Genomic DNA, 51,263 nt, shown 5'->3' on the forward strand with positions numbered 1-51,263 from the left:
AGCTGGTCCCCCTCCCCGTCCCTGGGAGGAATTGCGACCTCCTCGACGCCCGGATTTTCCGCTTCGACCCGCTCGGGCTCGGCCGGCTGCACGACCTCCTCCGCCGTCTCGATCACGACCAGCGTCGCGCCGATCGCCACCTGATCGCCCGGCTCGCCCGCCAGTTCGACCACGGTCCCCGCGACCGGGCTTTCCATCTCGACCGTCGCCTTGTCGGTCATCATGTCGGCGAGACGGCCGTCTTCCTCGACACGGTCGCCGACGGCGACGTGCCATGCGACGATCTCGGCCTCGGAAATGCCTTCACCGATATCGGGCAGGCGGAAGGAGAAACGTGCCATGGCTTGTCAGTCCTGCATGATTTTCTTGAGCGCCTGTCCGATGCGGACCGGCCCCGGGAAATACGCCCATTCGAGGCTGTGCGGATACGGCGTGTCGAAGCCGGTCACGCGCTCGATCGGCGCTTCGAGATGGTGGAAGCAGCGTTCCTGCACCAGCGCCGACAGTTCGGCACCGAAGCCGCCCGTCCGGGTCGCCTCGTGCACGATCATGCAGCGGCCGGTCTTCTTCACCGACGCCTCGATCGCCTCGATATCGAGCGGCACCAGCGTGCGCAGGTCGAGGATTTCGGCGTCGATCCCGGCTGCCTCCACGGTCGCCTGCGCGACATGGACCATGGTGCCATACGCGAGAATGGTCAGGTCGCCACCTTCGCGCACGACCTTCGCCTTGCCCAGCTCGATCCGGTAATAGTCCTCGGGTACCTCACCTTGCGGGTGTTTCGACCAGTTCTGCGCCGGCTTGTCCCAATTGCCGTCGAACGGGCCGTTATAGATGCGCTTGGGTTCGAAGAAGAGGACCGGGTCGTTGTCCTCGATCGCGGCGATCAGCAGCCCCTTGGCATCATAGGGCGTCGACGGGATCACCGTCTTGATGCCCGATACGTGGGTGAAGATGCCCTCGGGCGACTGGCTGTGGGTCTGTCCACCGAAGATGCCGCCGCCGAACGGCGAGCGGACCGTGATCGGCGCGATGAAATCGCCGGCCGAGCGATATCGCAGCCGGGCCGCCTCGCTGACCAGCTGGTCGAGCGCCGGATAAATGTAATCGGCGAACTGGATTTCGGGCACCGGACGCAGGCCATAGGCCCCCATGCCGACCGCAACGCCGATGATGCCGCATTCGGTGATCGGCGTGTCGAACACGCGGGTCTTGCCATATTTGTTCTGCAGGCCCGCCGTCGCGCGGAACACCCCGCCGAAATAGCCGACATCCTCGCCCATCACGATGACGTTCGGATCGCGATCCATCATGACATCCATGGCGGAATTGATCGCCTGGATCATGTTCATGCGCGCCATGTCAGTGGCCCTCCTTGCGCGCCCAGGGGCGGCCGGAGGCTTCCTCCTCGGCCATCATCTGCGCCTGCTGCTCGCGCAGGTGCCACGGCATTTCCTCGAACACGCCGTCGAACAGCGTGTCGAGCGGCTGGTGCAGGCCGTGGCCGAGAATGCCGTTGGCTTCCGCTTCCTTCTGGGCAGCGCGTACGCGTTCGGCGGCGTCGCGATCCATTGCCGCGTGACGCTCGTCGTCCCACTCGCCGATCGCGATCAGATGCCCCTTCAGCCGCGCGACGGGATCGCCCAGCGGCCATGCCGTCGGTTCGCCCGCCGATCGATATTGCGACGGGTCATCGGAGGTCGAATGGCCCTCGGCACGATAGGTGAAATGCTCGATCAGCGTCGGACCGGCATTGGTCCGTGCCCGCTCGGCCGCCCATGCCGTCGCGGCATAGACCGCCAGCGCGTCATTGCCGTCGACCCGCAGGCCGGCGATGCCATAGCCGATCGCCCGCGCGGCAAAGGTCGTCGCCTCCGCCCCCGCGAACCCCGAAAAGCTGCTGATCGCCCACTGGTTGTTGACGACATTGAAGATCACCGGCGCGCGATAGACGGTGGCGAAGGTCAATGCGGAGTGGAAGTCGCCCTCGGCGGTGCTCCCCTCCCCGCACCACGTCGCCGCGATGCGGGTATCGCCCTTCGAGGCCGACGCCATCGCCCAGCCGACCGCCTGTGGATATTGCGTCGTCAGGTTGCCCGAGATCGAGAAGAAGCCATAGTTTTTCGACGAATACATGATCGGCAACTGCTTGCCCTGTAACTTGTCGCCGCGGTTCGAGTAGATCTGGTTCATCATCTCGACCATCGAGTAATCGCGCGCGATGAGGATGCCCTGTTGCCGATAGCTGGGAAAGGTCATGTCGTCGCGGTCGAGCGCCATCGTGCCGGCGATGGCGATCGCCTCTTCGCCGGTGCATTTCATATAGAAGCTGGTCTTGCCCTGCCGCTGCGCGCGGAACATGCGCTCGTCAAAGGCGCGGACCGTCGCCATGTGGCGCAGCATCCGGCGCAACACGTCCGGGTCGAGGCGCGGGTTCCACGGGCCGACCGCCTGCCCCTGCGCATCCAGCACCCGGACCAGCGTGTAGGACAGTTCGTGGAAGCTGTCCGGCGCGGCGGTCGTGTCGGGACGCAGCTGCGCACCGGCGGCGGGCACGGCCACGTCGGCGAAGTCGACCGCGTCGCCGGGACGGAATTTGGGTTCGGGCACATGCAGCGCGAGGCGCGGCAGATTCGTGCGGCTATCGCCGGTCATGCACTCTCCATGTCGCTTCCACGTCGCCGGTTTCGGTCGCGCAGACTCGTTACAAGCGCTTGTTATATAATTTCAACGTGCTTGGCGAGAGGGAGGATGGGTCCGGTGGGCGCTTTCGTCGAAATGGCGTGAGGCGACGACCGAAAATCCTCCCCATTCATGCGGGAGGGGGACCTTCCGCAGGACGGTGGAGGGGGGGGTGTCCGCATGCGCAGCGGGTTCGTATGCGGACGCCCCCCTCCACCAGCTTCGCTGGTCCCCCTCCCCGTGCCGGGGAGGAATTTACTGGATCGGGAAGCCGCGGCGTTTGAACAGTGCGGTCACGTCCGGGTCGCGTCCGCGGAAGGCGCGATACGCTTCCTTGCGGTCGGTTTCGTTGCCGGTCGACAGTAGCGTCTTGCGGAAACGATCCGCCGTTGCCTTGTCCCAGACATTGCCCGTCGCCTCGAACGCGGCCCAGGTGTCGGCGTCCATCGTTTCCGACCACAGATAGGAATAATAGCCCGCCGAATAGGCGTCGGACGAGAACAGGTGATTGAACTGCGGCAGGCGGTGCCGCATCACGATCTCCTTGGGCATCCCGATCTGTGCCAGCGTGTCGCGCTCGAACGCCGCCGGGTCGGTCACCGGCGTTTCACGGTCGTGCAATGCCATGTCGACGATCGCCGACGACAGATACTCGACCGTCGAGAAACCCTGATTGAAGGTCGACGACTTTTCGATCTTGTCGACCAGCGCCTGCGGCATCGGCTGGCCGGTCTGGTAATGTTTGGCATAGAGGTCGAGCACGTCGCGGGTCAGCAACCAGTTTTCGTTCACCTGGCTGGGATATTCGACGAAGTCGCGCGGCGTACCGGCGAGACCCGGATAGGTCACGTCCTGCAACAACGAATGGATCGCATGGCCGAATTCGTGGAACAGCGTCGTCGCGTCGTCGAGGCTGATCAGCGTCGGCTGTCCCGCCGCGCCCTTCACGAAATTATTGTTGTTCGACGCCAGCACGTTGGTTTTGCCGCCCAGCTTCTGCTGGCCGCGATACCGGGTCGCCCATGCCCCCGATCGCTTGCCCGAACGCGCGAACGCATCGAAATAGAACACACCGATATTCTTGCCCGTCCGCGCGTCGGTCACGACGAAGGTCCGAACATTCTTTTCGAACACCGGAATCTGCCCGGTATTCTCGGTGAATTTCAGGTCGTAGAGCCGTCCCGCCGCATAAAAGGCACCGGCAAGGATATTGTCGAGTTGCAGATACGGCTTCACCTCGCTTTCATCAAGGTCGTACTTCGCCTTGCGCACCTTTTCGGCATAGAAGCGATAATCCCATGGCGCGATCGTGATGGTCGCGCCGTCCTTCACGGCAAGCGCCTGCATGTCCGCCACTTCCTCCCGCACGCGCGCGACGGCGGCGGGCCACACGCGCATCATCAGCGCCTTCGCATTGGCAGGCGTACCCGCCATCGTATCGTCCATGCGGAGATAAGCGTGGTTGCGGAAGCCGAGCAGCTTCGCCCGCTCCTGCCGCAGCTTCAGGATCGTGGCGATTGTCGCCTTGGTATCGTTCGCCCCGCCATTGTCGCCGCGCATGGTGAAGGCACGCCAGACCTTTTCGCGCAAAGCCCGGTCGGTGGCATAGGTCAGCACCGGCGCGACCGACGACCGCGTGTTCACGATCGCCCATTTGCCGGCAAGGCCGCGTTCGTCGGCCGCCGCCTTCAGCGATGCGACGAAGCTATCGGGCAGGCCCGCCAACTGCTTTGCATCGTCGACGACGATCCATGTCTCCTCGTCGGCAAGTACCTTCTGGCTGAAGTCGTTATAGGCGACCGACAGCTGCTGGTTCAGGCCGCTGACCTGCTGACGCTGCGCATCGGTCAGCAGGCTGCCGCGCCGGACGAAGCTGCGATAGGTCCGCTCCAGCAGGCGCAATTGCTGCGGGTTCAGATTCTGTTTGGCGCGACTGTCGTACGCCGCCTTGATCCGGGCGAACAGTTTCGGGTCGAGGAACAGTTCGTCGTTGAACGCCGACAGTTTGGGCGACCATTCGCGGTCGATCGCCTGCACCTCCTTCGTCGCAAGGTTGCTGGTGTAGACGCCCCACATCGACCCGACGCGGTCCATCATCTCGCCGGCCAGTTGCAGCGGTTCGATGACCGTCCTGAACGTCGCCGGGCGCTTGTCGTCCCGGATCGCGTGGATCTCGCGGCGCATCTCGGCCATCGCCACCGGGAAGGCGACCGGGAACATCGCCGGCGTCACCTTGTCCCATGGCGGCACCCCCTGATACGGCCCGCCCCATTTCGCGGTCAGCGGGGCGGCGTCGATGGCGGCAGCGGCAGTCGGGGTTTGCGGCATGGCAGCTCCGTCCGCCGGAAGCGCGAAAGCGGTCGTGGCGAGCAACGCGCCGAGACGTACGATCATCAACAGTTCCGTCCTAAATATCGAATATCGGCAAACTTAAAGATCGGGAGCCGCTTGGCAAGAACGGCGTTGATGCGGCAACGAAACGACACGGGGCCATCATGCACATCACGACCATCGCCGAACTCGACCGCGTCCGCGACGACGCGCGCAAGCTGGTGACCAAGCGCGCGCTGGTATCGGCGGGCGCTTCGGTGGTGCCGGTGCCCGGCGCGGACCTGATCGTCGACGCCAATATCCTGACGAAATTGCTGCCCGACATCAGCAACCGGTTCGGGCTGAGCGAGAAGCAGGTTCAGGCGCTCGAGCCCGATCGGGCAAAGCAGGTACTGTTGATCGCCGCCAATCTGGGCAACGGCGTCATCGGCCGGTCGATCACCCGGCGGGTAGTGACGATGCTGATCCGCCGGGTCGGCGCGCGCTATGCCAGCAAGTCGTTGTTGCGGTTCGTGCCGTTCGCCGGACAGATCGCGGCGGCGGGCATCAGTTTCGGGGCGATGAAGCTGGTCGGCAACTCGCATATCGACGATTGCTACGAGACGGTTCGGCGGACGCTGCCGGCGTAGTGCAGTCGTGATCGTCATTCCCGCACCGGCGGGAATGACGAATGACTGGCGTCGGGAGGTTCAGTCCGCCGGCACCAGTTCGATCACGTCCAGCAGCGATTCGAACCGTGGATAGGGCAGCACCAGCCGCCAGCGCCGCTCGCCGATGCGTTCCAGCACGCCCGCCATGTCGCGATCCCGGTCCTGCCCATATTGCAGCGCCGCCCGTTCGTTGCCGAGCAACAGCGTGCCGAGGAAGATCGTCCGATCGCCATCGGCGAACAACAGCCCGACCGGGCGCTGCGATCCGGTTTCCTTGTAGAAGCTCCGCACCCGCCCTTCGTCGGCGATGCGGCAGTCGAACGGCGGATAGGCGGTGAAATCGCGCATCGCGCTGCCCGCCGCGCCCAGTTTGAACACCCGGCAACGATAGCGTCCGGACGGGGCAGTGCCGGTCAGCGCCAGATCGGGCTGAAACAACGCGCCTTGTTCGGCGATCGCCGCCGGATCGGCCGCGCGGGCGCGGGGCAAGGCCGCCATCCACGCCTCCCGCCAGCGCCGCAGCCGGTCGCGATCGGCCGGCGTCGCTACGCGCCGCCAGTCGTCGCCGGCGGCGGGACGCTCTGCCGGGGTGGCGCCGGCCGATGCCGCCCCTGCCCCGCCGCCACAACCGCCGGTCGACACGCCGAGCATCAGCCCGGCGATGCACGCGCTCCGCTTCATGCTGCGATCATGCCGCGGTCCAGCCGCCGTCGATCGACAGGTTGGCACCGGTGATAGCCTTCGCCTCGTCCCGGCACAGATAGAGCGCGAGGCTTGCGACCTGTTCGGACGTGACGAACTCCTTGGTCGGCTGCGCCGCCAGCAGCACGTCGTTCATCACCTGTTCGCGAGTCAGGCCGCGCGAGGCCATGGTATCGGGAATTTGTTGTTCGACCAGCGGGGTCCAGACATAGCCGGGCGAGATACAGTTGGCGGTGATGCCGAAGGTCGCGACTTCCAGCGCGACGGCCTTGGTCAGCCCGGCCAGCCCGTGTTTGGCGGTGACATAGGCCGACTTGTTGGGACTGGCGACCAGGCTGTGCGCCGACGCGGTGTTGATGATCCGGCCCCATCCGCCCTTTTTCATATGCGGTACGGCGGCCCGGATCATGTGGAAGGCCGACGACAGGTTGATCGCGAGGATCGCATCCCATTTGTCGATCGGAAACTCTTCGATCTTCGCGACATGCTGGATACCGGCATTGTTGACGACGATGTCGACCGATCCGAACTCCGCCGCCGCCTTGTCGACCATTGCCGCAATCTGGTCCGGCTTGGTCATGTCGGCCTTGTCATAGCGCGCCTCGGCACCGCTTGCCTGCGCCAGCGCGGCGCGTTCGGCCTCGATCTTTTCCTCGTGGCCGAAGCCGTTGATGACGACGGTCGCGCCCTCTGCGGCGAATGCCTTCGCATAGGCGAGGCCGATGCCGGAGGTCGAGCCGGTGACGATCGCAGTCTTGCCCTTCAGGAACATAGATTATCCTTGGCGTTGATGGAGATGCGGGGTGAGGTCGAACGCGGCGGTCCGACCGTCGAGGATGTTTTCGGCGACGACGCGGGCATTGGCGAGCGTGACGGCGATCGCCGCCCGACCCGCCGCCCAATGCTCCTCCATCGCGCGTGCCGAAAATTCGAAGTCGCGCGCCCCGCCCTCCCAGTGATTGGCGCGGTAGATGAGGTGGACGAGGCTCAAGGGGTGTTCGTCGGCCATCGCCTCCAGCGCGCGGACATCGGCATCGTCACGCAATTCGACGGGCAGCTTGCCGACCATGCGCCGGATCAGCTCGCGTTCCTGCCGCAGGCGCAGTCGGTCGGCGGTCACCTGTCGCGTCCGGCTGGAAAAGCGGATTTCCTTTTCCCGGGCGACGACATCGCCGATCGTGCGCGGCAGCAGCGCTTCGGCGGGAAACAGATCGACCTGAAACACCAGCATCGGATCGCGCTGATGGTCGAGGATGTGGGTCAGCGGGGTGTTGGATACCAGCCCGCCGTCCCAATACCAGCGCCCGTCGATCTCGACCGGCGGCAAACCCGGCGGCAACGCGCCCGACGCCATGACGTGTCGCGCATCCAGCCGTTCGCGCGCGCTGTCGAAATAGACGAAGTTGCCGCTTTCGATATCGACCGCCCCGACCGACAGCCGCACCGGTCCGTCATTGACCCGATCCCAGTCGACCAGCCGGTCGAGCGTTTCGCGCAACGGCGTCGTGTCATAGTAGCTGAGCGCGGCAGCGGTACCGGGCGCGGCGAATTGCGGAGGCAGCCCGCGTGGACCGAAGAAGCCGGGCACGCCGGTCGCGAGCACCACCCCCGCCGACCATTCATGCACCCATTCGCGCACCCGGTCGTCGGGCAGGATCGGGAACCACGGCAGCACGCCCGCCGCCTGCGTCCAGAAATCGCGGAGGCGCGCGACGCGGTGTTCGGGCGGGTTTCCGGCAAAGATCGCGGCGTTGATCGCACCGATCGAAATCCCGGCGACCCAGTCGACCTCGATCCCGGTTTCACCCAGCCGTTCGATCACCCCCGCTTGATAACTGCCGAGCGCGCCACCGCCCTGCAACACCAGCGCGACGCAGTCGGGGAGCGGCAGGCCGGGCGGGGATTGTCGGCGCAGGCGGGGATCGGCTTCGGCCATTGGTGACACTTTGTGGGTTATACGAATCGGTTGCAACGCCCCTACAACCGATTTCGTGCACGCCGGTTGCAACGCAGTTGCCGTTTCGCGCATTTCAGTACGGACCTTTAACGAACGGACCGCCGCCCATGCGCCTCGACGATCTCGATCCCGCCAGCAACGTAGAGGATCTCGGCCGGGGTGGTGGCGGCGGTGGCGGCGGCTTCAACTTGCTGGGCTTGCTGCCATTATTACTGGGGCGCGGGCTGGGCTGCGGGACGATCGGCATCCTAGCCGTCGTCGCCATCGCGTTCCTGATGTTCTCGGGCGGTGGAGGTCTGCTGACCGGCGGGCAGGCCCCGACGACGCAACAGGGTTCGCAGCAGGGCAATGTTCCGTGCGACACCGCCGAAGAGCTGTTCGCCTGCCGCGTGCTGCAATCGACCAACCAGACGTGGACGGCGATCTTCCGCGAACAAGGGCAGCAATACCCCCTGCCGACGATGCGCTTCTACCAGCAGGGCGCGCAGTCGGGATGCGGCGCGGCGCAGTCGGCGATGGGTCCCTTCTATTGCCCGCCGGATCGTGGCGTATACCTCGACACCAGCTTCTTCCGGGAGTTGTCGCAGCGGTTCGGCGCGGCGGGCGACTTCGCGCAGGCCTATGTCATCGCGCATGAGGTCGGCCATCATATCCAGAACCTGACCGGACAAGCCGAGACCGTCAGCCGTGCCCAGCAAACGCTGCCGAAGGCGCAGGGCAACGCCCAGTCGGTACGGCTGGAGTTGCAGGCCGATTGCTATGCCGGCGTCTGGGCGGCACGGAACCGCAACCGCCTAGAACCGGGTGATATCGAAGAAGGGCTGCGCGCTGCCCAGGCGATCGGCGACGACACGCTGCAAGGCAACAGTGCATCCCCTGAGACCTTCACCCATGGCACGTCGGCGCAGCGGATGAAGTGGTTGCAGCGTGGGCTGCAGAGCGGCGACCCGGCGCAGTGCGACACCTTTTCGGGTGCGATCTGATGAGCGTTGCGTTCCGGCGGGAGGATGACGACGAACATAAGGAGCCGCGCTTCGAACTGCCGTTGCCGCCCGGCCCCAATCTGGTGACGCGGCGCGGGCTGCAGGCGATGGCCAATCAGGTCGAACGGCTGGAGGCCGAACTGGCCGGGGCCGATGGCGATGCCGAGCGGACGACGGCGATCAAGCGCGATTTGCGCTATTGGCGGACGCGGCATTCGACGGCCGAGATCGCGCCGATCCCCGAGGACGAGGTCGCGTTCGGATCGCGGGTGACTTATCGATTGAACGGGCAGCGCAAGACGATCGAACTGGTCGGCAGCGACGAAGCCGATCCGGCGGCGGGGCGCATCCCGTTCACCGCGCCGCTCGCCGTCGCGCTCACCGGGCTGATGGCCGGCGAAACGGCCGATTTCGGCGGGCGGAGCGATGCGATCGAGGTGATCGAGACGGGTCCGATCGAATCGTGATCCGCATTCTGGTCGACGCCGATGCCTGTCCGGTCAAGGACGAGGTGTACCGCGTCGCCGAGCGGCTCGGCGCACGCGTGGCGATCGTCAGCAACAGCCAGTTGCGCGTGCCGTTGGTGCCATGGGTCGAACGGGTGGTGGTATCGGACGGGTTCGATGCCGCCGACGACTGGATCGCAGAGGCGGCCGGCAGGGACTGCGTGGTGGTAACGGCCGACATCCTGCTCGCCGACCGCTGTCTGAAGGCCGGCGCCACGGTCATCGCGCCCAACGGCAAGCCGTTCACCGGCGCGTCGATCGGCGGCGCGATCGCGACGCGGGCGATCATGGCCGATCTGCGTGCCGGCGGCGAGCAGTTGGGCGGGCCGCCGCCATTCGGCAAGACCGATCGATCACGCTTCCTGCAATCGCTCGACGCCGCGCTGGTCCGGCTGGCACGGGGTTGTTAGAGGCTGTTTGAAAACTCGCGAGAGAGCGAGTTTTGCAGGCGGTGCCGGCCCGCCCCCCCCTCCCGGCCACCCGTCAAGATATCGTGTGGGTGGCCGGGAGNAAATGTGCCACAGCGCATTTTCCAACGGACTCTTAGGAGCAACGCCATGGCCGAAAAATTCGAACGTCATCGCCAGCCTTGGCGACCCGATGAAATCCAGAAGCTGCATCAGCTTGCCGGCAAGGGCATGGCGCTGAAGGCGCTCGCCAAGGCGCTGACGCGCAGCGAGGAGTCGATCAAGCAGCGCGCGAAGGAAGACGGGTTGAAGATCACCAAGCTGCACTAGGACCGATCGATATTCAGCTGTCAGGCCAGCGAACTTATCCCTCCCTGACAAGGGAGGAGCTGGGGGTAGGTTGGTCTGTGGCTGGCGGGTCGCTCCCTCGCGGGCCAACCCACCCCCCGACCCCTCCCTTGTCAGGGAGGGGAGTGGTCGAAACCTTACTGAATTTCGATCGGCCCTAGATCCTCCCTGCAAAGCGGGGAGGAATTTATAGCTTTACCAGCATCTTGCCCTTGTTCTTGCCGCTGAACAGGCCGAGGAACGCGTCGGGCGTCGCCTCCAGTCCGTCGACCACCGTCTCTTCGCGCTGGAACTTGCCGCTCGCTACGAGCTCGCCCATGCCCTGATGGAATTCGCCGATGCGCCCAAAGAAGTCGCTGACGATGAAGCCCTGCACACGGATACGCGCGGCGATTACCCGCATCAAATAGCGCAGGCTGGTCGCATGCGACGCATTATAGCCGTCGATCATGCCACAGATCGCGAAGCGCGCGCCCTGCCGGGCATGGGCCAGCGCCGCGTCGAGATGATCGCCGCCGACATTGTCGAAATAGACGTCGATACCGTCCGGTGCGGCAGCGCCCAGCGCCTTCACCAGCGGCAAATCACCCTTGTAATCGATGACATGGTCCGCCCCCAGCGAGCGGACCCAATCGGTCTTCGCGGTACCGCCCGCCGAACCGATGACGGTCATGCCTTTCGCTTTAGCGATCTGCACGACGGTCGATCCGACCGCACCGGCCGCCGCCGAAACGAACACCGTGTCGCCGGCTTTGGCCTCCGCAACCGCCAGCAACCCGAACCATGCGGTCATGCCGGGCATGCCGAGCGCGCCCAGAAACGCCTGATCGGGAATGCCGAGGTCGGGCAGCTTCTGCACACCCTTGGCCGCGACGATCGCCTCGTCCCGCCATCCCGCCATGTGCTGAACCTGCGTACCGACCGGCAGCTCCGCCGCCCGGCTCTCGATCACCTCGCCAACCGCGCCACCCTCCATGGGCGCATCCAAGGCGAAGGGCGGCACATAGCTTTTCCCGTCGTTCATCCGCCCGCGCATATAGGGATCGACCGACAGCCAGCGATTGGCGACGCGCACCTCTCCGTCCGCCAGCTCGCGCGCCGGCAGGTCGCGCAATGCGAAATCCTCCGCCACCGGCATTCCGTTCGGCCGTCGCACCAGATGCCAAGCCTTCGCCATTCTCAACGCTCCATATCAGTTTCGTTCCGCTACGTAAGGCGCGACACCCCTAAAGCAAAGGGGGCCGGTTTCCCGACCCCCTCCGCCTGTAGCCGCTGCGAACCGATCAATAGGTTCCGGGGAAGCTGCGATTGAGGTTCGTCTCGCTGTCGCTCGACGACGTGGCGGACGTGCCGGTGCCGGTCGTGCCGGTATTGGTCGTGCCGCCGATGCCGGTGCCGGCCGTGGTCGACGTGCCCGAACCGAGCGCCTGACCAGTGGTCGCGGTCGATCCGCTGCCATATTGGCCGGTCGTACGGTTGGTATCGGTGTTACGGTCGTTGCCGAAGCGGTCATTGCCATAGCCGCGCTGCGCCGACGACTGGCTGCCGAACATCGCCTGCTGCTCTTCCTCGTCGCGCCACGCCTTCTTGGCTTCGCTGGCGGTCTTGCGCAACTTCACCTTGTCATCGATCGATTCGACCCAGCGCGACGGGATCGAATGATGATGGCCACCGGCAGCGGCATCGCTCTTGGTCAGGATGATGCGATCGCCGCGCACCTTGTCGACGACGCCGACATGCTCGCCATCGGAGCCGAGCACTTCCATATGCTCGGTAACGCGGGTCAGGCTGTCGCGCTGCGTCTGACGCTCGGTCCGGAACGCGGTGAATTCGTTCTGGAAGCGGGTCGCATTTTCCTGACGATATTCATCATAGTCGCGGTCGAACGCGCTGACCTGCGTGTCGCGCCACGAGCGATAGGCATGGTCGCTGTGCCGGTCGTCATAGCGCGACATCTGCTCGTCATAGCGCTGGTCGCGCTCGCGCCGACGTTCCGCGTCTTCGTCGCCGAACCACGACCGGACCTCGTCGCCGGCCCGTGCAAGGAAGCCGCGATCCTCGGCATCATAGTCCCGATCGCTGCGATCGCGATCCTGGTTGCGGTCCGCGCCATAGCGGTTGTCGCCGCGGTTCCGTTCGCCATAGCGGTTGCGGGTACCGTAGCGGTTGTCGTCATTGCCATAGCCGCCCTGATAGCGGTCGCCCTGCGATCCATAGCTGCTGGACCCGCGGTCATTATGGTCGAAGTCGCGGCTGGCATAGCCACGGTTCCGGTCGGCACCATAGGCCGAACCCGAGGGACGGCTGCCCGACGAACTGCCGTAAGAGTCCCGGCCGCGCCCGCCGTCGCGATCGTCGCGCTGCGACGACGATCCGCCGTAATTCTGCTCGCCATAGCCGCGCGAGCCCTGTGCGCTGCCATAACCCTGCGAACCACCATAGCTGCTGCGCGAACGATCGTCGCGGTCGCGCCAGCGTCCGTCGTCGCCCGACCGGTCGTTCCACGATGAGTCTTCGTTGCGCGGATAGCGATCATAACCCATGGAAATCTCCTGCAGATGTTTCATGTTATCGCGGCGCAGCAGCACGGGCTGCCATGTCGTATGCGAACAAGCGCCGACCCTGCGGTTGGTTCCAATCGGGATCATGGGCCGCGACGAAGAGCACCGCGCAAGCGATCGATGGCCATGCGAACAGGCGGTCGGATTTTGTCGCGGCGAGCGCGCGAGACCCGTTGCATCCGCCAAAACCGCCCGCTACAGAAGCGGCCCCGGCATGGCCGGATGAGGGGCGGGGCTGTAGCTCAGATGGGAGAGCGCTGCAATCGCACTGCAGAGGTCAGGGGTTCGATTCCCCTCAGCTCCACCACCCCGCACACCTTACAGGCACTCTTATCGCACATTGATGGTTCCAGCGCGGGCGGCCTGCGGCGTTTGACCGTGGCGATTGATAGCGGCACATTACCCTACTAAAGTAATAGGATTATGGTTTCTTGGTATTCGCTCCTTACTATGAGCGGTGCAACGGCCGCCTCCGCGGCGACGAACAGGAGATCGGGTTTGACGAGATTCATCGCACCGCTGGCGGCAATTGCGCTGGTCGGGCTCGGCGGGTGTTCGGGCAACGAACCGGCCAATGGCATCGACGCCAACGCATCGATCGAAACGAACCTGACGACGGTCGACGAGCCGCTGGCGAATGATGCCGCGTTCGGCAACGAAGCCGTCTTGTCGAACGACAGCGCACTCCCGGTCGATCCGACGCTGAACGGGGCGGTCGCCGATCCGACGCTGAACACGACCGGCAACGCCACCGGCCTTTGAGTTTCGCCGCGCTTCGGCGTGGTGTCCGCGACGCTTTGGTAGCTCCCTAAGCGTAACCTTGGTCGGGCGTCGTCAAGTCGCCCGACCTTTTTTGTTTCGAAGCGATCCGCATGTCCCAGGCCGACGAAGACCGCCGCCAGATCATCGACCACGCCACCCGTGCCCTGTCGACCGCGCGCATGGCATGGCGGCGGGCGCAACCGAGCCGGCAGCAACCGGCGATCTTCCCATCGCGAACCACGCTGACGCGTGCCGTCGAATTCCTGTCGCACGCCCTGTTCCCCGGCCGGATCGGTGGCTTTGCGGGCGAGGCGACCGGGGAAGACCGGTTCGTTGCCGAGCGACTCGACGCGGCCTTTGCGTTGCTCGACGACGCGATCCGCGCCGAATTCGCCTATTGGCAGGATGTTTCGGCGATCGACTTCGCGCCCGAACGGCCGGCGGAGATATTGCGGCTGTTCGCCGGCACGCTGTCGCGCGTGCGGGCGCTGATCGACACCGACGTCGCCGCGATCTTTCGCGGCGATCCGGCGGCACGCAGCGTCGATGAAATCCTGATCTGCTATCCCGGCGCGGTGGCGATCCTGCACCATCGGCTGGCGCACGAACTCGACTCGCTCGGCGTGCCGATCGTCGCGCGGATCGTGTCGGAGATCGCCAACGAACGTACCGGCATCGACATTCATCCCGGTGCGACGATCGGTCCCGGCTTCTTCATCGATCATGGCACCGGCGTGGTGATCGGCGAAACCGCCGTCATCGGCGCGCGGGTGCGGCTGTACCAGCATGTCACGCTCGGCGCGCGAACCCCGCATCAATCGCAACCCCGTTCCGGCAGTGGTCCGTTCGCGCAGCGCGTGGCACGGCATCCGATCGTGGGGGACGATGTCGTGATCTATGCCGGAGCGACGATCCTTGGCCGGGTCACGATCGGTGACCGGGCGGTGATCGGTGGCAATGTCTGGCTGTTGCAGGACGTGGCGGCGAACAGCGTCATCATGCAGCCGGAGGCGGTGCCGGCAGGGGTTTCAGGACCGACCTGACCTCCTTGCCTAGCTCCGACACCCCGCTATCGAGTGGGAATGATCCGGCACAAATCGTCCCCCGGACGATTTGTGCCGGATCATTCCCACTCGATCGTGCCCGGCGGCTTGCTGGTATAGTCGTAGGTGACGCGGTTGACGCCCTTCACCTCGTTGATGATGCGGGTTGCCACGCGCGGCAGGAAGTCGCCGGGGAACTGGAACGCCTGCGCGGTCATGCCGTCGGTCGAGGTCACCGCGCGCAGGGCGAGCACATTGTCATAGGTCCGGCCGTCGCCCATCACCCCGACGCTGCGCACCGGCAGCAGCACCGCGAACGCCTGCCAGATCGTATCGTACAGCCCGGCCTTGCGGATCTCCTCGAGATAGATCGCATCGGCCTTGCGCAGAATGTCGCAGCGTTCACGCGTCACTTCGCCCGGAATACGGATGGCGAGGCCGGGTCCGGGGAACGGGTGGCGGCCGACGAAGATGTCGGGCAGGCCCAGTTCGCGACCCAGCGCGCGGACCTCGTCCTTGAACAGTTCGCGCAACGGCTCGACCAGCGCCATGTTCATGCGCTCGGGCAAACCGCCGACATTGTGATGGCTCTTGATCGTCACCGACGGGCCGCCGGTAAAGCTGACGCTTTCGATCACGTCGGGGTAGAGCGTGCCTTGGGCAAGGAACTGCGCGCCGCCCAGCTTGTTCGCTTCGGCCTCGAACACGTCGATGAACGTCTTGCCGATGAACTTGCGCTTGGCCTCCGGATCGGTGACGCCGGCCAGACCGTCCATGAACAGGTCCTGCGCATCCACATGGACCAGCGGGATGTTGTAATGGCCCCGGAACAGGCTGACGACCTGTTCGGCCTCGCCCGCGCGGAGGATCCCGCCGTCGACGAACACGCAGGTCAACTGGTCGCCGATGGCCTCATGCAGCAGCAGCGCGGCGACCGAGCTGTCGACGCCGCCCGACAGGCCGCAGATGACCTTGGCCGAACCGACCTGTTCGCGGATTTCGGCGATCTTCAACTCACGGAACTCTGCCATCGTCCAGTCGCCCGACAGCCCGCAGACGTGGCGCGCGAAGTTGGCGATGAGCTTGGCACCATCGGGCGTGTGGAACACCTCCGGATGGAACTGCACGCCGTAATAGCGCCGGGCGTCGTCGGCGATGATCGCGAACGGCGCACCGGGGCTGGTCGCGACGACGTGGAAGCCGGGCGCGATCGCCGCGACCTTGTCGCCATGGCTCATCCACACCTGATGCCGCTCACCCGTGGCCCACAGGCCGTCGAACAGGCCGCAGGTCTCGGCCACTTCGACATAGGCTTCACCGAACTCGCCCGAATGGCCCTTCTCGACCTTGCCACCCAACTGCTCGGTCATGACCTGCTGGCCGTAGCAGATGCCGAACACCGGCACGCCGGAATCGAAGATCGCCTGCGGCGCGCGCGGGCTGCCGTCGTCGCAGACCGAGGCGGGACCGCCCGACAGGATCACGCCCTTCGGCTGCATCCGTTCGAACGCTTCCCCGGCCTTCTGGAACGGAGCGATTTCGGAATAGACGCCGGCCTCGCGCACGCGACGCGCGATCAGCTGCGTCACCTGGCTACCGAAGTCGACGATCAGGATGGAGTCGGGGGTCTCGTTCATCCGCACCCGATAGCAGAGCTTCGGGGGTGTGCCAGCCCTTTGGGGGTCGTCGGTGTGGTCAGGAAGAATTCGGGCTCACACGAAGGCGCGAAGACGCGAAGAGAAGAAGAAGGGAGTTTTCGCGCAGAGGCGCGGAGGCGCAGAGAGGTTGCGGATCTGGCGATCGTTCTGCGATCGGTAGACGCCTTCGCCCCCTGCCAATGAGTTGAAGGCCGCTGGCGCGGCGGAGAGGTTCCACGACCGCAACCCCTCCGCGTCTCCGCGCCTCCGCGCGAACCACTCTTCTTCTCTTTGCGCCTTCGCGCCTTCGCGTGAACCTTACCCGATCGGCTTCACCTGCATGCCGGTCCACTTGGCGATGAACGCCCACAGATCGGCGGTTTCCTCGATCACCTTGTCGGTCGGCTTGCCCGAACCATGGCCGGCGCGGGTCTCGATCCGCACCAGATGCGGCTTCGGACCGATGTCCTTCGACTGGATCATCGCGGTGTATTTGAAGGTATGGCCGGGCACCACGCGGTCGTCGGTGTCGGCGGTGGTCGCGAGGATCGCCGGATAGGTCACGCCGGCCTTCACATTGTGATAGGGCGAATAGCCCAGCAGGTTGCGGAAATCGGCTTCCTTGGCGGGCACGCCGTAATCGTCGACCCAGTAGCGCCCGGCGGTGAAGCGGTCGAAGCGCAGCATGTCCATCACGCCGACCGCCGGCAGCGCCGCCGCGAACAGATCGGGCCGCTGGTTGACGACGGCACCGACCAGCAGGCCGCCATTCGATCCGCCCTGGATCGCCAGCTGCCCCTTCGACGTGATCCCTTGCGCGATCAGGTCTTCGCCCGCGCCGATGAAATCGTCGAAGACATTCTGCTTGTTCAGCAGCTTGCCGCCGTCATGCCATTCCTTGCCATATTCGCTGCCGCCGCGGATATTGGCGACGGCGAGCACGCCGCCCTGTTCCAGCCATGCGATACGCCCGGCGGAGAAGCCCGGCAGGATCGGCACGTTGAACCCGCCATAGGCATAGAGCAGCGTCGGTGCCGGACCCGTCACGTCCTTGCGCCTTACGATGAACATCGGAACCTTGGTCCCGTCCTTCGATGCGTAGAAGCGCTGGCGGACGTCGTACTGTGCAGGATCGAACGCGACCTTCGGGCTGGCCCAAGGCGTCACCGCGCGGGTCGCGACGTCGTAGCGATAGATCGTCGTCGGTGTCGCGAAGCTCGAAAAGGCGAAGAAGCCTTCGTTGTTGTCGAGTTCGCCACCGACGCCGCCGACCGTGCCGATGCCGGGCAGCGCGATGCTGCCATCGGGTTTGCCGTCGAGCGTGAAGCGCTTCACCTCGGTCTTCGCATCGACCAGATAGGCGGCCATGATCCGGCCGCCAACCAGCGACGCGCCGTTCAGCACAGCCTTGTCCTCGGCGACCACTTCCTTCGGTGCCGGATGTGCAGCAGCCATGTCGAGCGTCACGATGCGCAGGCGCGGCGCGCCCTGCGTCGTGGTCAGGTACAGGGTGCTGTCCTTCGACCCGATCGTCGACCAGTCGACATTGTCGGTGTTGACGATCGTCCGCGGCGTGTCGTTTGGCCTGGTCAGGTCGAGGACCGCGATCTCGGTATGGTCGCCGGGGCCGCTGGTCGAGATGATCAGCCAGCGGCCATCGTCGGTGATGCCGGGATAAAAGGTATAGCGCGGCTGATCGGGCCGCTCATAGATCAGCCGGTCAGCAGTCTGCGGTGTGCCGAGCTTGTGGAAATAGACCTGCGCGTTCAGGTTCTGGCTCTGGAACTCCTGCCCCTTTTCCGGGGTCGGGAAGCGGGCATAATAAAAGCCAGATCCATCCTTCACCCATGACGCGGTCAGGCCGTATTTGACCCAGTCGATCTGGTCGTCGAGCGTCTTGCCCGTATCCACGTCGAGCACGCGCAGCTTGCGCCAGTCGCTGCCGCCGTCCTGGATCGAATAGAGCAGCCGCTTGCCGTCCTTCGACGGGGCCCATTCGGCCAGCGCCGTCGCGCCATCCTTCGACCAGCCATTGGGGTCGATCAGCACCCGCCCCTGCCCGTTCACGCTGTCGCGGACGTACAGCACCGACTGGTTCTGCAACCCCGAATTGCGGCTGTAGAAATAGCGACCGCCCTCGCGGTTCGGCACGCCGAAGCGTTCATAGTCGAACAACCGGGTCAGGCGCTGCTTGAAGATATCGCGGCCGGGCAGCGTCGCCAGATAGGCGTCGGTGACCTTGTTCTCCGCCGCGACCCATGCCGCGACCTCGGGATCGTTGCGGACGTCGTTTTCCAGCCAGCGATAGGGGTCGGCGACCTTCACCCCGAACTGTTCGTCGACCTGATCGACGGTGCGGGTCTGCGGATAGGCAATGCCCTGGGCAAGGGCGGTCGTGCTGGTCATCAGGCAGGCAATCGCGACAAGGGCATGGCGGTACATCGTTGCTCCACGGGCAGGCGGCCGGACCGGTATCCGGTGTTACCGACCACGATAGGCCCTGCGCCAAAGTGCGCAACCCCGCGAGACAATGTTACCCGCCGCAACGGAAAAGGGCGGGCGTACCGAAGTACGACCGCCCTTCCTGTCTGTCGATCGAATGCCGATCAGGCGGCTTCGTCGAAATCCTCGTCAGTCATGACCGGGCCCGAATCCTGACCCTTGGCCGACACGTCGCGATCGACGAATTCGATGATCGCCATCGGCGAAGCGTCCGACGCGCGGATGCCCGCCTTGATGATGCGGGTATAGCCGCCGTTGCGATCGGCATAGCGGGTCGCCAGCACGTCAAACAGCTTGGTCAGCTGCGCATCGTCGAGCAGCCGGGCATGGGCCAGACGACGGTTCGACAGGCCGCCCTTCTTCGCCAGCGTGATCAGCTTTTCGACGTAGGGACGCAGTTCCTTCGCCTTGGCGACGGTGGTGGTGATCTGCTCATGCTTGATGAGCGCGGCCGACATGTTGCGGAACAGCGCAATACGATGGGCCGAGGTACGCTGCAGCTTACGGCCGCCGACGCGATGACGCATGGATATTTCCTTCGTTCGTTAAGGGGCCGTGTCACGGAATCCCCAGAGCAGGTGGCTGTTGGAGGCCGCCACCGGTTCGCCTGTTCGCGGCAAAGGTCACGAAAGTCACACTTGCCGCGTATTCGTTTGCCACGTCGGACACGGGCGAAGCCCGTGTCGTCGGACGGCCTGAAAGGCCGCCGGCCGGGCTGGTTTTGTCTCCGGGGCAGGCTCGCCTGCCCCGGTGCAAAATCAGCCCATAATTTCCTGCTCGAGCTTCTTCGCCATCTCTTCGATGTTCTCCGGCGGCCATCCGGGGATGTCCATGCCGAGGCGAAGGCCCATCGACGACAGCACTTCCTTGATTTCGTTCAGCGACTTGCGGCCGAAATTCGGGGTGCGCAGCATCTCGGCTTCGGTCTTCTGGACCAGATCGCCGATATAGATGATGTTGTCGTTCTTGAGGCAGTTGGCCGAACGAACCGACAGTTCGAGCTCGTCGACCTTCTTGAGCAGGTAGCGGTTGATCTGCGCGGTATCGCCCTGACCTTCGCTCGCCGGTGCTGCCACCTGCGTACCGACAGCGGCAGCGCGCGGCAGTGCCGAGTCGTCGAAGTGGACGAACAGCGCCAGCTGGTCCTGAAGGATGCGACCGGCATAGGCCAGCGCGTCTTCCGGCGTCACGGTGCCGTCGGTTTCGACGGTCAGCGTCAGCTTGTCGTAATCGAGTTCCTGCCCGACGCGGGTGTTCTCGACCTTGTAGCTGACCTGACGGACCGGCGAATACAGCGCGTCGACCGGGATCAGACCGATCGGCGCATCGGCCGGACGGTTGCCGGCGGCGGGCACATAGCCCTTACCGACATCCGCGGTCAGTTCCATGTTGAGCGTCGCACCATCGTCGAGATGGCACAGCACCAGATCGGGGTTCATCACCTCGATATCGCCGGTGACGGCGATGTCGCCAGCCTTCACTTCGGCCGGGCCGGTGACGGACAGCTGGAGGCGCTTCGGGCCTTCGCCCTGCATCCGCAGCGCGATCTGCTTCACGTTCAGCACCATGTCGGTCACGTCCTCACGGACGCCGGCAAGGCTAGAGAATTCGTGAAGGACATTCTCGATCTTGATCGAGGTTACGGCGGCGCCCTGCAGCGACGACAGCAACACGCGACGCAGCGCGTTGCCGAGCGTCAGGCCGAACCCACGCTCCAGCGGCTCCGCGACAAAAGTCGAACGGCGCTTGGGATCGCCGCCCGGCTTCTTCTCGAGGCCGCTCGGCTTCTTGAGTTCCTGCCAGTTCTTAGCGTTGACGGACACGGGCTTCCCCTAGCTTGGCGGCGCGGAAAGGACGGGTCCGCGCCATGAAAGAACGGCCCCGCCGGACGAACCCGGCGAGGCGGCAGGCACGGATCAGACGCGGCGACGCTTCGACGGACGGACGCCGTTGTGCGGGATCGAGGTCACGTCGCGGATCGACGTGATCTGGAAACCGACCGCCTGCAGCGCGCGAAGCGCCGATTCACGACCCGAACCCGGACCCTTCACTTCGACTTCGAGCGTGCGCACGCCGTGGTCGGCGGCCTTGCGACCGGCGTCCTCGGCGGCGACCTGCGCGGCGTACGGGGTCGACTTGCGCGAGCCCTTGAAGCCCATCGCGCCGGCCGACGACCACGAGATCGCATTACCCTGCGCGTCGGTGATCGTGATCATGGTGTTGTTGAAGCTGGCGTTCACATGCGCGACGCCGGCGGTGATATTCTTGCGCTCGCGACGGCGAATGCGCTGCGGTTCACGTGCCATTGTTGGAAATCCTGACCTGTATATCGTGCGTGGTACGGAGATCGGGAGGCGGTCAGCCTCGAACCTGTCCCCGACGGAAAAGAAGTTAAAAACAGACCCCCGGACCGTTTTTTACTTCTTCTTACCCGCGATCGGCTTCGCCTTGCCCTTGCGGGTGCGCGCGTTGGTGTGCGTGCGCTGACCGCGGACCGGCAAGCCCTTACGGTGACGCAGGCCACGATAGCAGGCCAGATCCATCAGACGCTTGATGTTCATCGCGGTCTGACGACGCAGATCGCCTTCCACGGTGTGGCTGGCGTCGATCGCCTCACGGATCTGGAGCACTTCCTGATCGCTCAGATCCTGCACGCGGCGTTCCGACGCAATGCCGAGCTGATCGGTCAGCTGCTTGGCCTTGGCCGGACCGATGCCGTGGATATACTGCAGCGCGATGATTACGCGCTTGTTGGTCGGGATATTAACACCCGCGATACGTGCCATGAATTAAATTCTCCCAGCTCCACGGATTGTCGCATGGCAGCGACCCTCCATCTCGTAGCGTTGCGCCCCTTCACGCATGATCGCGGCGAACGCGCAGAAGCGTCACCGTAAACCAGTATGTCGGGGTAGAGCGCTGATACGGACCGATTCCCATGGTGTCAACCGCCCAACGGATCCAAAAATCGGGTAGGACGTGCGCTGCGGAACCGGCGCGCGATGCCATCCGCTGGGGCCATCACGATTTCGCCAGCCCCCGAAACACGTCACCCCGACGAATGCCGGAGTGAGGATAGAGAACCATCAAAAAAGCACGTACCAACGCCCGCCCCGTCAGGCGTCGAGGATTGACGCAATCTGTACCGTGACGTCGTCCATGTCCGCCATGCCGTCGACACGGTGAACGATCCCGCGCGAATCATAAAGCGGCAGGATCGGCGCAGTCTTGGCACGATATTCGACCATCCGGGTACGAACCGTGGCTTCATTGTCGTCGGGACGACGCTTGAAGTCGGTGGCGCCGCAAACATCGCATACGCCGGCCACGGCCGGCTGCTTAAAGCGGTCGTGATAGCCCGCACCGCAATTACCGCAGGTGAAGCGGCCGACGATCCGTTCGACCAGTGCGTCCTCGTCGACGACCAGCTCGATCACGTGGGTCAGCTTGCGCCCGCGATGTTCGAGCAGCAGGTCGAGCGCGTCGGCCTGGGCCGCGGTGCGTGGATAACCGTCGAAGATCGCGCCCTGGTCTCCCAGCTGATCGAGTCGTTCGCCGATCAGCGCCGATACGATCGCGTCGGACACCAGTTCGCCGGCATCCATCACCGCCTTGGCCTGCAACCCGACCGGACTACCCGCCTTGACCGCTGCCCGCAGCATGTCGCCGGTCGACAGCTGCACCATGCCGCGCGCTGTTTCGAGCCGCGCGGCCTGGGTGCCCTTGCCCGCCCCCGGCGGTCCGAGAAGGATGATGTCCATAGCTGCCCCCACTTAACCCTGATGCATCCGTAATGCGCTTACCCGCGCAGGCGTCCACCCTTCAGCTTCGCTTTCTTGATCAGGTCGCCATACTGGTGTGCCAGCAAATGCGACTGGATCTGCGTTACCGTGTCCATCGTGACGTTGACCACGATGAGCAGGCTGGTGCCGCCGAGATAAAAGGGAATCGACAGCGCCGACACCAAATATTCCGGCAACAGGCAGATGATGACCAGATAGGCCGCGCCGATGACCGTGATGCGGGTCAGCACATAGTCGAAGTAATTCTCGGTATTCTTGCCCGGGCGGATGCCGGGAATGAACCCGCCATAGCGCTTCAGATTGTCGGCGGTCTCTTCTGGATTGAAGACGATCGCGGTGTAGAAGAACGAGAAAAATACGATGCCCGCGCCGTACAGCAGCATGTAGAGCGGCTGACCATGCGCCAGATATTGGTTCAGGGTGATGATGAAATCGCCCCACCGGCTCTCCCCCGCCGTCGCCTGTCCGGCGAACTGGGTGATCGTCACCGGCATCAGCAGTAGCGACGACGCGAAGATCGGCGGGATGACGCCGGCGGTGTTGATCTTGAGCGGCAGGTGGCTGCGATCGGCCTGTACGCCGCGCGCCGTCTGACGCTTGGGGTACTGGATCAGGATGCGGCGCTGGGCACGCTCCATGAAACAGATGAACAGGACGAGGCCAGCGACGGCCGCGATGATGCCGATCAGCGTCAGCGGGTTCATCGTGCCCGAACGGCTGCCCTCGAACAGCTGCAACAGCGTCGTGGGCAGATGCGCGACGATGCCGGCCATGATGATGAGCGAGATGCCGTTGCCGATGCCGCGGCTGGTGATCTGCTCGCCCAGCCACATCAGGAACATCGTGCCGCCGATCAGCGAGATGACCGCCGCGATGCGGAAGGCCATGCCCGGCTCGATCACCGCCTGCGCACCGGCCGACGCGCCGAACGCTTCGAGACCGACCGCGATGGTATAGCCCTGGATCGCGGTCAGCGCGACCGTGCCGTAGCGGGTATATTGGTTGAGCTTCTTGCGGCCCGACTCGCCTTCCTTCTTGATGGCGGCGAGCTGCGGGCTGAGCGACGTCGCGAGCTGCACGACGATCGACGCGGTGATGTAGGGCATGACGCCCAGCGCGACGACCGACATGCGCGTCAGCGCACCGCCGGAAAAGGTGTTGAAGAAGTCGAGGACGCCGCCCTGCGTCTGGTTGGCGAGCAGGCCCAGCTGCGTCGGGTCGATGCCCGGCAGCGGCACATAGCTCAACATGCGGAACACGATCAGTGCCCCGAGCGTAAACCACAAGCGCTTCTTGAGCTCGGTCGCCTTACCGAATTTCGATAGATTGAGATTGGTCGCAAGACCGTCTGAGGCGGCTGCCATGGAAATGTCCCGAATGATGCTGGCGGGCCATCAGCCCACCCCCCGGGCGACCATATAGGGGTTGCAGCCGGGATGTCTAAGGGGTGGTTTACCCTACCCCCTTAAGTTCATCCCGCTCGGTTCGAGTAGCGATCAAGCTTGTCGACAGCGCTTGTCGAGAACGCATTTCCCCAGGCGGGAGTTCTCAACGGTCGCTTCTCGACTATGCTCGAAGCTGCTCGAACCGAACGGGTGGGAACGTTACGCGTGCGCGGCCTTCATGGCGGCGAGCGTCTTGCCCTTCTTGGCAGCGGCCTTTTCGTGCGCGGGCACGACTTCGATGACCGACACCGAACCACCGGCCTTTTCGACCGCTTCGATCGCCGACTTCGACGCACCGGCGACGGTGAAGGTCAGCTTGGCGGTCAGTTCGCCCTTGCCGAGCAGACGGACGCCGTCCTTGCCACCACGGGCGAGGTTGGCTGCCTTCAGCGCCGCGTGATCGAGCGCCGCACCGGCTTCGATCTTGCCGGCGTCGATCGCCTTCTGGATCGCGCCGAGGTTCACTTCGGCATAGTCCTTGGCGAAGATGTTGTTGAAGCCGCGCTTCGGGATCCGCATGTGAAGCGGCATCTGACCGCCCTCGAACCCGGCGATCGACACGCCTTCACGGCTCTTCTGGCCCTTCTGACCGCGACCGGCGGTCTTGCCCTTGCCCGAGCCGATGCCGCGTCCGACGCGCATCTTGCTCTTGCGGGCGCCGTCATTGTCGCGGATTTCGTTGAGTTTCATGTGTGCACTCGCTTTCGCTATGTTCGCGCTTGATAAAAGAGGAAGGGGGCCGCTTAGCCCCCTTCCCCATGCTTGTCACCGGTAAAGATGGAAGGCCTCAGCCTTCGACCGATACCATGTGGTGCACCTTGCGGATCATGCCGCGCACCTCGGGGGTGTCGGTCAGTTCCACGGTCTTGTGCATCTTGTTGAGGCCGAGACCGATCAGCGTTGCACGCTGGTCCTTGGTCCGACGGATCGGCGACCCGGTCTGGGTGATCTTGACGGTTGCCATCGCTCGTTACTCCACGATCGCCGCGGCGTCAGCCTCGGCGGTCTGCGATCCACCACGACCCAGCAGGTCGGCGATCTTCTTGCCGCGACGCTGCGCCACCGACTTCGGCGACGACTGATCGTTCAGGGCTTCGAAGGTCGCACGGATCATGTTGTACGGGTTCGACGTGCCCACCGACTTCGTCACGACATCGGCAACGCCGAGCGATTCGAAGATGGCGCGCATCGGACCACCCGCGATGATGCCGGTACCGGCCGGAGCCGACCGCAGCGTCACGCGACCGGCACCGAAGTGACCGTTGCCGTCGTGATGCAGGGTGCGGCCATCCTTGAGCGGCACGCGAACCATCGCCTTCTTGGCAGCGGCGGTCGCCTTCGAAATGGCTTCCGGCACTTCGCGCGCCTTGCCATGTCCGAAACCGACGCGACCCTTGCCGTCGCCGACGACGACGAGTGCGGCGAAACCGAAGCGCTTGCCGCCCTTGACGGTCTTCGACACGCGATTGATGTGCACGAGCTTTTCGATCAGCTCTTCGCCACCATCGTCCGGACCGCCACGACGGTCGTCGCGACGACCACCACGATTGCCGTCACGGCCACCACGACCGCCGCCGCCGGGGCCACCCGGACCGCCGCGACCGCGACCGCCACGGGGACCACGGCCCTGCGGCTGCTCGCCACCCGGCGCTGCCGACACGTCGGCGGCGGGGGTTTCGGCCTGATTGTTTTCGTCAGCCATGTCTTAGAACTCCAATCCGGCTTCGCGGGCGGCCTCGGCCAGCGCCTTGACGCGGCCGTGGAACAGGAAGCCGCCACGGTCGAACACGACCTGCGTCACGCCGGCGGCCTTCGCCGCTTCCGCAACGCGGGTACCGACGCCCTTGGCGGCATCGATGTTCGCGCCCGATGCACTGCGCACGTCCTTTTCCAGGGTCGACGCGGCAGCAACCGTGTGGCCGGCTGCATCGTCGATGACCTGGGCATAGATGTGCTTGCCCGAACGATGGATCGACAGCCGCGCACGGCCGCCCGAACGCGCCTTCAGCGCGGTGCGATTGCGCCGACGGCGCTTCTCGAAGAGGGAGAGACCCTTGGTCATTACTTCTTCTTCCCTTCCTTGCGGAAGATGAACTCGCCGTCGTACTTGATGCCCTTGCCCTTGTACGGCTCGGGCTTACGCCAACGACGGATCTCGGCAGCGATCTGACCGACCTTCTGCTTGTCGATCCCGCTGATTTCGATCGTGGTCTGATCGGGCGTCTTGATCTCGATGCCTTCCGGCACGTCGATGTTAACGTCGTGGCTGTAGCCGAGCTGCAGCTTCAGGTTCTTGCCCTGGGCCGCGGCACGATAGCCGACGCCGGTGATCAGCAGCTTCTTGGTGAAGCCGGTGGTCACGCCGGTGATCAGGTTCTGCACGAGCGTACGCTGCATGCCCCAGAACGCGCGAGCGCGCTTGGTCTCGTTCGCCGGCTGCACCGAAATGGTGTCGCCCTCGACGGCATAGGCGATGTCATCGGCCAGCGGCAGCGTGAGCGTGCCCTTCGGACCTTTGACGCTCAGCTCGCGCCCTGCGATGTTGGCGGTGACGCCGGCCGGAACCGGGACTGCCTTCTTACCAATGCGGCTCATCAGAAGACCTCCGCGAGCACTTCGCCACCGACATTCTGTTCGCGCGCTTCGGCGTCGGACAGAACGCCACGCGGCGTCGAGACGATGGTGATGCCAAGGCCGTTGCGGACCTTCGGCAGTTCCTGCGAACCCGAATAGACGCGACGGCCAGGCTTCGAGACGCGCGCGACGTGCTTGATCGCCGGCTGGCCTTCGAAATACTTCAGCTCGATGCGGATGCCGGCCGCGGGGCCCATCTGCTCTTCGCTGTAGCCACGGATATAGCCCTCGCGCTGAAGCACGTCGAGGACACGGGCCCGCAACTTGCTGGCAGGCGTCAGGACGGAGTCCTTGCGCGCGCGCTGGCCGTTGCGGATGCGGGTGAGCATGTCACCCAGGGGATCGGTCAATGCCATTGCTGTGTTCCTTACCAGCTCGACTTCGTGACGCCGGGGATCAGGCCCTTATTGGCCAGTTCACGCAGCATGACGCGGGCGAGACGGAACTTGCGATAATAGCCGCGGGGACGACCCGTCAGCTCGCAACGGTTGCGGATGCGGGTCGGATTCCCGTTGCGGGGAATCTCGGCCATCTTCAGCCGCGCGATCAGACGCTCGGTCTCGTCGAGCGACTGGTCGGCTGCGATCGCCTTCAGCTTCGCATATTTGGGTGCGAACTTCTTGACGAGCGCGCGACGGCGCTCGTTCTTGTTCACGGAACTCAGTTTCGCCATGGACTTAAGCTCTCTTCATTAAAGCACAGACCGCTCCCCGGCGAAGGGGAGCGGGTTGGTTAGGCCGCCTTCTTTTCCTCGGCGCCCTCTTCCTGCGGGAAGGGGAAACCGAACAGACGCAGAAGCTCGCGAGCCTCTTCGTCGGTCTTGGCGGTGGTGGTCACGATCACATCCATGCCGCGCACCTTGTCGATGCGGTCATAGTTGATTTCGGGGAACACGATCTGTTCCTTGATGCCGCAGGCATAGTTGCCGCGACCGTCGAACGACTTCGGGTTCAGACCACGAAAGTCGCGAACGCGAGGAAGCGCGATGGTGATGAAGCGATCGAGGAATTCGTACATCCGCTCGCGACGCAGCGTGACCTTGCAGCCGATCGCCATGCCTTCACGCAGCTTGAACTGCGCGATCGACTTCTTCGCCTTCGTGACGACAGGCTTCTGGCCGGCGATCAGCTCCATTTCGGAGCTGGCCTGCTCGACCTTCTTCTTGTCCTGCGTCGCTTCGCCAACGCCCATGTTCAGGACGATCTTGTCGAGGCGCGGGATTTCCATCACGTTCTTGTAACCGAACTTCTCGGTCATCGCCTTCACGATGCGATCGTCATAGATCGACTTCATGCGCGGCGTGTACTTATCAGCCATTGATGACCTCCCCGCCCTTTACGGCGACCCGGACCTTCTTGCCATCGCGCACTTCGAAGCGCACGCGGGTCGGCTTGCCGTCAACGACGTGCGCGACCTTGCTGACGTGCATCGGCGCTTCCGAACGCACCAGACCACCCTGCGGGTCGGCCTGGTTCGGCTTCTTGTGGCGAACGGCGATGTTCACGCCGGACACGACGACCTTGCCATCCTTGGGCAGCGACTGGGTGACCTGGCCGGTCTTGCCCTTGTCCTTACCCGACAGGACGATCACGGTGTCGCCCTTCTTGATCTTCGCAGCAGCCATTACAGCACCTCTGGGGCGAGCGAGATGATCTTCATAAAGCCCTTCGAGCGCAGCTCGCGGACCACCGGGCCAAAGATACGGGTGCCGATCGGCTCCTCGTTCTTGTTGACCAGCACCGCGGCGTTGCCGTCGAAACGGATCACCGAACCGTCGGTGCGACGGATGTCCTTGGCGGTCCGAACGATGACGGCACGGTGCACGTCACCCTTCTTCACGCGGCCGCGCGGAGCGGCTTCCTTGATGCTGACGACGATGACGTCGCCGACACCGGCCGTGCGGCGCTTCGAGCCGCCCAGCACCTTGATGCACTGCACCCGCTTCGCGCCGCTGTTGTCAGCGACGTCGAGATTGGATTGCATCTGGATCATGGATGCGATTCCTTACCCTATGGGGCCGATTCCGACCGGACCCCGCCTTGAAAAATGAACCCCCGGCTGCGGACCACGCCGCGCCGGGGGGAGCGGCCCAATAACCGCCCCATGGCGAAAAGGCAAGCGCCCTTCCGCGAATGTCCGTCACATCCGGGTCTGACCCCGGAATTGCATGTGGGGCGGGGGTTCACACCCCCGCCCCTGCAAAGGCTTACGCCTCGGCTGCGACCTCTGCCGGCGTCGCGTGGGTGTTGACCCGCTCGATCACCTTCCAGGTCTTCAGCTTCGAGATCGGCGCGGTCTCTTCGATGCGCACGGTCTCGCCTTCGCGATATTCATTGCCCTCGTCATGGGCATGATACTTCTTCGAACGGCGGATGATCTTGCCGTAGAGGGGGTGCTTGACCTTCCGCTCTACCTTGACCACCACCGTCTTGTCGGTCTTGTCCGAGACGATCATCCCGGTCAGCACGCGCTTCGGCATGTCTCTCGTCCTTACTTGTCGGACGAGCGCGAACGCTCGCCCTGCAGCGTCTTGATCCGCGCGATGTCGCGACGGACTTCCTTCACGCGGGTCGGCTTTTCCAGCTGGCTGGTCGCCGCCTGGAAACGGAGGTTAAACGCCTCACGCTTCAGGCTCGACAGTTCATCGACCAGCTGGTCGTCGCTCTTGGCGCGAAGATCGGTTGCCTTCGTCATTCTCAACCCTCCAGGTGCGAGGTGTCGCCCAGACGGGCAACGACCTTGACCGCGATCGGCAGCTTCATCGCGGCGCGTTCGAACGCCTCCGCGGCGAGCGGGCCGGGCACGCCGTCCAGTTCGAACAGGATGCGACCCGGCTTGACGCGGGCGACCCAGAATTCGGGCGAACCCTTGCCCGAGCCCATGCGGACTTCGGCAGGTTTCGACGACACCGGCAGATCCGGGAAAATCCGGATCCATAAGCGGCCCTGGCGCTTGATGTGACGCGTGATCGCGCGGCGAGCCGCCTCGATCTGGCGGGCGGTGATCCGCTCCGGCTCCATGGCCTTCAGGCCATAGGACCCGAAGTTCAGCGACGTACCGCCCTTGGCATCGCCATGGATGCGGCCCTTGAAGGCCTTGCGGAACTTGGTGCGCTTTGGTTGCAGCATCTCAAATTATCCTTAGCGGCGGTGATCGTCGCGCGCGGGGCGCACGCCGGAGGTCTGAGCCTCCATCATCAGCCGGTCCTGCGCCATCGGGTCATGGCCGAGGATCTCACCCTTGAAGATCCAGACCTTGACGCCGCAGACGCCATACGCGGTGTGCGCCTGTGCCTCGGCATAGTCGAGGTTGGCACGCAGCGTGTGCAGCGGAACGCGACCTTCGCGATAGCCTTCCGAACGGGCGATTTCCGCACCGCCCAGACGACCGCCGCAAGCGACGCGGATGCCGTCGGCACCCAGACGCATCGCCGACTGCACCGCGCGCTTCATGGCGCGACGGAAGGCGATACGACGCTCGAGCTGATCGGCAATGCCCTGCGCGACGAGCTTCGCATCGATTTCCGGCTTGCGGATCTCGACGATGTTCAGCGACACATCGGACGAGGTCATCGAACCGAGCTTCTTGCGAAGCTTTTCGATGTCGGTGCCCTTCTTGCCGATGATGACGCCGGGACGTGCTGCGAAGATCGAGATGCGGCACAGCTTGGCCGGACGCTCGATCACCACCTTGGAGATCGCCGCCTGCGGCAGCGCCTTCATGATGAACTGGCGGATCTTGAGATCCTCCAGCAGCAGACGGCCATAGTCAGCGCCTTCGGCGTACCAACGGCTGTCCCAGGTGCGGTTGATCTGCAGACGCAGACCGATGGGATTGGATTTGTGACCCATTACGCTTCCTCCACCTCGGACACGACGATGCGCACGCGGCTGAACGGCTTCAGGATGCGCGTCGACTTGCCGCGACCACGGGTCGCGAAACGCTTCATCGTGATCGACTTGCCGACCGAGGCTTCCTTGACGACGAGTGCGTCAACGTCGAGGTTGTGGTTGTTTTCCGCATTCGCGATCGCCGAAGCGAGGCACTTGCGGACATCGACCGCCATCGCCTTCTTCGAGAAGGCGAGGATGTTCATCGCATCGCCGACCGGACGGTTGCGGATCAGTGCGGCGACAAGGTTCAGCTTCTGGGCCGAGCCGCGGACCTGAGTCGCGACCGCCAGAGCTTCCTTGTCACCGACACGGCGCGGTGCTGCCTGCTTGCTCATCAGCGCTTGCCCTTCTTGTCGGCGGCGTGGCCGGGGAAGAAGCGCGTCGGCGCGAATTCGCCGAGCTTCATGCCCACCATGTCCTCGTTGACCGAAACCGGCACGAACTTGCGGCCGTTATAGACGTTGAACGTCAGACCAACGAACTGCGGCAGGATCGTCGAACGGCGCGACCAGGTCTTGATCGGACCCGAACGGGTCCCGGCGTCCTGCGCCACTTCCGCCTTCTTCAGCAGATTGAGGTCCACGAACGGACCCTTCCATACGGAACGAGCCATCGCTTAGCCCTTCTTCTTCGCGTGACGGCTACGGATGATCATCTTATCCGTAGCCTTGTTGTGCCGCGTGCGCGCGCCCTTGGTCGGCTTGCCCCACGGGGTGACCGGATGACGACCGCCCGAAGTCCGGCCTTCACCACCGCCATGCGGGTGGTCGACCGGGTTCTTGGCGACGCCGCGGGTCAGCGGACGCTTGCCGAGCCAGCGGTTACGACCGGCCTTGCCCAGATTCTGGTTCTGGTTGTCGGGGTTCGACACCGCTCCGATCGTCGCCATGCAGGCGGCGTGGATGTAGCGCTGCTCACCCGAGTTCAGGCGGACGATGACCATGCCCTTGTCACGACCGACGACCTGCACATAGGTGCCGGCCGAACGGGCGATCTGACCGCCCTTGCCCGGCTTCATCTCGACGTTGTGGACGATCGTGCCGACCGGCACCTGGCCCAGTTCCATCGCGTTGCCCGGCTTCACGTCGGTCTTCTTGCCGGCGACGACCTTGTCACCGACGTTCAGACGCTGCGGCGCGATGATGTAGGCGACGTTGGCCTTGCCATCGGTATCGCCATAGTTGACGAGCGCGATGAACGCGGTGCGGTTGGGATCATATTCGATCCGTTCCACGGTGCCTTCGACATCCCACAACCGACGCTTGAAGTCGATGATGCGATAGCGCTGCTTGTGACCGCCGGCGATGCCGCGCGAGGTCACATGGCCCTTGTTGTTGCGGCCGCCCGACTTGGTCTTGCCTTCGGTCAGCGCTTTGACCGGACGACCCTTGTACAGGGCCGAACGGTCGATCAGGACCAGGCCGCGCTGCGACGGCGTGGTCGGATTATATTGCTTGAGTGCCATGTTACTTGGCCCCCTCGGTAATGTCGATCGACTGGCCGTCGGCCAGGGTCACGATCGCCTTCTTGAAGTCCGACCGGGTGTAGGGCGCGCCCTTCCACTTCTTGGTCTTGCCCTTGGTCACGATCGTGTTCACGCCGGTAACGGTGACGTTGAACAGCGCTTCGACCGCCGCCTTGATCTCCGGCTTCGACGCCTTGTTCGCGACCTTGAAGACGACGGCGTTATGCTCGGAGAGCATCGTCGACTTTTCGGTGATGTGGGGGCTAAGCACCACGTCATAATGACGGATGTCGATAGCCGACTGTTGCTGCTTAGCCATTGAAGCGGGCCTCCAGCTTTTCGACGGCGGCGCGGGTGAGCACCAGCGTGTCGTGCTTCAGGATGTCATAGACGTTCGCGCCACCGGCGGGCAGGACATTGACCTGACGCAGGTTACGAGCGGCCAGCGCGAAGCTGTTTTCGACGGCATCGCCATCGATCACCAGCGACTTCTTGCCGAAACCCAGCTTGGCAAGGCTGCCGAGCAGGACCTGCGTCTTGCCGTCCGCAACGGTCAGACCGTCGAGGATGACCAACGAACCAGCCTTGGCATGGCTCGACAGCGCCATCTTCAGACCGAGCGCGCGAACCTTCTTGTTCAGGCCCGGGTTGAAGTCGCGGACGCGGGCGCCGTGCGCCTTACCGCCGCCGACGAACACCGGAGCGCGGCGATCGCCGTGACGGGCGACACCGCCGCCCTTCTGGCGACCCAGCTTCTTGCCGGTGCGGGCAACGTCTGCACGCTCGCGGGTGCCGCGAGCGGTGCCGCGACGCTTTTCGAGCTGCCACGTCACGACCCGGTGCAGGATGTCCGCACGCGGATCGAGGCCGAACACCTCGTCGTTCAACTCGATATCGCCGTTTTCGACGGCATCGAGGGTCTGTACCTTGACCTTCATGATCAGCCCTCCTGGCCGTCGGTCGCAGCCGATGCGGCGGCGTCGTTGCTGTTGGCGCTCTTCAGACCAGCGGGATACGGAGCGTCGGCATGGCGCGCGACCTTCACCGCGTCCTTGACCGTCAGCCAGCTTCCCTTGTGACCGGGAACCGAACCCTTGATGAAGATCAGCCCACGCTCGACGTCCGTCGACACGACCTGCAAATTCTGCTGCGTGCGGTTACGGTCGCCCATGTGGCCGGCCATCTTCTTGTTCTTGAAGACCTTGCCCGGATCCTGACGCTGACCGGTCGAACCGTGCGAACGGTGCGACACCGACACGCCGTGCGTCGCGCGCAGACCGCCGAAGTTCCAGCGCTTCATGGCGCCCGCAAAGCCCTTGCCCTGCGTACGGCCCGAAACGTCGACCAGCTGGCCGGCAACATAGTGATCGGCGCCGATGGTGGCACCGACATCCAGCAACGCATCATCTGCCACGCGGAACTCGACAACGCGCGCCTTCGGGGTCACTTCGGCCTTGCCGAAATGGCCGCGCTGCGGCTTGGCGACATTCTTCGCCTTGGCGACGCCGGCACCGAGCTGCACCGCGACGTACCCGTCCCGATCCAGTTCACGACGGGCGACGACCTGCACGTCCTCCAGCTGCAGGACGGTGACGGGCACGTGGCGCCCATCGTCCTGGAACAGCCGGGTCATACCCATTTTCTTCGCGATCACACCAGTACGCATGACCAACTCCTCCAACAGAGGCTCGTCTTGACGACGAGCTTGCCTAACGAAAAAGGCTCCGGTGCGCGGTCACCCGCCTCCGAAGCCCCAGCCCTTGCGATCTGCACGCCCCCGCCAGGGCCAGACATCGCCGAATTGCTCCTTGAGGGAGTTGCATCGACGATAGCGGGGACGCGGACAACGGCATTTGCCCGGAAGCGTCGTGCCGTTCGGTATCCCTGTGGTTGCTTTCCCGGCTTCAACCATGTGCGTGTCATTGCACATACACGGGAAGCGAAAGCGCGACACAGGGCGGAATCACCCTGCGTCGCGGAAGCCGGCTATTACGCCAGCTTGATCTCTACGTCCACCCCTGCCGCGAGGTCGAGCTTCATGAGCGCATCGACGGTCTGCGGGGTCGGCTGCACGATGTCGAGCAGACGCTTGTACGTCCGGGTCTCGAACTGCTCGCGCGACTTCTTGTCGATGTGCGGGCCGCGGTTGACCGTGAACTTGTCGATGTGCGTGGGCAGCGGAATCGGTCCACGGATCAGGGCGCCGGTGCGACGCGCGGTGTCGGCGATATCGCCGGCCGCCTGGTCGAGCACGCGATGGTCGAACGCCTTCAGGCGAATACGGATATTGTTGTCCATGGTCCTACCGATGCGAAAGAGCGGGCCGTTGGGACGGCTCTTGATTAACAAAAGGCTTGGTGGAAACCCCGGGCAAAAAGCGGGGTGCCCTCATTAAATAGCAAACGGCGGCCCCCGTCTCCGGGGACCGCCGCCTGTTCGAGTCGCTATATTACTTGTCGATGCCGCTGACAACCCCTGCGCCGACGGTACGACCGCCTTCACGGATGGTGAAACGCTGGCCGACGTCCATGGCGATCGGTGCGATCAGCTTCACGCCCAACGCGACTTCGTCGCCCGGCATGACCATTTCGGTGCCTTCCGGCAGTTCGATGGTGCCGGTCACGTCGGTCGTGCGGAAGTAGAACTGCGGACGATAGTTGGCGAAGAACGGCGTGTGACGGCCACCCTCGTCCTTCGACAGCACGTACACCGACGACTGGAAGTCGGTGTGCGGGGTGATCGAACCCGGCTTCGCCAGAACCTGACCACGCTCGACTTCGTCACGGGCAACGCCGCGGATCAGCGCGCCGATGTTGTCGCCGGCCTGGCCCTGGTCGAGCAGCTTGCGGAACATTTCGACGCCGGTGACGACGGTCTTGCGGACCGATTCGTGAATGCCGACGATTTCGACTTCTTCACCGACCTTGACGATGCCGGTTTCGACGCGACCGGTGACCACGGTGCCACGACCCGAGATCGAGAACACGTCTTCGATCGGCATCATGAACGGCTTGTCCAGCGGACGCTCCGGCTGCGGGATCGACTCGTCGACCGCTGCCATCAGCGCGAGAACCGCTTCCTTGCCGAACACGTCGTTCGAGCCCGACAGCGCGCAGGTGGCCGAACCACGGATGATCGGAATGTTGTCGCCGTCGAATTCACGCTTCGACAGTTCTTCGCGGATTTCCATCTCGACGAGTTCGAGGATTTCCTCGTCGTCGACCAGATCAACCTTGTTCAGGAAGACGACCATGGTGGGAACGCCGACCTGCTTGGCGAGCAGGATGTGCTCCTTGGTCTGCGGCATCGGGCCGTCGGTGGCCGACACGACCAGGATCGCGCCGTCCATCTGCGCGGCACCGGTGATCATGTTCTTCACATAATCGGCGTGACCCGGGCAATCGACGTGCGCATAGTGGCGGGCGGCGGTTTCGTACTCGACGTGGGCGGTCGAGATGGTGATACCGCGCTCGCGCTCTTCCGGAGCCTTGTCGATGTTGGCGAAGTCGACAGCGACGCCGCCCGACGTTTCAGCCAGCACCTTGGTGATCGCGGCGGTCAGCGAGGTCTTGCCGTGGTCGACGTGACCGATGGTACCGATGTTGAGGTGCGGCTTGTTCCGCTCGAATTTTGCCTTAGCCATTTTCCTACCTTCTGATTCGAATTCGGTGCCGCCGGGGCCACGCGAACGCGGCCCTTTAGCGGGTGTTGTTTCGTAATGCCAGCCCCCGAACCGGAGACAGGACGACGAAGTAAATTCGTCGTCGGACGGGACGGTCGCTGGACCGTCCCGCCGGCCGGCCTCTCGGCGTCTCGGAGCTAAGTCGCCTTAGCTCCGTGCGCCTCAGGCCATCTTCGCCTTCACTTCGTCAGCAACATTCTGCGGCACTTCGTCATAGTGCGAGAACTGCATCGAGTATTGCGCGCGACCCTGGGTGAACGAGCGGAGCTGGTTCACATAGCCGAACATGTTGGCGAGCGGGACCATCGCTTCGACGGTCTGCGCATTGCCGCGGCTGTCGGTGCCCTGGATTTGGCCACGACGGCTGTTCATGTCGCCAATGACGTCGCCCAGATAATCTTCCGGGGTAACGACCTCGACCTTCATGATCGGCTCGAGCAGCTTGATGCCGGCCTTCTGGGCCGCTTCGCGCATCGCGCCACGCGCGCAGATTTCGAACGCCAGTGCCGACGAGTCGACGTCGTGGTACTTGCCGTCGATCAGGTGCACTTCGAAGTCGATGATCGGGAAGCCGATCAGCGAACCGGTCTGCGCCGTCTCGCGCATACCCTTTTCCACCGACGGGATATATTCGCGCGGGATGTTGCCGCCCTTGATCTCGTCGAAGAACTGGTAGCCCGTGCCGCGCTCGCCCGGAATGACCTTGACCTTGACTTCGCCGAACTGGCCCGAACCACCCGACTGCTTCTTGTGGGTGTAGGTCAGCTCGACCGGCTTGGCGAGATATTCGCGATACGCCACCTGCGGCGCGCCGACATTTGCCTCGACCTTGAACTCGCGCTTCATGCGATCCACGAGGATTTCGAGGTGAAGCTCACCCATGCCCTTGATGATCGTCTGGCCCGATTCGTGATCGGTCGACACGCGGAACGAGGGATCCTCGGCAGCCAGACGATTGAGCGCGATGCCCATCTTTTCTTGGTCGGCCTTGGTCTTCGGCTCCACCGACAGCTCGATGACGGGTTCCGGGAACTCCATCCGCTCGAGGATGATCGGGTTGGACGTGTCGCACAGCGTATCGCCGGTCGTCGTTTCCTTCAGACCCGCGATTGCGACGATGTCGCCCGCACGCGCCTCGTCGATGTCCTCACGCGAGTTCGCGTGCATCAGGAGCATACGGCCGATCTTTTCCTTCTTGTCCTTCACCGAGTTCAGATACCCGCCCTTGGTGAGGGTACCCGAGTAGATGCGGGCGAAGGTCAGCGTGCCGACGAACGGATCGTTCATGATCTTGAACGCGAGCAGCGACATCGGGGCGTCGTCAGCCGGCGGACGCGAATCCGGGGTCTCGCCGTCGAGCTTCACGCCCTGCACGTCCGGAATGTCCAGCGGCGAAGGCAGATAGTCGACAACGGCGTCGAGCAGCGGCTGCACGCCCTTGTTCTTGAACGCCGAACCGCAGACGATCGGCACGAAGCTCATCGCCAGCGTGCCCTTGCGGATCAGCGCCTTCAGATCGGCGACCGACGGTTCGTTGCCTTCGAGATAGGCTTCCATCAGGTCGTCGTCCTGCTCGACGGCCATTTCGATCAGCTCGCTGCGATACTTCGCAGCCTTCTCGGCCATATCGGCCGGGATGTCCTGATATTCGAACTTCGCGCCCAGCGACTCTTCGAGCCAGATGATCGCGCGGTTCTCGACCAGATCGACGAGACCCTTGAAGCCTCCTTCGATCCCGATTGGGAGATACAGGACCGCCGGACGTGCGCCCAGACGTTCGATGATCGAATCGACGCAGAAATAGAAGTCGGCACCGGTCCGGTCGAGCTTGTTGACGAAGCACATGCGCGGCACGCCGTACTTGTCGGCCTGACGCCACACGGTTTCCGACTGCGGCTCGACGCCGGCAACGCCGTCGAAGCAGGCGACCGCGCCGTCGAGCACGCGCAGCGAGCGTTCGACTTCGATGGTGAAGTCGACGTGGCCCGGCGTGTCGATGATGTTGATCAGGTGCTCTTCACCCTTGCCCTCTTCCGCGCGCCACTTGCAGGTGGTTGCCGCCGAGGTGATGGTGATGCCGCGTTCCTGCTCCTGCTCCATCCAGTCCATGGTGGCGGTGCCTTCATGCACTTCGCCGATCTTGTAGGACTTGCCGGTGTAGTAAAGAATACGCTCGGTGGTGGTCGTCTTGCCGGCGTCGATGTGCGCCATGATGCCGATGTTGCGATACCGTTCGAGCGGATGGCTGCGGGCCATGATCGTGCTTCCTTAGCAATGTGGGGAGCGAGGCATGTCGCCCGCTCCCCACGATATAGTCGGTTGCATCAGCGGTGAAAAGCCACCGCCGAGACTTACCAGCGGTAGTGCGAGAAGGCGCGGTTCGCTTCCGCCATGCGGTGCGTGTCTTCGCGCTTCTTCACCGCGTTGCCGCGGTTGTTGGCAGCGTCCATCAGTTCGCCCGACAGGCGCGCCGACATGGTGTTCTCGCTGCGGTTGCGGGCCGAGGTGATCAGCCAGCGGATCGCCAGTGCCTGGGCACGTTCGAAGCGGACTTCGACCGGGACCTGATAGGTCGCACCACCGACGCGGCGCGAACGCACTTCGATGTTCGGCTTCACGTTGTTCAACGCATCGTGGAACACGCCCAGCGGATCGCGCTTCGCGCGGCTCTCGACGGTTTCGAATGCCGAATAGACGATGCCTTCGGCGACGGACTTCTTACCGTCCAGCATCACCGAATTCATGAACTTGGTCAGAACCTCATCCCCGTATACGGGATCAGGCAGGATTTCCCGCTTTTCGGGACGACGACGACGAGCCATCAGATATTCCTTCAATCTTCAGCCGGTTCCCGAACCCGTCGGGGGCTTACTGGGGGTAGATGGACCTCTGGCCGCGCTGGCGATCAGCGCGGCGCGGGGTCACTTCGGACGCTTGGCGCCGTACTTCGAACGCGACTGGCGACGATCCTTGACACCCTGCGTATCGAGCACGCCGCGCAGGACGTGGTAGCGAACGCCGGGAAGATCGCGCACACGACCGCCGCGGATGAGCACGACCGAGTGCTCCTGGAGGTTGTGGCCTTCACCCGGAATGTAGCTGATGACTTCGCGCTGGTTGGTCAGGCGGACCTTGGCCACCTTGCGCAGAGCCGAGTTCGGCTTCTTCGGGGTCGTCGTATAAACGCGGGTGCAGACACCGCGCTTCTGCGGGTTCTGGTCCATCGCAGGGACCTTCGACTTGGCCTTCTGCGGTTCGCGGCCCTTGCGGACCAGCTGGTTGATCGTCGGCATGAAGCCCTTCACCTTATCTTGCGGTTACTTTGCCGGAGCCGTTCCTGTCAGAAATGCGCAAAGGCCACGTGTGCGAATCGCCACGAGGCCGATGTCTCCAGCAATGTTCAGCTCTTTGAACCCACATGCAGGCCAGCGACGGCTACGACGCCGACCCAGCGGGACGCGCGGCCTATATAGGCGGCACCCCGATCGGTCAATGGCACGCGGCGGACCGCCGCACGCGCGAACGGGCGGCGAGGCCGCTGCCCCGCCGCCCGCCACAGGCCTGTCGATCGGATGCGATCAGTTGGCGCTGTTGCCCATCGTCGCGTTCATCGCGTCGGGGGTGTTGCCCATCATCGCGTCGCCCGCGGTCGTCACCGAATTGGCTTCGGTCTCCATCGGGTTGATCGCGATCATTTCGTTGCCGACCTCGCCGTCGTTGCGGAAGGCGGCATTGGCATAGGCGTCGTTCAAGACGACGTTGCTGTCGTTGGTCGTCGTGATCTCCTGCCCCCCGCAAGCGCCGAGCAGCGCGAGGACGGGCAAGGTGGCAGCGGCGGCGAAGCGGATCATAGCATTCTCCCAGCAGGATTTCCCGGTCAACGTCGAAGCCCCCCGCCCGTTCCGCGAGCGTCCGCCACCGCGCCGACCACTAGAACCGGCTCCACCACCGCAGCGGCCGGCCACGGCACTGCCGACGTCGCGATTTACCCGGGCGAACCGGTGACGTAGAGCCGATGCAACGATCAGAACCGGAGCGAACCATGGCCTTTCTACTCCCTATGCAAGGCGGTTGCCGTTGCGGACAGATTCGGTTCCGCATCGACGCGACACCCATGATGACCATGGCCTGCCATTGTCGCGGGTGCCGACAGATGAGCGGGAGTGCCTTCTCGCTGAACGTCGCGGTGCCGAACGCGGCGCTGATCGTCACGCAGGGCGAACCGGTCATCGGCGGTCTGCACGGCGAACAGGTCCGACATCACCATTGCGACCATTGCAAAAGCTGGCTGTTCACGCGGATCGAACCCGATCCGGGCTTTGCCAATGTCCGGGTCGGTGCACTCGACACCCCCGAACCATTCGCCCCATTCATCGAGACATGGACCGATGAAGCACTGCCAGGGGCGATGACTCCCGCCCGCCATCGCTATCCGCAGTTTCCGCCGGCCGAGGCGTTCGGCCCATTGCTGGCGGATTATGCTGCGACCCAGACGGCTTGACGCGCTTTCACCGGACGGTTCGGGACGGTAGGTAGCGGCGATGCGTATCCTGCTTGCCCTGATCCTGCTGGCCTTCGCCGTGCCCGCGTCCGCCCAGTCCGCCACCCGTGCGACGCCCGGTTATGTCCGGGTCCGGTTCGACACCTCGGTCGGGCCGATCATCGTCGCGCTCGACGTCAGGCGGGCACCCGCGACGTCGAGCAACTTCCTCGCTTATGTCGATGACGGCCGGTTCGACGGCACGATCTTCTACCGTTCGGCGCGGCGCAAGGCCGATCCGTCGCTGGGTTTCGTGCAGGGCGGCATCCGCACCGATGCGCGACGCATCCTGCCGCCCTTCCCCCACGAACGGACCAACCGGACCGGCGTCAAGCACGTCGACGGCGCGATCTCGATGGCGCGGCGGCCCGAGCCCAATTCGGCGGGCGGCAATTTCGTGCTGCTGGTCGGCGCGATGCCGAGCATGGACGCGAAGGGCGATTTTCCCGGCTATGCCGCCTTCGGGCGGGTGGTCGGCGGCATGACGACGGTCAAGCGCATCCTCGCCAAGCCGACCGGCGGCGGATCGGATGCGATGAAAGGGCAGATGATCCTCGACCCGGTTCGCATCCTGCGCGCCCGCCGGCTGGACGGGACGCCGAAGCCGACCGGCCAGCCCAAGGTCTGGCTGATCGACGTGCCGCGATAGATCGCACCTGCCCCGCCACCTGTTACGCCGCCTGCATCTCCGCGACAGCCGCATCGTCCAGTTCGCTGGCCCGGACATACGCCGGGCGAGCGGCAAGCCGCGCCAGATAGGCCATGAAGGCGTCGAGCTTCGGCAGCGTCCCGAACTGCGTTCCCCACATCACGTGCGATCCGACATAGACATCGGCGGCGGTGAAGCGGTCGCCGGCGATATAGTCGTGGGCCGACACCGCCTGCTCCAGCACCGCGACGACGCGGTCGTAATCGCCATAGCCGACCATACGCTGCTGATCCTCGCTCGGCGTGACCCCCAGCGACCGGTTGGTGATCGCCTGTTCCAGCGGACCGGCGGCAAAGAACATCCAGCGATAATAATCGGCGCGTTCCTCCGCCGTCGGCGTGAGGCCGGCGGCGGGAAAGGCGTCGGCGAGATAGGCGCAGATCGCCGCGCATTCGGTGACGACGCTACCGTCATGGACGATCGCCGGCACCTTCCCCATCGGGTTCAGCGCGAGATAGGCGTCCGCCTTCATCGAGCCGCCATAGCCGAGTATATCGACGTCATACTCGGCACAGACCTCCTCCAGCATCCAGCGGGCGATCCGGCCACGCGACATCGGGTTGGTGTAAAGCGTCAGTCCGGTCATGCTGCATCTCCCCTGCGAGTCGTCAGGAACAAAGATGGAACTTATCCGCGTTTCGCGTCAAGTTCGTGATGCAGGAACGCCGTGGTCCGTTCCCATGCGAGCTTCGCCGCCGCCGCGTCGTAGCGCATCGCCGAAGTGTCGTTGTTGAATGCGTGATCGACGCCCGGATAGACATGGGTCGTCGCGTTCCTGCCCGCCTTGCGCAGCGCCTCTCCCCAGGGAAGCGCGGTCGCATTCACCCGCGCATCCTTTTCCGCCAGTTGCAGCAGCAGCGCCGCGCGGACCTTCGTCGCCTCGACCGGATCGGGCGCCGGGCCATAGTAACTGACCCCGGCGGTCAGCGCCGGATCGGCCACCGCCAGCCGGTTGACGAACGCCCCGCCCCAGCAAAAGCCGACCGCACCGGTGTGCGATCCGCCGCGCTGGCCGCGCGCCTTCGCGAGGAACGATTTGGCCTGCGCCAGCGCAAGATCGTAATCGATCGTCCCGATCAGCGCACGGGCGCGATCCTCATCGGCGGGGGTGCCGCCCTGTGGCGCAAGGAAATCGGGCGCGATCGCGCGGAACCCGGCCAGTGCGACGCGCCGGGCGACATCCTCGATATGCGCGTTCAGCCCGCGATTTTCGTGGATGACCAGCACGATCGGCAGCGGCTGCTTCATGCCCTTCGGCGCGGCGAAATAGGCGGTGGCCGGTTGGTCGGCCTCGGTACCGCTGCGTTTGGCGGTGTCGAGCCGCGTATCGGTCGGCGCGATCTGCTGCGCGGCGGCAGGCGACGCGGCGATGCCCGCGATCAGCGTTTCGGCAGCGGCGACAGACCCCGCCAGTGCCACCATCTCGGCCATGAACGCACGCCGGTCGCGATGTTCGTGGGTGAAGGCGTCGTAAAGCGCGATCGCGCGGGCACGAAGGTCGGACATGGCTGCTCACTCCACTGGGGACGTGGGCAACCTAACCGACTGGTCGGTTTACGCAAATGGCCCGGCCGCTCGACGGGAGCGACCGGGCCATCATAGGCGCGGACGCGCTTTAGCGGTTCAGCGTTTGAACGGATCGAAGAAGGAGCCCGACGTTTCGGGCAGTTCGCCGCGTTCGGCCAGTTCGGCGTCGCGGGCGGCCTGCGTACGTTCGTTGCGGAGCTGCTCGATCAGCGCCTCGCGATCGCCCTCCAGACGGGTGTCGGCGGGGGCTTCGATCCCGGCAGCCTTCGCGGCCTTGCCGACCAGCGCGTCGAGTTCGCGCTGCGAACACAGGCCCAGCGTGACCGGGTCCTTCGGCGTGATGTTGCCGATGTTCCAATGGGTGCGGTCGCGGATTGCGGCGATCGTGGTGCGGGTGGTGCCGATCAGCTTGCCGATCGCGCCGTCGCTGATTTCCGGATGGTTGCGGATGATCCACGCGATGCCGTCCGGCTTGTCCTGCCGCTTGCTCACCGGGGTATAGCGCGGACCCTTGGTCCGGCGGACCTGATCGGGTCCCTTCATCATTACCAGACGGTAATCGGGGTTCTTCTGCCCCTTCTCGATTTCGTCCATCGTCAGTTCGTGCGCGCGGACGGGATCGCGACCGGTCAGCTTGGTCGCGGCGGTATCGTCGGCAATCGCCTGCACTTCAAGAACGTGAAGGCCGCAAAAATCGGCGATCTGCGGAAAGGACAAGGCGGTGTTGTCGACCAGCCAGGAAGCGGTCGCGTGCGGCATCAGCGGCTGGGCCACGACGGGTCTCCGAAATAGAAAGGGCCGCCCAAACCGGGCGGCCACGTTGGGAACGGACTTAGTACCGCTTGCCGAAAAGGGCAAGCGGTCGCGGGTTTTGGCGGTTTGCAGCGCGTTTCAGGCTGTGGACGCAACCGTCAGCACGATTTTGCCGACATGATCGCCCGCCTCCATGCGTCGATGCGCCTCGTCCGCCCGATCAAGGGGAAAGGTCTTGTCGATCACCGGACGCAGCCGCCCTGCCTCGACATGCGGCCACACGGTCCGCGACAGTTCATCGGCAACCATTTCCTTGAACGCCGCATCACGGGCACGCAGCGTCGACCCGGTCAGGGTCAGGCGGCGGCGCATGATATCCCAGAGCGGAACGGTGGCGCTCGCCCCGCCCTGCACCGCGATCGAGACGTGGCGGCCATCCTCGGCGAGGCATTTGATATTGCGCGGGACATAGTCGCCACCGACCATGTCGAGCACGACGCTGACGCCCTTGCCGCCGGTGATGTCGGCTACACGTTCGACGAAATTCTCGGTACGGTAGTTGATCACGTGCGCTGCCCCAAGGTCGAGCGCCGCGCGCGCTTTCGCCTCACTGCCGACGGTTACGATGACCTCCAGACCGAAGACGCGACCGAGCAGGATCGCCATCGTGCCGATACCGCTGGTGCCGCCATGGACCAGCACCGTGTCCCCGTCCGCCGCATACCCACGTTCGAACAGGTTGGTCCACACGGTGAACAGCGTTTCGGGCAGCGCCGCCGCCTCGACCATCGACAGCGCTTCGGGCACGGGCAGGCACTGGCCGGCCGGGACCGCGGCATATTCGGCATAGCCCCCGCCCGCCAGCAACGCGCAGACCGATTGCCCCAGCCAATGCAGATCGACGCCCTCACCCAGTGCCACGACCTCGCCCGATATTTCGAGACCGGGGATCGACGATGCGCCGGGCGGTGGCGGATAGCCGCCGGTGCGTTGCAGGACGTCGGGCCGGTTGACCCCGGCGGCGGCGATGCGGATCAGCACCTCCCCCTGCGCCGGTTGCGGCGTCGGGCGTTCGACGATCGTCAGCACTTCCGGGCCACCCGGTTCGGCCGGATCGATCGCACGCATCGCCGCTGGCACGTCCATATAGTCTTCCCCCTGCACCGGCGCGTTATTGACATCGTCGGCCACAGGGTCAACGCTGCTTGCAATGGAACCCGACGAAAATGTTAACCATGTTCGTAGCAACCTGCTCGCCATGCTGTTGCGCGAGGATCTCGACCCGTTGTCTCAAGACGAACTGACCGCGCGAATCGACGCGCTGGAAGGCGAGATCGTGCGATGCCGTGCGCGAATCGACGCCGCGCGCAGCCACCGGTCCAGTGCCGACGCGCTGTTCCGGTCATGAGATGTTCCGCCCCCCGCTTGATGCCGGGCGGCGGCGTACCGACATGGTGGAAGACCCGGGACACCGGGACGCAGGGCCGGCGCGTTCCCGCCGGCCGACCGGAGTGAATTGAATGCCATCCTTCGCATCCGCATTGGAATCCACGCTGCACAAGGCGCTTGAGGCCGCATCCTCGCGCCGGCACGAATATGCGACGCTCGAACATCTGCTCTTCGCGCTGACCGACGATCCGGACGCGGCGAAGGTGATGACCGGCTGCGGCGTCGAGCTCGACGAACTGCGCACCACCGTCGCGCATTATCTCGACACCGAACTCGACACGTTCAAACTGGACGCCGCGACCGATCCGTCGCCGACCAGCAGTTTCCAGCGCGTGGTGCAGCGCGCGATCCTGCACGTCCAGTCGTCGGGCCGCGACGAAGTGACCGGCGCCAACGTGCTGGTCGCGATGTTCAGCGAGCGCGAGACCTATGCCGTCTATTTCCTGCAACAGCAGGACATGAGCCGGCTCGACGCCGTCAGCTTCATCAGCCACGGCGTCGGCAAGGGCGGATCGACCGCCACCGAAACTCCTAGCCCCAAGGGTGCCGAGGAAAAGGAAACGCCGAAGGTGGCCGACAAGGGCAAGGGCGAAAGCGCGCTCAAGCAGTTCTGCGTCGACCTGAACGAAAAGGCGAAGATCGGCAAGGTCGACCCGCTGATCGGTCGGTCGGCCGAGGTCGATCGCACGGTGCAGATTCTGTGCCGCCGGTCGAAGAACAATCCGCTGTATGTCGGTGATCCGGGCGTCGGCAAGACCGCGATCGCGGAAGGGCTGGCGCGCAAGATCGTCGAGGGCGACGTGCCCGAAGTGCTGTTGCCCGCTGTCATCTACTCGCTGGATATGGGCGCACTGCTCGCCGGCACCCGCTATCGCGGCGATTTCGAAGAGCGACTGAAACAGGTCGTGACCGAGCTGGAAAAGCTGCCGCACGCGGTGCTGTTCATCGATGAAATCCATACCGTCATCGGCGCCGGTGCCACTAGTGGCGGGGCGATGGATGCCTCAAACCTACTCAAGCCCGCACTGTCGGGCGGGCAAATCCGCTGTATCGGCTCGACCACCTACAAGGAGTTCCGCAACCACTTCGAAAAGGATCGCGCACTGCTGCGCCGGTTCCAGAAGATCGACGTGAACGAACCGACGGTCGAGGATACGATCAAGATCCTGACCGGCCTGCGCACCGCGTTCGAGGAGCATCACAAGGTCAAGTACACCCCCGATTCGATCAAGTCGGCGGTGGAACTCTCGGCGCGCTACATCAACGACCGCAAGCTGCCCGACAAGGCGATCGACGTGATCGACGAAGTCGGCGCGATGCAGATGCTGGTGCCGGCCCCCAAGCGCAAGAAGACCATCACCTCGAAGGAGATCGAGGCGGTCATCGCGACGATGGCGCGTATCCCGCCGAAAACGGTTTCGACCGACGATACGCGCGCGCTCGCCAATCTCGAACTCGACCTGAAACGGGTGGTATTCGGACAGGACGATGCGATCAAGGCGTTGTCCTCGGCGATCAAGCTGTCGCGTGCGGGCCTGCGCGATCCCGACAAGCCGATCGGCAACTATCTGTTCACCGGCCCCACCGGCGTCGGCAAGACCGAGGTCGCGCGCCAGCTGTCGGAAATCATGGGCATCCCGCTCCAGCGGTTCGACATGTCCGAATATATGGAACGCCATTCGGTCAGCCGGCTGATCGGTGCGCCTCCGGGCTATGTCGGGTACGATCAGGGCGGTCTGCTCACCGATGCGATCGATCAGCAGCCACATTGCGTGCTGCTGCTCGACGAGATCGAGAAGGCACATCCCGACCTGTTCAACATCCTGTTGCAGGTGATGGACAATGGCAAGCTGACCGACCACCACGGCAAGACCGTCGATTTCCGCAACGTCATCCTGATCATGACGACCAATGCGGGCGCGTCGGACATGGCCAAGGAATCGATCGGTTTCGGCCAGATCGATCGCGAGGATGTGCAGGAAGAGGCGGTGCGCAAGCTGTTCACGCCGGAATTCCGCAACCGGCTGGATGCGATCGTGCCGTTCGGCTACCTGCCGCCGGAAGTCGTCGCGCGGGTGGTCGACAAGTTCATCCTTCAGCTTGAACTGCAGCTGGCCGATCGCAGCGTTCATATCCGCCTCGACGAAGCGGCGAAGACGTGGCTGACGGAAAAGGGCTATGACAAGCTGTACGGTGCGCGTCCGATGGGTCGGTTGATCCAGGACAAGATCAAGCAGCCACTCGCCGAGGAACTGTTGTTCGGCAAGCTGATCCATGGTGGCGAGGTCAGCGTGACGCTCAAGGACAATGCGCTGGCGTTCGAAATCACGCCGGCCGCTCCCAAAAAACCTCGCAAGGGCGGCAAGGCCAAGGCTCCAGCCGAAGCGTAAAGCCGTCGTCCCGCCGCCAGCCACAACTGGCGGCGGGCAAATCTTAAATACTTTATCGTAGAATTCTGTTGCGGATCGACAACGAAACGTCTGGCCGGTCGAGTCTTCTACTCGATCGGTTTGCCTGTCACTCCGTACGGAACAGTATCGTGTCCGCAACCGTCGCAAAACTGATCGAAGGGGTCGGCCAGGCCGACGCGATGATCGCGCTCTACGACCCCGCCGGACTGATCCTGTTCGCCAATCCCGCGTTTCGGCGCGCCTTCTTTCTCGGACCGGACGAGCGGATCGACTGGGTGTCGATGATGCGTCGCAATCATGCCCATCGGCGCGGTCCGATCGTGTCGCACGATGATTTCGAGGTCTGGTTAAGCTCATCGCTATCGCGCCGCGGCAAGGTGCCGTCGCTGTCGATCGAGACCGACATGCATGACGGAACGTGGTTGCATATCGTCGAGCAAACCTTGCCTGACGGCCATATCCTGTTCACCGCGCTCGACATTACCCGGCTGGGGGAATCGGAGCGTGCCCTGCGTCAGGAACGTGACATCGCGTTGAAGTCGGCCTCGACCGATCCGCTGACCGGGCTGTCGAACCGGGCGCACATCATGGAATTGCTCGGCTGCCGGATCATGGCATTGCAGGCCGGTCGCTCGACCGACACGGCGGCAATGCTGATCGATCTCGATCATTTCAAACAGGTCAACGACCGCTTCGGCCATGTCGCCGGGGACCAGGTCCTGCAAGCCTTCGCACGAACGGTCCGCGCCGGTCTGCGCACGTGCGACGCGTTCGGACGGATTGGCGGCGAGGAGTTTCTGATCCTGTTCCCCGATCAAGGGATCGCCGATGCCGAAACCGCGGTCGGCCGCTTGCGCGACGAAGTCCGCGAGGTTTCGGTAATCGCGACGCAGCCGGACTTCCGAATCGATTTCTCTGCCGGCATGACCATGGTCCGCGCCGACGATACCGTGTCGACCGTCTATACCCGCACCGACCGCGCGCTCTACGCCGCAAAGGCGGAGGGGCGCGGCCGGCTGAAGCTGGTGGGTTGATCCCCTGCCCGATCGCCGCTCGACCGGGCAGGTATGATCCTTTTACTGCAGCACCACCGTCACCGCCCGACGGTTCTGCGCCCATGCACCTTCGTCCGAACCGAGCGCCAGCGGGCGTTCCTTGCCATAGCTGATCGTGGTGATCCGCGACGGCGAAATGCCGCGCGTCGCCAGATAGCTCGACGCCGCATTGGCCCGGCGATCGCCGAGGGCAAGGTTGTATTCGCGAGTGCCGCGTTCGTCGCAATGCCCCTCGATCGTCACGCGCACATTCGGATAGCGCGCCAGCCACTGTGCCTGGCTGTCGAGTACCGCGCGTGCCGACGCATCGATATCATATTGGTCGAGACCGAAATTGATCGTGTCGCTTGCCACCGACTGCTGGAAATCGGCGCGCGATCCCGGCACGACGCCCGTGGTGCCGGTGCCCGTCCCGGTGTTGCCGGTACCGGCGTTCGGATCGACTATCTGGCCCGGTGCCGGCGGCAGCACCTCGGGTCGCTTCTTGGCGCAGCCGGCGGTCGCCAGCAGCGCCGCGCCGACGATCAGCGTGGTCGAAAACTTGGTCATCAAAACCTCCCTTGGTCGTATCGCACCCGCTACAATGCCCCTGTACCGGAATTGCCCCTGTTGGTGAAAGCCTCAGGACCGGATCGGGCCCCAGCTCGGGTCCGACCCGTCGAGCGCGGTCGGAATGCGGCGGATGTTCGATCCGGTCAGGTCGACCGACCAGATCTGTGTCTTGCCCGATCCCTGTGCGCTGCGGAAAAAGGTCAGCACGCGGCCGTTGGGCGACCAGCTCGGCCCTTCGTCGCCCCAGGCATCGCTCAGCAGCTTCTCGCCACCGCCCGAAGGGGACATGATGCCGATGCGGAACGATCCACCGCCTTGCCGGGTGAAGGCGATCAGGTCGCCGCGCGGGCTCCAGACCGGCGTTGCATAGCGCCCGCCGCCAAAGCTGATCCGCTGCTGGTTCGATCCGTCGGCGTTCATGACGTATAGCTGCTGGGTGCCCGAGCGGTCGCTTTCGAACACGATCTTCGACCCGTCGGGCGAATAGCTGCCGCCGGTGTCGATGCCGGGCGCATTGGTCAGCCGCTGCGGACTGCCGCCCGCTGCCGGCACCCGGTAGATATCGGTATTGCCGGCCTGCGCCATCGAGAACAGGACATAGCGGCCATCGGGCGAGAAGCGCGGCGCGAAGGTCAGCGACGCATTCTGCACCAGCAGCCGCTGCCGCCCGGTCCCGAGATCGAGGATGTAGATCGCCGGGCGGTCGTTGACATAGCTCATATACACGATCGACTGCTGGCCCGGCGCGAAACGCGGGGTCAGCACGATCGACTGGCCGTTGGTCAGGAAGCGGTGGTTGGCCCCGTCCTGATCCATGATCGCCAGCCGCTTGATCCGTTTGCCCTTCGGCCCGGTTTCGCTGACATAGACGATGCGGCTGTCGAAATAGGGGCCTTCGCCCGACAGGCGGGTATAGACGGCATCGGCGCATTTATGTGCGGCGCGACGCCATTCGGCCGGCGGCACGTTGAACCCCTGCCGCGTCAGTTCGGTGCGGCCGAACGTGTCGTAGAGATAGCAGCCGATCGTCAGCGTGCCGTTCGCTTCGGCACGGACATAGCCCTGCACCAGCGCCTGCGCGCCGCTCCACACCGCATAATCGGGCGACTGGACCTGTGCCATGGCGACGGCGGGAAGGCCGGCGGGGCCGGCGGGCTTGAACAGGCCGGAATTGCGCAGGTCGCCCGCGACGATCTCCGCCAGTTGCCGCCCGAGCGCATCGGTCGACCCGGCGGGGGTCGTGGCGACCTGCGGCGTCGGCATCACCGGCACCGCGATCGGCAGTGGTTCGGAGATACCGCCCTCGATATCCACCTCGACCTGCGCGAACGCGGCGGGCGCGGCCAGCACGCCTGCCAGCGCCGCACCAAAAGCCAGGGTCTTTCTACGCATAAATCCTCTCCGGTCAGCCGGGTAGTTTGTAGTTGATGATGATATCCTTCCAGCCGCCTTCGTACAGGTCCGCCGGAAGTTCATAAGGGGCACACTGGATCAGCGCGGCGATGGCCAGTTCGGACACGCGCTGCGCATAGCGTTCGTTCTCGCCGTCGACCCCGGTCTGTCCGCGCAACTGCGGACGCGCGGCAAGCGTGCCGTCGGCGCGCATCTGCAAGCGGATCTTCGATCGGATCTGGTTCGCGCCGGGGCCGGGATTGGGAATCTTGTTGGCGCAGGGCTGCACCTGCCGCTGAATCGCACTGGCCAAACCGGCGACCGACTGCGCCGTGACCGCAGTGCCTCGGGGTGCCTCCGCCTTGCCCGGCTTGGGCGTGTCGGCAATGCCCTTCAGGAAATTGTCGCCCAGACGCCCGCCGCGCGGCCGGGGGGCGGTCGCCTGCGCATTGGTCCCTTGCCCCTTGGTCGCGGCGGGTTTGGCGGCTGCAGGTTTCGCCGGAGCCTTCGCCGCTGGTGCGGGACGTGCCGGTGCCGGCGCGGGACGCTGCGCCGGCCTAGCCAGAGCAGGCTTCGGTTCCGGCTTGGCCGCGGGAGCAGGTTTCGGCGCAGGCTTGGGGACCGGCTTCGCCACCGGCTTGGGAGCCGGAACGGGCTTCGGCGCAGGCTTTGGTTCGGGGCGCGGTGCCGGCTGCGGACGTGGTGCCGGTGCGGGCGGCGCGGGTGCGGGTTCCGGGGCCGGTTCTTCCACCGCTTCGGGCGGGGCGGCATCTTCAGGCGGGCCGGTGTCGGGTGCTTGGCTGACCGCCGGGGCGTCGGTCTGGGCAGGGGCGCTCTGCTCGGCGGCGACGTCTTCCGCGAAGCTGACGTCCATCGGCTGGG

Annotated in this window: 61 protein-coding genes, 1 tRNA gene and 1 pseudogene; 13 read left to right on the top strand and 50 right to left on the bottom strand. The window is 64.5% G+C overall.

Going from position 1 to position 51,263, the window contains the following annotated elements; genetic code table 11:
* The 4 genes and pseudogenes from ASE91_RS20505 to ASE91_RS05770 all read right to left on the bottom strand — a co-directional run.
* Positions 1-341 (bottom strand): annotated as a pseudogene (locus ASE91_RS20505) (biotin/lipoyl-containing protein); the annotation flags it as partial.
* A gap of 6 nt (positions 342-347) precedes the next feature.
* Positions 348-1,352: an alpha-ketoacid dehydrogenase subunit beta gene (locus ASE91_RS05760; RefSeq protein ID WP_055997223.1), complete on the bottom strand. Its 1,005-nt coding sequence runs from the start codon at positions 1,350-1,352 to the stop codon at positions 348-350.
* Positions 1,353-1,362: 10 nt separating this feature from the next.
* Positions 1,363-2,655, bottom strand: coding sequence for a 3-methyl-2-oxobutanoate dehydrogenase (2-methylpropanoyl-transferring) subunit alpha (locus ASE91_RS05765; protein ID WP_056623787.1), 1,293 nt, complete (start codon positions 2,653-2,655; stop codon positions 1,363-1,365).
* A gap of 282 nt (positions 2,656-2,937) precedes the next feature.
* Positions 2,938-5,076: a M3 family metallopeptidase gene (locus tag ASE91_RS05770; protein ID WP_056623790.1), complete on the bottom strand. Its 2,139-nt coding sequence runs from the start codon at positions 5,074-5,076 to the stop codon at positions 2,938-2,940.
* A gap of 101 nt (positions 5,077-5,177) precedes the next feature.
* Between ASE91_RS05770 and ASE91_RS05775 the strand changes: the two genes are divergently transcribed.
* Positions 5,178-5,642 (top strand): hypothetical protein, encoded by a 465-nt coding sequence (locus tag ASE91_RS05775; RefSeq protein WP_056623793.1) that lies wholly within the window; start codon positions 5,178-5,180, stop codon positions 5,640-5,642.
* Between the two features lie 60 nt (positions 5,643-5,702).
* On the opposite strand, the gene ASE91_RS05780 is transcribed toward ASE91_RS05775, so the two are convergent.
* Genes ASE91_RS05780 through ASE91_RS05790 form a run of 3 tightly spaced genes read right to left on the bottom strand, consistent with a single transcriptional unit; the run spans position 5,703 to position 8,301 of the window.
* Positions 5,703-6,344, bottom strand: a complete 642-nt coding sequence (locus ASE91_RS05780) for a DUF4893 domain-containing protein (protein WP_082453844.1) — start codon at positions 6,342-6,344, stop codon at positions 5,703-5,705.
* Positions 6,345-6,351: 7 nt separating this feature from the next.
* A complete protein-coding gene (locus ASE91_RS05785) occupies positions 6,352-7,137 on the bottom strand; it encodes a 3-hydroxybutyrate dehydrogenase (protein WP_056623796.1) in 786 nt (261 codons plus the stop codon).
* Positions 7,138-7,140: 3 nt separating this feature from the next.
* Positions 7,141-8,301, bottom strand: a complete 1,161-nt coding sequence (locus tag ASE91_RS05790) for a patatin-like phospholipase family protein (RefSeq protein ID WP_055996031.1) — start codon at positions 8,299-8,301, stop codon at positions 7,141-7,143.
* Between the two features lie 128 nt (positions 8,302-8,429).
* Between ASE91_RS05790 and ypfJ the strand changes: the two genes are divergently transcribed.
* The 4 genes from ypfJ (at position 8,430) to ASE91_RS05810 (ending at position 10,548) form a co-directional block, all read left to right on the top strand.
* A complete protein-coding gene (ypfJ, locus tag ASE91_RS05795) occupies positions 8,430-9,305 on the top strand; it encodes a KPN_02809 family neutral zinc metallopeptidase (RefSeq protein ID WP_056623801.1) in 876 nt (291 codons plus the stop codon).
* Complete coding sequence (locus ASE91_RS05800; RefSeq protein WP_055996038.1) at positions 9,305-9,772, top strand: GreA/GreB family elongation factor; 468 nt, start codon at positions 9,305-9,307, stop codon at positions 9,770-9,772. The genes ypfJ and ASE91_RS05800 overlap by 1 nt, the downstream gene beginning before the upstream one ends.
* Positions 9,772-10,221: a YaiI/YqxD family protein gene (locus ASE91_RS05805; RefSeq protein WP_055997226.1), complete on the top strand. Its 450-nt coding sequence runs from the start codon at positions 9,772-9,774 to the stop codon at positions 10,219-10,221. Before ASE91_RS05800 ends, ASE91_RS05805 begins: the two co-directional genes overlap by 1 nt.
* Positions 10,222-10,368: 147 nt before the next feature.
* Positions 10,369-10,548: a hypothetical protein gene (locus tag ASE91_RS05810; protein WP_055996041.1), complete on the top strand. Its 180-nt coding sequence runs from the start codon at positions 10,369-10,371 to the stop codon at positions 10,546-10,548.
* A gap of 205 nt (positions 10,549-10,753) precedes the next feature.
* On the opposite strand, the gene ASE91_RS05815 is transcribed toward ASE91_RS05810, so the two are convergent.
* Both ASE91_RS05815 and ASE91_RS05820 read right to left on the bottom strand, forming a co-directional pair.
* Positions 10,754-11,743 carry an NADP-dependent oxidoreductase gene (locus ASE91_RS05815; RefSeq protein WP_082449379.1) on the bottom strand — a complete coding sequence of 330 codons (990 nt, stop codon included), beginning with the start codon at positions 11,741-11,743 and terminating at the stop codon, positions 10,754-10,756.
* Between the two features lie 106 nt (positions 11,744-11,849).
* The gene (locus ASE91_RS05820) at positions 11,850-13,109 is read right to left on the bottom strand and encodes a DUF2171 domain-containing protein (RefSeq protein WP_235530349.1); all 1,260 of its coding nucleotides are present in this window, start codon (positions 13,107-13,109) and stop codon (positions 11,850-11,852) included.
* Positions 13,110-13,358: 249 nt separating this feature from the next.
* Between ASE91_RS05820 and ASE91_RS05825 the strand changes: the two genes are divergently transcribed.
* The 3 genes from ASE91_RS05825 (at position 13,359) to epsC (ending at position 14,932) form a co-directional block, all read left to right on the top strand.
* A tRNA-Ala gene (locus tag ASE91_RS05825) sits at positions 13,359-13,434 on the top strand.
* 191 nt (positions 13,435-13,625) lie between these two features.
* Positions 13,626-13,889, top strand: coding sequence for a hypothetical protein (locus tag ASE91_RS05830; RefSeq protein WP_056623805.1), 264 nt, complete (start codon positions 13,626-13,628; stop codon positions 13,887-13,889).
* A 110-nt stretch (positions 13,890-13,999) separates the two neighbouring features.
* Positions 14,000-14,932, top strand: coding sequence for a serine O-acetyltransferase EpsC (gene epsC, locus ASE91_RS05835; RefSeq protein WP_056623808.1), 933 nt, complete (start codon positions 14,000-14,002; stop codon positions 14,930-14,932).
* Between the two features lie 80 nt (positions 14,933-15,012).
* Here epsC and guaA read toward each other — a convergent pair whose 3' ends face one another.
* The 34 genes from guaA to ASE91_RS06005 form a co-directional block, all read right to left on the bottom strand.
* Entirely contained in the window at positions 15,013-16,569 is a 1,557-nt protein-coding gene (gene guaA, locus ASE91_RS05840) for a glutamine-hydrolyzing GMP synthase (protein WP_056623811.1), read from the bottom strand.
* A 318-nt stretch (positions 16,570-16,887) separates the two neighbouring features.
* Positions 16,888-18,975 (bottom strand): prolyl oligopeptidase family serine peptidase, encoded by a 2,088-nt coding sequence (locus tag ASE91_RS05845; RefSeq protein ID WP_235530350.1) that lies wholly within the window; start codon positions 18,973-18,975, stop codon positions 16,888-16,890.
* Positions 18,976-19,175: 200 nt separating this feature from the next.
* Complete coding sequence (rplQ, locus tag ASE91_RS05850) at positions 19,176-19,598, bottom strand: 50S ribosomal protein L17 (protein ID WP_056623818.1); 423 nt, start codon at positions 19,596-19,598, stop codon at positions 19,176-19,178.
* 231 nt (positions 19,599-19,829) lie between these two features.
* Complete coding sequence (locus ASE91_RS05855) at positions 19,830-20,894, bottom strand: DNA-directed RNA polymerase subunit alpha (protein WP_055996062.1); 1,065 nt, start codon at positions 20,892-20,894, stop codon at positions 19,830-19,832.
* Positions 20,895-20,987: 93 nt separating this feature from the next.
* Complete coding sequence (gene rpsK, locus ASE91_RS05860) at positions 20,988-21,377, bottom strand: 30S ribosomal protein S11 (protein WP_055996065.1); 390 nt, start codon at positions 21,375-21,377, stop codon at positions 20,988-20,990.
* Between the two features lie 111 nt (positions 21,378-21,488).
* Complete coding sequence (gene rpsM / locus ASE91_RS05865) at positions 21,489-21,857, bottom strand: 30S ribosomal protein S13 (RefSeq protein ID WP_055996068.1); 369 nt, start codon at positions 21,855-21,857, stop codon at positions 21,489-21,491.
* Between the two features lie 330 nt (positions 21,858-22,187).
* Complete coding sequence (locus ASE91_RS05870; RefSeq protein WP_055996072.1) at positions 22,188-22,832, bottom strand: adenylate kinase; 645 nt, start codon at positions 22,830-22,832, stop codon at positions 22,188-22,190.
* Between the two features lie 38 nt (positions 22,833-22,870).
* On the bottom strand, positions 22,871-24,238 hold the full coding sequence (gene secY, locus ASE91_RS05875) for a preprotein translocase subunit SecY (protein ID WP_055996075.1): 1,368 nt from the start codon (positions 24,236-24,238) through the stop codon (positions 22,871-22,873).
* A 240-nt stretch (positions 24,239-24,478) separates the two neighbouring features.
* Positions 24,479-25,009, bottom strand: a complete 531-nt coding sequence (rplO, locus tag ASE91_RS05880; RefSeq protein WP_056623821.1) for a 50S ribosomal protein L15 — start codon at positions 25,007-25,009, stop codon at positions 24,479-24,481.
* A gap of 97 nt (positions 25,010-25,106) precedes the next feature.
* Positions 25,107-25,283, bottom strand: a complete 177-nt coding sequence (rpmD, locus tag ASE91_RS05885; RefSeq protein WP_055996081.1) for a 50S ribosomal protein L30 — start codon at positions 25,281-25,283, stop codon at positions 25,107-25,109.
* 6 nt (positions 25,284-25,289) lie between these two features.
* Positions 25,290-26,021 carry a 30S ribosomal protein S5 gene (gene rpsE, locus ASE91_RS05890; protein WP_082438708.1) on the bottom strand — a complete coding sequence of 244 codons (732 nt, stop codon included), beginning with the start codon at positions 26,019-26,021 and terminating at the stop codon, positions 25,290-25,292.
* Between the two features lie 3 nt (positions 26,022-26,024).
* Positions 26,025-26,381 carry a 50S ribosomal protein L18 gene (gene rplR / locus ASE91_RS05895; protein ID WP_055996084.1) on the bottom strand — a complete coding sequence of 119 codons (357 nt, stop codon included), beginning with the start codon at positions 26,379-26,381 and terminating at the stop codon, positions 26,025-26,027.
* Complete coding sequence (gene rplF, locus ASE91_RS05900; RefSeq protein WP_056394562.1) at positions 26,381-26,914, bottom strand: 50S ribosomal protein L6; 534 nt, start codon at positions 26,912-26,914, stop codon at positions 26,381-26,383. The genes rplR and rplF overlap by 1 nt, the downstream gene beginning before the upstream one ends.
* A complete protein-coding gene (gene rpsH / locus ASE91_RS05905) occupies positions 26,914-27,309 on the bottom strand; it encodes a 30S ribosomal protein S8 (protein ID WP_033921102.1) in 396 nt (131 codons plus the stop codon). Before rpsH ends, rplF begins: the two co-directional genes overlap by 1 nt.
* A gap of 11 nt (positions 27,310-27,320) precedes the next feature.
* On the bottom strand, positions 27,321-27,626 hold the full coding sequence (rpsN, locus tag ASE91_RS05910) for a 30S ribosomal protein S14 (protein WP_055756896.1): 306 nt from the start codon (positions 27,624-27,626) through the stop codon (positions 27,321-27,323).
* Positions 27,627-27,685: 59 nt separating this feature from the next.
* Entirely contained in the window at positions 27,686-28,270 is a 585-nt protein-coding gene (gene rplE / locus ASE91_RS05915; RefSeq protein WP_055996091.1) for a 50S ribosomal protein L5, read from the bottom strand.
* Positions 28,263-28,577 carry a 50S ribosomal protein L24 gene (rplX, locus tag ASE91_RS05920; protein WP_055996094.1) on the bottom strand — a complete coding sequence of 105 codons (315 nt, stop codon included), beginning with the start codon at positions 28,575-28,577 and terminating at the stop codon, positions 28,263-28,265. The genes rplE and rplX overlap by 8 nt, the downstream gene beginning before the upstream one ends.
* Positions 28,577-28,945, bottom strand: a complete 369-nt coding sequence (gene rplN, locus ASE91_RS05925; RefSeq protein ID WP_055996097.1) for a 50S ribosomal protein L14 — start codon at positions 28,943-28,945, stop codon at positions 28,577-28,579. Before rplN ends, rplX begins: the two co-directional genes overlap by 1 nt.
* Positions 28,946-29,159: 214 nt before the next feature.
* Entirely contained in the window at positions 29,160-29,432 is a 273-nt protein-coding gene (gene rpsQ / locus ASE91_RS05930; protein WP_055763313.1) for a 30S ribosomal protein S17, read from the bottom strand.
* Between the two features lie 11 nt (positions 29,433-29,443).
* Complete coding sequence (gene rpmC / locus ASE91_RS05935) at positions 29,444-29,647, bottom strand: 50S ribosomal protein L29 (protein WP_055996100.1); 204 nt, start codon at positions 29,645-29,647, stop codon at positions 29,444-29,446.
* A 2-nt stretch (positions 29,648-29,649) separates the two neighbouring features.
* Positions 29,650-30,081 (bottom strand): 50S ribosomal protein L16, encoded by a 432-nt coding sequence (gene rplP / locus ASE91_RS05940; RefSeq protein WP_055756910.1) that lies wholly within the window; start codon positions 30,079-30,081, stop codon positions 29,650-29,652.
* Positions 30,082-30,093: 12 nt separating this feature from the next.
* The gene (gene rpsC, locus ASE91_RS05945) at positions 30,094-30,804 is read right to left on the bottom strand and encodes a 30S ribosomal protein S3 (RefSeq protein ID WP_055996103.1); all 711 of its coding nucleotides are present in this window, start codon (positions 30,802-30,804) and stop codon (positions 30,094-30,096) included.
* Positions 30,804-31,181, bottom strand: coding sequence for a 50S ribosomal protein L22 (gene rplV / locus ASE91_RS05950; RefSeq protein WP_056456260.1), 378 nt, complete (start codon positions 31,179-31,181; stop codon positions 30,804-30,806). The genes rpsC and rplV overlap by 1 nt, the downstream gene beginning before the upstream one ends.
* Complete coding sequence (gene rpsS / locus ASE91_RS05955; RefSeq protein ID WP_055996110.1) at positions 31,181-31,459, bottom strand: 30S ribosomal protein S19; 279 nt, start codon at positions 31,457-31,459, stop codon at positions 31,181-31,183. Before rpsS ends, rplV begins: the two co-directional genes overlap by 1 nt.
* 3 nt (positions 31,460-31,462) lie before the next feature.
* Positions 31,463-32,311 (bottom strand): 50S ribosomal protein L2, encoded by an 849-nt coding sequence (rplB, locus tag ASE91_RS05960; protein WP_055996113.1) that lies wholly within the window; start codon positions 32,309-32,311, stop codon positions 31,463-31,465.
* 1 nt (position 32,312) lies between these two features.
* On the bottom strand, positions 32,313-32,630 hold the full coding sequence (locus ASE91_RS05965; protein WP_055996116.1) for a 50S ribosomal protein L23: 318 nt from the start codon (positions 32,628-32,630) through the stop codon (positions 32,313-32,315).
* A complete protein-coding gene (gene rplD / locus ASE91_RS05970; RefSeq protein ID WP_055996119.1) occupies positions 32,623-33,249 on the bottom strand; it encodes a 50S ribosomal protein L4 in 627 nt (208 codons plus the stop codon). The genes ASE91_RS05965 and rplD overlap by 8 nt, the downstream gene beginning before the upstream one ends.
* Before the next feature lie 2 nt (positions 33,250-33,251).
* The gene (gene rplC, locus ASE91_RS05975) at positions 33,252-33,977 is read right to left on the bottom strand and encodes a 50S ribosomal protein L3 (RefSeq protein ID WP_055996122.1); all 726 of its coding nucleotides are present in this window, start codon (positions 33,975-33,977) and stop codon (positions 33,252-33,254) included.
* Between the two features lie 323 nt (positions 33,978-34,300).
* Positions 34,301-34,609 (bottom strand): 30S ribosomal protein S10, encoded by a 309-nt coding sequence (rpsJ, locus tag ASE91_RS05980; protein WP_033921125.1) that lies wholly within the window; start codon positions 34,607-34,609, stop codon positions 34,301-34,303.
* Between the two features lie 151 nt (positions 34,610-34,760).
* Complete coding sequence (gene tuf, locus ASE91_RS05985) at positions 34,761-35,954, bottom strand: elongation factor Tu (protein ID WP_055756924.1); 1,194 nt, start codon at positions 35,952-35,954, stop codon at positions 34,761-34,763.
* A gap of 201 nt (positions 35,955-36,155) precedes the next feature.
* On the bottom strand, positions 36,156-38,249 hold the full coding sequence (gene fusA / locus ASE91_RS05990; protein ID WP_055996124.1) for an elongation factor G: 2,094 nt from the start codon (positions 38,247-38,249) through the stop codon (positions 36,156-36,158).
* Between the two features lie 95 nt (positions 38,250-38,344).
* Positions 38,345-38,815 carry a 30S ribosomal protein S7 gene (gene rpsG, locus ASE91_RS05995; protein WP_055997235.1) on the bottom strand — a complete coding sequence of 157 codons (471 nt, stop codon included), beginning with the start codon at positions 38,813-38,815 and terminating at the stop codon, positions 38,345-38,347.
* Between the two features lie 99 nt (positions 38,816-38,914).
* On the bottom strand, positions 38,915-39,286 hold the full coding sequence (gene rpsL, locus ASE91_RS06000) for a 30S ribosomal protein S12 (RefSeq protein WP_055757399.1): 372 nt from the start codon (positions 39,284-39,286) through the stop codon (positions 38,915-38,917).
* Between the two features lie 285 nt (positions 39,287-39,571).
* Entirely contained in the window at positions 39,572-39,844 is a 273-nt protein-coding gene (locus tag ASE91_RS06005) for a hypothetical protein (protein ID WP_056504891.1), read from the bottom strand.
* 209 nt (positions 39,845-40,053) lie between these two features.
* On the opposite strand from ASE91_RS06005, the gene ASE91_RS06010 reads away from it, so the two are divergent.
* Both ASE91_RS06010 and ASE91_RS06015 read left to right on the top strand, forming a co-directional pair.
* Positions 40,054-40,494 carry a GFA family protein gene (locus tag ASE91_RS06010; protein ID WP_443024525.1) on the top strand — a complete coding sequence of 147 codons (441 nt, stop codon included), beginning with the start codon at positions 40,054-40,056 and terminating at the stop codon, positions 40,492-40,494.
* Positions 40,495-40,534: 40 nt separating this feature from the next.
* On the top strand, positions 40,535-41,182 hold the full coding sequence (locus ASE91_RS06015) for a peptidylprolyl isomerase (protein ID WP_056623827.1): 648 nt from the start codon (positions 40,535-40,537) through the stop codon (positions 41,180-41,182).
* A gap of 22 nt (positions 41,183-41,204) precedes the next feature.
* On the opposite strand, the gene ASE91_RS06020 is transcribed toward ASE91_RS06015, so the two are convergent.
* From ASE91_RS06020 to ASE91_RS06035, 4 genes are all read right to left on the bottom strand, one after another.
* A complete protein-coding gene (locus ASE91_RS06020; protein WP_056623830.1) occupies positions 41,205-41,828 on the bottom strand; it encodes a glutathione S-transferase family protein in 624 nt (207 codons plus the stop codon).
* Positions 41,829-41,869: 41 nt separating this feature from the next.
* The gene (locus ASE91_RS06025; RefSeq protein WP_056623833.1) at positions 41,870-42,748 is read right to left on the bottom strand and encodes a dienelactone hydrolase family protein; all 879 of its coding nucleotides are present in this window, start codon (positions 42,746-42,748) and stop codon (positions 41,870-41,872) included.
* Positions 42,749-42,865: 117 nt separating this feature from the next.
* Positions 42,866-43,528, bottom strand: coding sequence for a DUF1013 domain-containing protein (locus ASE91_RS06030; protein WP_082438756.1), 663 nt, complete (start codon positions 43,526-43,528; stop codon positions 42,866-42,868).
* A 132-nt stretch (positions 43,529-43,660) separates the two neighbouring features.
* Positions 43,661-44,650 (bottom strand): NAD(P)H-quinone oxidoreductase, encoded by a 990-nt coding sequence (locus ASE91_RS06035; protein WP_056623960.1) that lies wholly within the window; start codon positions 44,648-44,650, stop codon positions 43,661-43,663.
* 82 nt (positions 44,651-44,732) lie between these two features.
* Here ASE91_RS06035 and ASE91_RS06040 point away from each other — a divergent pair, with 82 nt between their 5' ends.
* From ASE91_RS06040 to ASE91_RS06050, 3 genes are all read left to right on the top strand, one after another.
* Positions 44,733-44,930: a DUF1192 domain-containing protein gene (locus ASE91_RS06040; RefSeq protein WP_056623834.1), complete on the top strand. Its 198-nt coding sequence runs from the start codon at positions 44,733-44,735 to the stop codon at positions 44,928-44,930.
* Positions 44,931-45,042: 112 nt separating this feature from the next.
* Positions 45,043-47,361, top strand: a complete 2,319-nt coding sequence (gene clpA / locus ASE91_RS06045) for an ATP-dependent Clp protease ATP-binding subunit ClpA (RefSeq protein WP_056623837.1) — start codon at positions 45,043-45,045, stop codon at positions 47,359-47,361.
* Between the two features lie 149 nt (positions 47,362-47,510).
* Positions 47,511-48,416 (top strand): GGDEF domain-containing protein, encoded by a 906-nt coding sequence (locus ASE91_RS06050; RefSeq protein ID WP_200911204.1) that lies wholly within the window; start codon positions 47,511-47,513, stop codon positions 48,414-48,416.
* Between the two features lie 42 nt (positions 48,417-48,458).
* Here the strand turns inward: ASE91_RS06050 and pal are convergent, their stop codons facing one another.
* From pal to ASE91_RS06065, 3 genes are all read right to left on the bottom strand, one after another.
* Positions 48,459-48,986 (bottom strand): peptidoglycan-associated lipoprotein Pal, encoded by a 528-nt coding sequence (gene pal / locus ASE91_RS06055; protein WP_056623841.1) that lies wholly within the window; start codon positions 48,984-48,986, stop codon positions 48,459-48,461.
* 72 nt (positions 48,987-49,058) lie between these two features.
* Positions 49,059-50,381 carry a Tol-Pal system beta propeller repeat protein TolB gene (tolB, locus tag ASE91_RS06060; RefSeq protein WP_056623844.1) on the bottom strand — a complete coding sequence of 441 codons (1,323 nt, stop codon included), beginning with the start codon at positions 50,379-50,381 and terminating at the stop codon, positions 49,059-49,061.
* Between the two features lie 13 nt (positions 50,382-50,394).
* Positions 50,395-51,263, bottom strand: an 869-nt coding sequence (locus ASE91_RS06065) for a cell envelope biogenesis protein TolA (protein ID WP_235530352.1), incomplete at its 5' end; no start/stop codon positions are given.

Origin of the sequence: Sphingomonas sp. Leaf62, assembly GCF_001421915.1 — a bacterium.
In the GTDB taxonomy this organism is placed as follows: domain Bacteria; phylum Pseudomonadota; class Alphaproteobacteria; order Sphingomonadales; family Sphingomonadaceae; genus Sphingomonas.

Excerpts from the sequence above, each read along its gene's own strand:
- ASE91_RS05760 (WP_055997223.1), bottom strand. The coding sequence starts at position 1,352 with ATGAACATGATCCAGGCGATCAATTCCGCCATGGATGTCATGATGGAT.
- ASE91_RS05765 (WP_056623787.1), bottom strand. The coding sequence starts at position 2,655 with ATGACCGGCGATAGCCGCACGAATCTGCCGCGCCTCGCGCTGCATGTG.
- ASE91_RS05770 (WP_056623790.1), bottom strand. The coding sequence starts at position 5,076 with ATGATCGTACGTCTCGGCGCGTTGCTCGCCACGACCGCTTTCGCGCTT.
- ASE91_RS05775 (WP_056623793.1), top strand. The coding sequence starts at position 5,178 with ATGCACATCACGACCATCGCCGAACTCGACCGCGTCCGCGACGACGCG.
- ASE91_RS05780 (WP_082453844.1), bottom strand. The coding sequence starts at position 6,344 with ATGAAGCGGAGCGCGTGCATCGCCGGGCTGATGCTCGGCGTGTCGACC.
- ASE91_RS05785 (WP_056623796.1), bottom strand. The coding sequence starts at position 7,137 with ATGTTCCTGAAGGGCAAGACTGCGATCGTCACCGGCTCGACCTCCGGC.
- ASE91_RS05790 (WP_055996031.1), bottom strand. The coding sequence starts at position 8,301 with ATGGCCGAAGCCGATCCCCGCCTGCGCCGACAATCCCCGCCCGGCCTG.
- ypfJ (WP_056623801.1), top strand. The coding sequence starts at position 8,430 with ATGCGCCTCGACGATCTCGATCCCGCCAGCAACGTAGAGGATCTCGGC.
- ASE91_RS05800 (WP_055996038.1), top strand. The coding sequence starts at position 9,305 with ATGAGCGTTGCGTTCCGGCGGGAGGATGACGACGAACATAAGGAGCCG.
- ASE91_RS05810 (WP_055996041.1), top strand. The coding sequence starts at position 10,369 with ATGGCCGAAAAATTCGAACGTCATCGCCAGCCTTGGCGACCCGATGAA.
- ASE91_RS05815 (WP_082449379.1), bottom strand. The coding sequence starts at position 11,743 with ATGGCGAAGGCTTGGCATCTGGTGCGACGGCCGAACGGAATGCCGGTG.
- ASE91_RS05820 (WP_235530349.1), bottom strand. The coding sequence starts at position 13,109 with ATGGGTTATGATCGCTATCCGCGCAACGAAGACTCATCGTGGAACGAC.
- epsC (WP_056623808.1), top strand. The coding sequence starts at position 14,000 with ATGTCCCAGGCCGACGAAGACCGCCGCCAGATCATCGACCACGCCACC.
- guaA (WP_056623811.1), bottom strand. The coding sequence starts at position 16,569 with ATGAACGAGACCCCCGACTCCATCCTGATCGTCGACTTCGGTAGCCAG.
- ASE91_RS05845 (WP_235530350.1), bottom strand. The coding sequence starts at position 18,975 with ATGACCAGCACGACCGCCCTTGCCCAGGGCATTGCCTATCCGCAGACC.
- rplQ (WP_056623818.1), bottom strand. The coding sequence starts at position 19,598 with ATGCGTCATCGCGTCGGCGGCCGTAAGCTGCAGCGTACCTCGGCCCAT.
- rpsK (WP_055996065.1), bottom strand. The coding sequence starts at position 21,377 with ATGGCACGTGAACCGCAGCGCATTCGCCGTCGCGAGCGCAAGAATATC.
- rpsM (WP_055996068.1), bottom strand. The coding sequence starts at position 21,857 with ATGGCACGTATCGCGGGTGTTAATATCCCGACCAACAAGCGCGTAATC.
- ASE91_RS05870 (WP_055996072.1), bottom strand. The coding sequence starts at position 22,832 with ATGGACATCATCCTTCTCGGACCGCCGGGGGCGGGCAAGGGCACCCAG.
- secY (WP_055996075.1), bottom strand. The coding sequence starts at position 24,238 with ATGGCAGCCGCCTCAGACGGTCTTGCGACCAATCTCAATCTATCGAAA.
- rplO (WP_056623821.1), bottom strand. The coding sequence starts at position 25,009 with ATGAAACTCAACGAAATCCGCGACAATGACGGCGCCCGCAAGAGCAAG.
- rpmD (WP_055996081.1), bottom strand. The coding sequence starts at position 25,283 with ATGGCAACCGTCAAGATCACCCAGACCGGGTCGCCGATCCGTCGGACC.
- rpsE (WP_082438708.1), bottom strand. The coding sequence starts at position 26,021 with ATGGCTGACGAAAACAATCAGGCCGAAACCCCCGCCGCCGACGTGTCG.
- rplR (WP_055996084.1), bottom strand. The coding sequence starts at position 26,381 with ATGACCAAGGGTCTCTCCCTCTTCGAGAAGCGCCGTCGGCGCAATCGC.
- rplF (WP_056394562.1), bottom strand. The coding sequence starts at position 26,914 with ATGAGCCGCATTGGTAAGAAGGCAGTCCCGGTTCCGGCCGGCGTCACC.
- rpsH (WP_033921102.1), bottom strand. The coding sequence starts at position 27,309 with ATGGCATTGACCGATCCCCTGGGTGACATGCTCACCCGCATCCGCAAC.
- rpsN (WP_055756896.1), bottom strand. The coding sequence starts at position 27,626 with ATGGCGAAACTGAGTTCCGTGAACAAGAACGAGCGCCGTCGCGCGCTC.
- rplE (WP_055996091.1), bottom strand. The coding sequence starts at position 28,270 with ATGGCTGATAAGTACACGCCGCGCATGAAGTCGATCTATGACGATCGC.
- rplX (WP_055996094.1), bottom strand. The coding sequence starts at position 28,577 with ATGGCTGCTGCGAAGATCAAGAAGGGCGACACCGTGATCGTCCTGTCG.
- rplN (WP_055996097.1), bottom strand. The coding sequence starts at position 28,945 with ATGATCCAGATGCAATCCAATCTCGACGTCGCTGACAACAGCGGCGCG.
- rpsQ (WP_055763313.1), bottom strand. The coding sequence starts at position 29,432 with ATGCCGAAGCGCGTGCTGACCGGGATGATCGTCTCGGACAAGACCGAC.
- rpmC (WP_055996100.1), bottom strand. The coding sequence starts at position 29,647 with ATGACGAAGGCAACCGATCTTCGCGCCAAGAGCGACGACCAGCTGGTC.
- rplP (WP_055756910.1), bottom strand. The coding sequence starts at position 30,081 with ATGCTGCAACCAAAGCGCACCAAGTTCCGCAAGGCCTTCAAGGGCCGC.
- rpsC (WP_055996103.1), bottom strand. The coding sequence starts at position 30,804 with ATGGGTCACAAATCCAATCCCATCGGTCTGCGTCTGCAGATCAACCGC.
- rplV (WP_056456260.1), bottom strand. The coding sequence starts at position 31,181 with ATGAGCAAGCAGGCAGCACCGCGCCGTGTCGGTGACAAGGAAGCTCTG.
- rpsS (WP_055996110.1), bottom strand. The coding sequence starts at position 31,459 with ATGGCTCGTTCCGTATGGAAGGGTCCGTTCGTGGACCTCAATCTGCTG.
- rplB (WP_055996113.1), bottom strand. The coding sequence starts at position 32,311 with ATGGCACTCAAGCAATATAATCCGACCACGCCGTCGCAGCGCGGCCTG.
- ASE91_RS05965 (WP_055996116.1), bottom strand. The coding sequence starts at position 32,630 with ATGGCTAAGCAGCAACAGTCGGCTATCGACATCCGTCATTATGACGTG.
- rplD (WP_055996119.1), bottom strand. The coding sequence starts at position 33,249 with ATGAAGGTCAAGGTACAGACCCTCGATGCCGTCGAAAACGGCGATATC.
- rplC (WP_055996122.1), bottom strand. The coding sequence starts at position 33,977 with ATGCGTACTGGTGTGATCGCGAAGAAAATGGGTATGACCCGGCTGTTC.
- rpsJ (WP_033921125.1), bottom strand. The coding sequence starts at position 34,609 with ATGGACAACAATATCCGTATTCGCCTGAAGGCGTTCGACCATCGCGTG.
- tuf (WP_055756924.1), bottom strand. The coding sequence starts at position 35,954 with ATGGCTAAGGCAAAATTCGAGCGGAACAAGCCGCACCTCAACATCGGT.
- fusA (WP_055996124.1), bottom strand. The coding sequence starts at position 38,249 with ATGGCCCGCAGCCATCCGCTCGAACGGTATCGCAACATCGGCATCATG.
- rpsG (WP_055997235.1), bottom strand. The coding sequence starts at position 38,815 with ATGGCTCGTCGTCGTCGTCCCGAAAAGCGGGAAATCCTGCCTGATCCC.
- rpsL (WP_055757399.1), bottom strand. The coding sequence starts at position 39,286 with ATGCCGACGATCAACCAGCTGGTCCGCAAGGGCCGCGAACCGCAGAAG.
- ASE91_RS06005 (WP_056504891.1), bottom strand. The coding sequence starts at position 39,844 with ATGATCCGCTTCGCCGCCGCTGCCACCTTGCCCGTCCTCGCGCTGCTC.
- ASE91_RS06010 (WP_443024525.1), top strand. The coding sequence starts at position 40,054 with ATGCAAGGCGGTTGCCGTTGCGGACAGATTCGGTTCCGCATCGACGCG.
- ASE91_RS06015 (WP_056623827.1), top strand. The coding sequence starts at position 40,535 with ATGCGTATCCTGCTTGCCCTGATCCTGCTGGCCTTCGCCGTGCCCGCG.
- ASE91_RS06020 (WP_056623830.1), bottom strand. The coding sequence starts at position 41,828 with ATGACCGGACTGACGCTTTACACCAACCCGATGTCGCGTGGCCGGATC.
- ASE91_RS06025 (WP_056623833.1), bottom strand. The coding sequence starts at position 42,748 with ATGTCCGACCTTCGTGCCCGCGCGATCGCGCTTTACGACGCCTTCACC.
- ASE91_RS06030 (WP_082438756.1), bottom strand. The coding sequence starts at position 43,528 with ATGCCGCACGCGACCGCTTCCTGGCTGGTCGACAACACCGCCTTGTCC.
- ASE91_RS06035 (WP_056623960.1), bottom strand. The coding sequence starts at position 44,650 with ATGCGTGCGATCGATCCGGCCGAACCGGGTGGCCCGGAAGTGCTGACG.
- ASE91_RS06040 (WP_056623834.1), top strand. The coding sequence starts at position 44,733 with ATGGAACCCGACGAAAATGTTAACCATGTTCGTAGCAACCTGCTCGCC.
- clpA (WP_056623837.1), top strand. The coding sequence starts at position 45,043 with ATGCCATCCTTCGCATCCGCATTGGAATCCACGCTGCACAAGGCGCTT.
- pal (WP_056623841.1), bottom strand. The coding sequence starts at position 48,986 with ATGACCAAGTTTTCGACCACGCTGATCGTCGGCGCGGCGCTGCTGGCG.
- tolB (WP_056623844.1), bottom strand. The coding sequence starts at position 50,381 with ATGCGTAGAAAGACCCTGGCTTTTGGTGCGGCGCTGGCAGGCGTGCTG.